Annotated in this window: 58 protein-coding genes and 1 pseudogene (2 of these 59 running past the window's edge); 47 read left to right on the top strand and 12 right to left on the bottom strand. The window is 61.7% G+C overall.

Annotation, left to right across the window (positions count from 1 at the left end):
* From rplR to AC0L2P_RS23875, 20 genes are all read left to right on the top strand, one after another.
* Nucleotides 1-129 carry the end of a 50S ribosomal protein L18 gene (rplR, locus tag AC0L2P_RS23970; RefSeq protein ID WP_023675132.1) on the top strand. 231 nt of this gene lie to the left of the window's left edge, so only the last 129 of its 360 coding nucleotides appear in the window; its start codon lies off the left edge, out of view; the stop codon is at nucleotides 127-129.
* 151 nt (nucleotides 130-280) lie between these two features.
* A complete protein-coding gene (rpsE, locus tag AC0L2P_RS23965) occupies nucleotides 281-844 on the top strand; it encodes a 30S ribosomal protein S5 (protein WP_006333394.1) in 564 nt (187 codons plus the stop codon).
* A 24-nt stretch (nucleotides 845-868) separates the two neighbouring features.
* Nucleotides 869-1,066: a 50S ribosomal protein L30 gene (gene rpmD, locus AC0L2P_RS23960; RefSeq protein WP_006205449.1), complete on the top strand. Its 198-nt coding sequence runs from the start codon at nucleotides 869-871 to the stop codon at nucleotides 1,064-1,066.
* Nucleotides 1,067-1,088: 22 nt separating this feature from the next.
* A complete protein-coding gene (gene rplO / locus AC0L2P_RS23955) occupies nucleotides 1,089-1,562 on the top strand; it encodes a 50S ribosomal protein L15 (RefSeq protein WP_292660428.1) in 474 nt (157 codons plus the stop codon).
* A gap of 191 nt (nucleotides 1,563-1,753) precedes the next feature.
* Nucleotides 1,754-3,094, top strand: coding sequence for a preprotein translocase subunit SecY (gene secY, locus AC0L2P_RS23950; protein WP_473504630.1), 1,341 nt, complete (start codon nucleotides 1,754-1,756; stop codon nucleotides 3,092-3,094).
* On the top strand, nucleotides 3,091-3,702 hold the full coding sequence (locus AC0L2P_RS23945) for an adenylate kinase (protein WP_352684844.1): 612 nt from the start codon (nucleotides 3,091-3,093) through the stop codon (nucleotides 3,700-3,702). The genes secY and AC0L2P_RS23945 overlap by 4 nt, the downstream gene beginning before the upstream one ends.
* Before the next feature lie 198 nt (nucleotides 3,703-3,900).
* Nucleotides 3,901-4,269 (top strand): 30S ribosomal protein S13, encoded by a 369-nt coding sequence (gene rpsM / locus AC0L2P_RS23940; protein WP_006205445.1) that lies wholly within the window; start codon nucleotides 3,901-3,903, stop codon nucleotides 4,267-4,269.
* A 138-nt stretch (nucleotides 4,270-4,407) separates the two neighbouring features.
* Nucleotides 4,408-4,797 (top strand): 30S ribosomal protein S11, encoded by a 390-nt coding sequence (gene rpsK, locus AC0L2P_RS23935; RefSeq protein WP_006205444.1) that lies wholly within the window; start codon nucleotides 4,408-4,410, stop codon nucleotides 4,795-4,797.
* Nucleotides 4,798-4,900: 103 nt separating this feature from the next.
* Nucleotides 4,901-5,911, top strand: coding sequence for a DNA-directed RNA polymerase subunit alpha (locus AC0L2P_RS23930; RefSeq protein WP_473504628.1), 1,011 nt, complete (start codon nucleotides 4,901-4,903; stop codon nucleotides 5,909-5,911).
* 144 nt (nucleotides 5,912-6,055) lie between these two features.
* Complete coding sequence (rplQ, locus tag AC0L2P_RS23925; protein WP_023675127.1) at nucleotides 6,056-6,487, top strand: 50S ribosomal protein L17; 432 nt, start codon at nucleotides 6,056-6,058, stop codon at nucleotides 6,485-6,487.
* A 190-nt stretch (nucleotides 6,488-6,677) separates the two neighbouring features.
* Nucleotides 6,678-8,165 (top strand): DegQ family serine endoprotease, encoded by a 1,488-nt coding sequence (locus tag AC0L2P_RS23920; protein WP_473504626.1) that lies wholly within the window; start codon nucleotides 6,678-6,680, stop codon nucleotides 8,163-8,165.
* Between the two features lie 43 nt (nucleotides 8,166-8,208).
* Nucleotides 8,209-9,519 (top strand): replication-associated recombination protein A, encoded by a 1,311-nt coding sequence (locus AC0L2P_RS23915; protein ID WP_473504624.1) that lies wholly within the window; start codon nucleotides 8,209-8,211, stop codon nucleotides 9,517-9,519.
* Nucleotides 9,520-9,655: 136 nt separating this feature from the next.
* Complete coding sequence (locus AC0L2P_RS23910) at nucleotides 9,656-10,486, top strand: aspartyl/asparaginyl beta-hydroxylase domain-containing protein (RefSeq protein ID WP_473504622.1); 831 nt, start codon at nucleotides 9,656-9,658, stop codon at nucleotides 10,484-10,486.
* Nucleotides 10,487-10,516: 30 nt separating this feature from the next.
* Nucleotides 10,517-10,903: a fluoride efflux transporter CrcB gene (crcB, locus tag AC0L2P_RS23905; protein WP_473504620.1), complete on the top strand. Its 387-nt coding sequence runs from the start codon at nucleotides 10,517-10,519 to the stop codon at nucleotides 10,901-10,903.
* A 29-nt stretch (nucleotides 10,904-10,932) separates the two neighbouring features.
* Nucleotides 10,933-11,385, top strand: a complete 453-nt coding sequence (gene crcB / locus AC0L2P_RS23900) for a fluoride efflux transporter CrcB (RefSeq protein ID WP_473504645.1) — start codon at nucleotides 10,933-10,935, stop codon at nucleotides 11,383-11,385.
* Nucleotides 11,385-11,723, top strand: a complete 339-nt coding sequence (locus tag AC0L2P_RS23895) for a DUF190 domain-containing protein (RefSeq protein WP_254817158.1) — start codon at nucleotides 11,385-11,387, stop codon at nucleotides 11,721-11,723. The genes crcB (AC0L2P_RS23900) and AC0L2P_RS23895 overlap by 1 nt, the downstream gene beginning before the upstream one ends.
* 62 nt (nucleotides 11,724-11,785) lie before the next feature.
* Nucleotides 11,786-12,766 (top strand): RluA family pseudouridine synthase, encoded by a 981-nt coding sequence (locus AC0L2P_RS23890; RefSeq protein ID WP_473504618.1) that lies wholly within the window; start codon nucleotides 11,786-11,788, stop codon nucleotides 12,764-12,766.
* Nucleotides 12,767-12,834: 68 nt separating this feature from the next.
* Nucleotides 12,835-13,692, top strand: coding sequence for a DMT family transporter (locus tag AC0L2P_RS23885; RefSeq protein WP_473504643.1), 858 nt, complete (start codon nucleotides 12,835-12,837; stop codon nucleotides 13,690-13,692).
* Nucleotides 13,693-13,694: 2 nt separating this feature from the next.
* Nucleotides 13,695-14,486, top strand: coding sequence for an ATP12 family chaperone protein (locus tag AC0L2P_RS23880; RefSeq protein ID WP_473504616.1), 792 nt, complete (start codon nucleotides 13,695-13,697; stop codon nucleotides 14,484-14,486).
* A gap of 188 nt (nucleotides 14,487-14,674) precedes the next feature.
* Nucleotides 14,675-16,564 (top strand): MFS transporter, encoded by a 1,890-nt coding sequence (locus AC0L2P_RS23875; protein WP_473504614.1) that lies wholly within the window; start codon nucleotides 14,675-14,677, stop codon nucleotides 16,562-16,564.
* A gap of 86 nt (nucleotides 16,565-16,650) precedes the next feature.
* On the opposite strand, the gene AC0L2P_RS23870 is transcribed toward AC0L2P_RS23875, so the two are convergent.
* On the bottom strand, nucleotides 16,651-16,845 hold the full coding sequence (locus AC0L2P_RS23870) for a DUF2735 domain-containing protein (protein ID WP_473504612.1): 195 nt from the start codon (nucleotides 16,843-16,845) through the stop codon (nucleotides 16,651-16,653).
* Nucleotides 16,846-17,163: 318 nt separating this feature from the next.
* On the opposite strand from AC0L2P_RS23870, the gene AC0L2P_RS23865 reads away from it, so the two are divergent.
* A complete protein-coding gene (locus AC0L2P_RS23865) occupies nucleotides 17,164-18,204 on the top strand; it encodes a glutamine synthetase beta-grasp domain-containing protein (protein WP_473504611.1) in 1,041 nt (346 codons plus the stop codon).
* Nucleotides 18,205-18,324: 120 nt separating this feature from the next.
* On the opposite strand, the gene glnA is transcribed toward AC0L2P_RS23865, so the two are convergent.
* Complete coding sequence (gene glnA, locus AC0L2P_RS23860) at nucleotides 18,325-19,734, bottom strand: type I glutamate--ammonia ligase (protein WP_473504609.1); 1,410 nt, start codon at nucleotides 19,732-19,734, stop codon at nucleotides 18,325-18,327.
* A gap of 54 nt (nucleotides 19,735-19,788) precedes the next feature.
* On the bottom strand, nucleotides 19,789-20,127 hold the full coding sequence (locus AC0L2P_RS23855; RefSeq protein ID WP_019857988.1) for a P-II family nitrogen regulator: 339 nt from the start codon (nucleotides 20,125-20,127) through the stop codon (nucleotides 19,789-19,791).
* 351 nt (nucleotides 20,128-20,478) lie between these two features.
* On the opposite strand from AC0L2P_RS23855, the gene AC0L2P_RS23850 reads away from it, so the two are divergent.
* Nucleotides 20,479-22,005, top strand: a complete 1,527-nt coding sequence (locus tag AC0L2P_RS23850) for an NAD(P)H-hydrate dehydratase (protein WP_473504607.1) — start codon at nucleotides 20,479-20,481, stop codon at nucleotides 22,003-22,005.
* The gene (locus tag AC0L2P_RS23845; protein ID WP_473504605.1) at nucleotides 22,002-24,005 is read left to right on the top strand and encodes a hypothetical protein; all 2,004 of its coding nucleotides are present in this window, start codon (nucleotides 22,002-22,004) and stop codon (nucleotides 24,003-24,005) included. Before AC0L2P_RS23850 ends, AC0L2P_RS23845 begins: the two co-directional genes overlap by 4 nt.
* Nucleotides 24,006-24,008: 3 nt before the next feature.
* Here AC0L2P_RS23845 and AC0L2P_RS23840 read toward each other — a convergent pair whose 3' ends face one another.
* Entirely contained in the window at nucleotides 24,009-25,541 is a 1,533-nt protein-coding gene (locus tag AC0L2P_RS23840; protein ID WP_473504603.1) for an acyl-CoA carboxylase subunit beta, read from the bottom strand.
* Between the two features lie 386 nt (nucleotides 25,542-25,927).
* Between AC0L2P_RS23840 and AC0L2P_RS23835 the strand changes: the two genes are divergently transcribed.
* A complete protein-coding gene (locus tag AC0L2P_RS23835; protein WP_473504601.1) occupies nucleotides 25,928-27,337 on the top strand; it encodes a DEAD/DEAH box helicase in 1,410 nt (469 codons plus the stop codon).
* Between the two features lie 101 nt (nucleotides 27,338-27,438).
* On the opposite strand, the pseudogene AC0L2P_RS23830 reads toward AC0L2P_RS23835, so the two are convergent.
* Both AC0L2P_RS23830 and AC0L2P_RS23825 read right to left on the bottom strand, forming a co-directional pair.
* Nucleotides 27,439-27,591: pseudogene (locus AC0L2P_RS23830) on the bottom strand (alpha/beta hydrolase); the annotation flags it as partial.
* Between the two features lie 29 nt (nucleotides 27,592-27,620).
* Nucleotides 27,621-28,442 carry an SDR family oxidoreductase gene (locus AC0L2P_RS23825; protein ID WP_473504599.1) on the bottom strand — a complete coding sequence of 274 codons (822 nt, stop codon included), beginning with the start codon at nucleotides 28,440-28,442 and terminating at the stop codon, nucleotides 27,621-27,623.
* A gap of 214 nt (nucleotides 28,443-28,656) precedes the next feature.
* On the opposite strand from AC0L2P_RS23825, the gene AC0L2P_RS23820 reads away from it, so the two are divergent.
* The 6 genes from AC0L2P_RS23820 (at nucleotide 28,657) to AC0L2P_RS23795 (ending at nucleotide 33,389) form a co-directional block, all read left to right on the top strand.
* The gene (locus AC0L2P_RS23820; protein ID WP_473504597.1) at nucleotides 28,657-29,691 is read left to right on the top strand and encodes a cysteine synthase A; all 1,035 of its coding nucleotides are present in this window, start codon (nucleotides 28,657-28,659) and stop codon (nucleotides 29,689-29,691) included.
* Nucleotides 29,691-30,434 (top strand): alanyl-tRNA editing protein, encoded by a 744-nt coding sequence (locus AC0L2P_RS23815; protein ID WP_473504595.1) that lies wholly within the window; start codon nucleotides 29,691-29,693, stop codon nucleotides 30,432-30,434. Before AC0L2P_RS23820 ends, AC0L2P_RS23815 begins: the two co-directional genes overlap by 1 nt.
* Before the next feature lie 35 nt (nucleotides 30,435-30,469).
* A complete protein-coding gene (gene sseA, locus AC0L2P_RS23810; RefSeq protein WP_473504593.1) occupies nucleotides 30,470-31,321 on the top strand; it encodes a 3-mercaptopyruvate sulfurtransferase in 852 nt (283 codons plus the stop codon).
* 5 nt (nucleotides 31,322-31,326) lie between these two features.
* Nucleotides 31,327-31,890 (top strand): GNAT family N-acetyltransferase, encoded by a 564-nt coding sequence (locus AC0L2P_RS23805; RefSeq protein ID WP_473504591.1) that lies wholly within the window; start codon nucleotides 31,327-31,329, stop codon nucleotides 31,888-31,890.
* 147 nt (nucleotides 31,891-32,037) lie between these two features.
* Nucleotides 32,038-32,844: a 4-hydroxy-tetrahydrodipicolinate reductase gene (dapB, locus tag AC0L2P_RS23800; RefSeq protein WP_473504589.1), complete on the top strand. Its 807-nt coding sequence runs from the start codon at nucleotides 32,038-32,040 to the stop codon at nucleotides 32,842-32,844.
* 77 nt (nucleotides 32,845-32,921) lie between these two features.
* Nucleotides 32,922-33,389, top strand: a complete 468-nt coding sequence (locus AC0L2P_RS23795; RefSeq protein WP_473504587.1) for a DUF1203 domain-containing protein — start codon at nucleotides 32,922-32,924, stop codon at nucleotides 33,387-33,389.
* Between the two features lie 230 nt (nucleotides 33,390-33,619).
* On the opposite strand, the gene AC0L2P_RS23790 is transcribed toward AC0L2P_RS23795, so the two are convergent.
* Together AC0L2P_RS23790 and ald are read right to left on the bottom strand one after the other, a co-directional pair.
* Entirely contained in the window at nucleotides 33,620-34,915 is a 1,296-nt protein-coding gene (locus AC0L2P_RS23790) for an outer membrane protein (protein WP_473504585.1), read from the bottom strand.
* Nucleotides 34,916-35,115: 200 nt separating this feature from the next.
* On the bottom strand, nucleotides 35,116-36,231 hold the full coding sequence (ald, locus tag AC0L2P_RS23785) for an alanine dehydrogenase (protein WP_473504583.1): 1,116 nt from the start codon (nucleotides 36,229-36,231) through the stop codon (nucleotides 35,116-35,118).
* Between the two features lie 157 nt (nucleotides 36,232-36,388).
* Between ald and AC0L2P_RS23780 the strand changes: the two genes are divergently transcribed.
* Nucleotides 36,389-36,862 (top strand): Lrp/AsnC family transcriptional regulator, encoded by a 474-nt coding sequence (locus AC0L2P_RS23780; protein WP_023675099.1) that lies wholly within the window; start codon nucleotides 36,389-36,391, stop codon nucleotides 36,860-36,862.
* 31 nt (nucleotides 36,863-36,893) lie between these two features.
* On the opposite strand, the gene AC0L2P_RS23775 is transcribed toward AC0L2P_RS23780, so the two are convergent.
* A complete protein-coding gene (locus AC0L2P_RS23775) occupies nucleotides 36,894-37,550 on the bottom strand; it encodes a 5-formyltetrahydrofolate cyclo-ligase (protein WP_473504581.1) in 657 nt (218 codons plus the stop codon).
* A 181-nt stretch (nucleotides 37,551-37,731) separates the two neighbouring features.
* On the opposite strand from AC0L2P_RS23775, the gene AC0L2P_RS23770 reads away from it, so the two are divergent.
* The 6 genes from AC0L2P_RS23770 (at nucleotide 37,732) to AC0L2P_RS23745 (ending at nucleotide 42,321) form a co-directional block, all read left to right on the top strand.
* Nucleotides 37,732-38,997, top strand: coding sequence for an NAD(P)/FAD-dependent oxidoreductase (locus tag AC0L2P_RS23770; protein WP_473504579.1), 1,266 nt, complete (start codon nucleotides 37,732-37,734; stop codon nucleotides 38,995-38,997).
* A gap of 485 nt (nucleotides 38,998-39,482) precedes the next feature.
* Nucleotides 39,483-39,617, top strand: a complete 135-nt coding sequence (locus tag AC0L2P_RS23765; RefSeq protein ID WP_473504577.1) for a hypothetical protein — start codon at nucleotides 39,483-39,485, stop codon at nucleotides 39,615-39,617.
* A 103-nt stretch (nucleotides 39,618-39,720) separates the two neighbouring features.
* Nucleotides 39,721-40,008, top strand: a complete 288-nt coding sequence (locus AC0L2P_RS23760; RefSeq protein WP_473504576.1) for a Dabb family protein — start codon at nucleotides 39,721-39,723, stop codon at nucleotides 40,006-40,008.
* A gap of 93 nt (nucleotides 40,009-40,101) precedes the next feature.
* Nucleotides 40,102-40,986: a VOC family protein gene (locus tag AC0L2P_RS23755; RefSeq protein ID WP_473504574.1), complete on the top strand. Its 885-nt coding sequence runs from the start codon at nucleotides 40,102-40,104 to the stop codon at nucleotides 40,984-40,986.
* On the top strand, nucleotides 40,983-41,834 hold the full coding sequence (gene kdsA, locus AC0L2P_RS23750) for a 3-deoxy-8-phosphooctulonate synthase (protein WP_473504572.1): 852 nt from the start codon (nucleotides 40,983-40,985) through the stop codon (nucleotides 41,832-41,834). Before AC0L2P_RS23755 ends, kdsA begins: the two co-directional genes overlap by 4 nt.
* Before the next feature lie 121 nt (nucleotides 41,835-41,955).
* Nucleotides 41,956-42,321, top strand: coding sequence for a PRC-barrel domain-containing protein (locus AC0L2P_RS23745; protein ID WP_023675091.1), 366 nt, complete (start codon nucleotides 41,956-41,958; stop codon nucleotides 42,319-42,321).
* A 62-nt stretch (nucleotides 42,322-42,383) separates the two neighbouring features.
* Here the strand turns inward: AC0L2P_RS23745 and AC0L2P_RS23740 are convergent, their stop codons facing one another.
* On the bottom strand, nucleotides 42,384-42,506 hold the full coding sequence (locus AC0L2P_RS23740) for a hypothetical protein (protein ID WP_473504570.1): 123 nt from the start codon (nucleotides 42,504-42,506) through the stop codon (nucleotides 42,384-42,386).
* A gap of 202 nt (nucleotides 42,507-42,708) precedes the next feature.
* Between AC0L2P_RS23740 and eno the strand changes: the two genes are divergently transcribed.
* The 10 genes from eno (at nucleotide 42,709) to AC0L2P_RS23690 (ending at nucleotide 52,626) form a co-directional block, all read left to right on the top strand.
* Nucleotides 42,709-43,983 carry a phosphopyruvate hydratase gene (eno, locus tag AC0L2P_RS23735; protein ID WP_473504568.1) on the top strand — a complete coding sequence of 425 codons (1,275 nt, stop codon included), beginning with the start codon at nucleotides 42,709-42,711 and terminating at the stop codon, nucleotides 43,981-43,983.
* 135 nt (nucleotides 43,984-44,118) lie between these two features.
* Nucleotides 44,119-44,439: an FtsB family cell division protein gene (locus AC0L2P_RS23730; RefSeq protein WP_473504566.1), complete on the top strand. Its 321-nt coding sequence runs from the start codon at nucleotides 44,119-44,121 to the stop codon at nucleotides 44,437-44,439.
* Nucleotides 44,440-44,610: 171 nt separating this feature from the next.
* Nucleotides 44,611-45,651 (top strand): pyruvate dehydrogenase (acetyl-transferring) E1 component subunit alpha, encoded by a 1,041-nt coding sequence (gene pdhA / locus AC0L2P_RS23725; RefSeq protein ID WP_473504564.1) that lies wholly within the window; start codon nucleotides 44,611-44,613, stop codon nucleotides 45,649-45,651.
* A 15-nt stretch (nucleotides 45,652-45,666) separates the two neighbouring features.
* Nucleotides 45,667-47,070, top strand: a complete 1,404-nt coding sequence (locus AC0L2P_RS23720; RefSeq protein ID WP_473504562.1) for a pyruvate dehydrogenase complex E1 component subunit beta — start codon at nucleotides 45,667-45,669, stop codon at nucleotides 47,068-47,070.
* Between the two features lie 18 nt (nucleotides 47,071-47,088).
* On the top strand, nucleotides 47,089-48,465 hold the full coding sequence (locus AC0L2P_RS23715) for a pyruvate dehydrogenase complex dihydrolipoamide acetyltransferase (protein WP_473504560.1): 1,377 nt from the start codon (nucleotides 47,089-47,091) through the stop codon (nucleotides 48,463-48,465).
* A gap of 139 nt (nucleotides 48,466-48,604) precedes the next feature.
* Nucleotides 48,605-49,243, top strand: a complete 639-nt coding sequence (locus tag AC0L2P_RS23710; RefSeq protein WP_473504558.1) for an SGNH/GDSL hydrolase family protein — start codon at nucleotides 48,605-48,607, stop codon at nucleotides 49,241-49,243.
* A gap of 11 nt (nucleotides 49,244-49,254) precedes the next feature.
* A complete protein-coding gene (gene lpdA, locus AC0L2P_RS23705; RefSeq protein WP_473504556.1) occupies nucleotides 49,255-50,700 on the top strand; it encodes a dihydrolipoyl dehydrogenase in 1,446 nt (481 codons plus the stop codon).
* Between the two features lie 94 nt (nucleotides 50,701-50,794).
* The gene (locus AC0L2P_RS23700) at nucleotides 50,795-51,052 is read left to right on the top strand and encodes a GlsB/YeaQ/YmgE family stress response membrane protein (protein ID WP_473504555.1); all 258 of its coding nucleotides are present in this window, start codon (nucleotides 50,795-50,797) and stop codon (nucleotides 51,050-51,052) included.
* A 134-nt stretch (nucleotides 51,053-51,186) separates the two neighbouring features.
* Nucleotides 51,187-52,152: a lipoyl synthase gene (lipA, locus tag AC0L2P_RS23695; protein WP_473504553.1), complete on the top strand. Its 966-nt coding sequence runs from the start codon at nucleotides 51,187-51,189 to the stop codon at nucleotides 52,150-52,152.
* Nucleotides 52,153-52,164: 12 nt separating this feature from the next.
* Complete coding sequence (locus tag AC0L2P_RS23690; protein WP_473504552.1) at nucleotides 52,165-52,626, top strand: type II toxin-antitoxin system RatA family toxin; 462 nt, start codon at nucleotides 52,165-52,167, stop codon at nucleotides 52,624-52,626.
* Here AC0L2P_RS23690 and AC0L2P_RS23685 read toward each other — a convergent pair.
* On the bottom strand, nucleotides 52,602-53,111 hold the full coding sequence (locus tag AC0L2P_RS23685; RefSeq protein WP_473504550.1) for a CinA family protein: 510 nt from the start codon (nucleotides 53,109-53,111) through the stop codon (nucleotides 52,602-52,604). The genes AC0L2P_RS23690 and AC0L2P_RS23685 overlap by 25 nt on opposite strands.
* Nucleotides 53,108-53,169: the 3' end of a bifunctional 2-C-methyl-D-erythritol 4-phosphate cytidylyltransferase/2-C-methyl-D-erythritol 2,4-cyclodiphosphate synthase gene (locus AC0L2P_RS23680; RefSeq protein WP_473504548.1), read on the bottom strand. The gene runs 1,159 nt beyond the window's last position; the window shows 62 of its 1,221 coding nt (coding positions 1,160-1,221); the start codon falls outside the window, past its right edge; its stop codon occupies nucleotides 53,108-53,110. The genes AC0L2P_RS23685 and AC0L2P_RS23680 overlap by 4 nt, the downstream gene beginning before the upstream one ends.

The following is a 53,169-nucleotide window of genomic DNA, read 5'->3' as shown; positions in this document are numbered from 1 at the left end:
AAGCTGATTGCCGAGCGTGCCTCGAAGGCCGGCGTCAAGGAAGTCGTCTTCGACCGCGGCGCCTACATCTACCACGGCCGCGTCAAGGCGCTGGCCGAGGCTGCCCGTGAAGGTGGTCTGAGCTTCTAAAGCATGATCCCGAACCGGAGGTCAGCAAAAAAGTTGCAGACTTTTCGGATAAGATCGTGCGAAGGAAAAAAGAGTTTTCGCCCCCGGCGACCCACAGAGGCCCCGGATATCATCATCAACCGTGCTTCCGGAAAAAAACAAGGAACAGGATATGGCACAGGAACGTAGGGATGGCGGCCGCGGCCGTGATCGCGAAGAGCGCGACGACGGCATGGTCGACAAGCTCGTCCACATCAACCGTGTCGCTAAGGTCGTCAAGGGCGGCCGGCGCTTCGGCTTTGCGGCGCTCGTCGTCGTCGGCGACCAGAAGGGCCGCGTCGGCTTCGGTCACGGCAAGGCGCGCGAAGTGCCGGAGGCGATCCGCAAGGCCACCGAATCGGCCAAGCGCGACATGATCTTCGTGCCGCTGCGCTCGGGCCGCACGCTGCACCATGACGTCGAGGGACGCTGGGGCGCGGGACGTGTTCTGCTGCGCGCTGCCAAGCAAGGTACCGGCATCATCGCCGGCGGCCCGATGCGCGCCGTTTTCGAGACGCTCGGCATGCATGACGTGGTCGCCAAGTCGATGGGTTCTTCGAACCCCTACAACATGGTTCGCGCCACTTTCGACGCGCTGAAGAGCCAGATGCATCCGAAGGATGTGGCTGCTGCGCGCGGCATCAAGTATTCGACCCTTCAGGCCCGCCGCGGCACCGCCGTTGCGGCTGAAGAATAGTCGACGCTGACCAGGGATCTGACCATGGCCAAGAAAGCAACCAAGACCATCACCGTCGAGCAGATCGGCTCGCCGATCCGCCGGCCGAAGGAGCAGCGCGCAACGCTGGTCGGCCTCGGCCTCAACAAGATGCACAAGCAGCGCACGCTGGAGGATACGCCCTCGGTGCGCGGCATGATCGCTGCCGTCCAGCATCTCGTCCGCGTTGTGGACGAGGGCTGAGCCAGAGCGCAGGAGAACCCAGATGAAACTCAACGATCTGCGTGACAAGGACGGCGCGACGCATTCCAAGAAGCGTCTCGGCCGCGGCATCGGTTCCGGTTCGGGCAAGACCGCCGGTCGCGGCGTCAAGGGCCAGAAGGCGCGCTCCGGCGTTGCCGTCAACGGCTTCGAGGGTGGCCAGATGCCGCTCTACCGCCGCCTGCCGAAGCGCGGCTTCAACAATATCTTCGCCAAGAGCTTCACCGTCGTGTCGCTGGCCCGCATCCAGGCGGCGCTCGATGCCAAGAAGCTCGACGCCAAGACAGTTGTCACGGCCGAGGCGCTGGTTGCGGCCGGCGTCATCCGTCGCGTCAAGGACGGCGTGCGCATCCTTTCGGACGGCGACATCAAGGCCAAGCTTGCCTTCGACGTTGCCGGTGCTTCCAAGGCCGCGATCGAGAAGATCGAAAAGGCCGGCGGTTCGGTGAAGCTGCCTGAGAAGGCAGCCGCCGAGTAACGGCAATTTGAAGCACGTTCGGCAGAGGTGGAATTCGGTTTTGCCTTCGGTCGTGCTTTGATCCGACAGATGTGGCGGCCGCATCAACGCGGCCGCTTGCATGTTTGCAGTCCGGAGCTTATCTCGTGAGCTTCGGTGACACGCGCCGCCTGAGCTGCGGGCATCGAGCGTGACCAAGCGGAGAATCAGGCATGGCTTCGGCTGCTGAACAACTAGCCTCGAATCTGAATTTTTCGGCCTTCGCCAAAGCCGAGGATCTGAAGAAGCGCATCTGGTTCACAATCGGCGCGCTGCTCGTCTACCGCCTTGGCACCTATATCCCGCTGCCCGGCATCAATCCCGACGCTTTCGCCCAGGCCTTCTCGTCGCAGAGCAAGGGCGTGCTCGGCATGTTCAACATGTTCGCCGGCGGCGCCGTGCAGCGCATGGCGATCTTTGCCCTCGGCATCATGCCCTATATCTCGGCCTCCATCATCATGCAGCTGATGACCTCGGTCATTCCGTCGCTGGAAGCGCTGAAAAAAGAAGGCGAGCAGGGTCGCAAGATCATCAATCAGTACACGCGCTACGGCACCGTGCTTCTGGCGCTGGTTCAGGCCTACGGCATTTCGGTCGGGCTTGAGGGCGGCAACGGCATCGTCAACGATCCTGGCATATTCTTCCGCATCTCTACCGTCGTCACGCTGGTCGGCGGCACCATGTTCCTGATGTGGCTTGGCGAGCAGATCACCGCTCGCGGCATCGGCAACGGTATTTCGCTGATCATCTTCTCCGGTATCGTCGCCGGCTTGCCGCGCGCCATCTCCGGCACGCTGGAGCTTGGCCGCACCGGCGCCCTGTCGACCGGCCTGATCCTGGCGATTATCGTGCTCGCCATCATCGTCATCGCGCTGATCGTCTTCTTCGAGCGCGCGCAGCGCCGCCTGCTGATCCAGTATCCCAAGCGCCAGGTCGGCAATCGCATGTTCCAGGGCGATACCTCGCATCTGCCGCTAAAGCTCAACACCTCCGGCGTCATTCCGCCGATCTTCGCCTCGTCGCTGCTGCTGCTTCCGGCAACGGTTGCCGGCTTCTCGCAGACCACCAACATGCCCGCCTGGGCCAGCACGATCCTGGCGGCGCTCGGCCACGGCCAGCCGCTCTATATGGCCTTCTACGCGGCGATGATCGTGTTCTTCGCCTTCTTCTATACGGCGATCGTCTTCAATCCGAAGGACACCGCCGACCAGCTCAAGAAGCATTCGGGCTTCATCCCGGGCTATCGTCCGGGCGAGCGCACTGCGGATTATATCGACTATGTGCTCACCCGCATCACCGTCGTCGGCGCCATCTATCTGGTGCTGGTGTGTCTGCTGCCCGAGTTCCTCATTTCAGCGACTGGCGTACCGTTCTACCTTGGTGGCACTTCGCTCCTGATCGTGGTCAGTGTAACGCTCGATACCGTGGCGCAGATTCAGGGTCACCTGATCGCGCACCAGTATGAGGGCCTGATCAAGAAGTCGAAGCTGCGCGGGGGGAAAAAGGCCAGATGAGGTTGATATTGCTTGGACCGCCGGGTGCGGGCAAGGGGACACAAGCACTGAGACTGGTAGAAAGACACGGCATCCCACAGCTTTCCACGGGGGACATGCTGCGTGCTGCCGTTCAGGCCGGCACCGAAGTCGGCAAGCGCGCCAAGGCGGTGATGGACGCTGGCGAACTGGTGTCCGACGCTATCGTCAACGCCATCGTTGCCGAGCGTATCGATCAAGCTGATTGCGCAAACGGCTTCATCCTTGACGGATACCCGCGAACCCTGGTGCAAGCGGACGCCGTTGAGGAAATGCTGTCGGATCGCGGATTGGAGCTAGACGCGGTCATCGAATTTGTCGTCGACGACAAGGCTTTGGTTGGCCGAATCGTCAAGCGGGCCGAAGAAGCCAAGGCCGCAGGCCTGCCGGTGCGCAAGGACGACAGTCCAGCGGTGTTCGAAGAACGCTTGAGGGAATATTACAAGAAAACCTCGCCGCTGATCGGCTACTATTACGCCAAGGGCAAACTCAGGGGTGTCGATGGGATGGCCGACATCGATGCGGTGACGCAGCAGATCGAGGCGGTGCTCAGGGCGACGACCCGGAAAGTTGGCCAGGCGGCCGGCTAGCGAATCGAACGATTGCGCTTGACTGGAGCGGTCCGCTGGGGTATGGCGGCCCGTCTTCCTATCAGGCATGAGGCTTGCTTGTCCGCAAGGGCAAGGCAGGCCGCTTTGAACTGGAAACTCCCGCAAGGGCCGGCCTCCACCGGACGCGGGGCAACTTGAAGCGCCGGCTCGTCCGGCCTACATGGAGAAGAGAAGAACATGGCTCGTATAGCCGGCGTCAACATTCCGACCAACAAGCGCGTCGTCATTGCGCTTCAATACATTCACGGCATTGGCAAGAAGTTCGCCCAGGAGATCGTCGACAAGGTCGGCATCCCGGCCGAGCGTCGCGTCAACCAACTGACCGATGCGGAAGTGCTGCAGATTCGTGAGACCATCGACCGCGACTATCAGGTCGAGGGCGATCTGCGCCGCGAAGTGTCGATGAACATCAAGCGGCTCATGGACCTCGGCTGCTACCGCGGCCTGCGTCACCGCCGCTCGCTGCCGGTTCGTGGTCAGCGCACGCATACCAATGCGCGCACCCGCAAGGGCCCAGCCAAGTCGATTGCCGGAAAGAAGAAGTAATTTAGGGCAGTAAGGGAGTAGGGCAGTAAGGCAATAGGAACGGCAGATATACTGCCCTACTGCCATATTCCCTACTGCCTTCTCCCTGGTGGAGCCGCTGGCATTACGGCGGTGTAGAGATCAACTGAAAGGATCATCATGGCCAAGGAAGCCGCTCGTGTTCGCCGTCGCGAACGCAAGAACATCTCGTCGGGCGTTGCCCACGTCAATTCGACCTTCAACAACACGATGATCACCATCACCGACGCGCAGGGCAATTCCATTGCCTGGTCATCGGCCGGAGCCCAGGGCTTCAAGGGATCGCGCAAGTCGACCCCGTTCGCTGCCCAGATGGCCGCCGAGGATGTTGCCAAAAAGGCCCAGGAACACGGCATGCGCATGCTCGAGGTCGAGGTCTGTGGACCCGGCTCCGGTCGTGAATCGGCGCTGCGCGCGCTGCAGGCGGCCGGCTTTACCATCACCTCGATCCGTGATGTGACGCCGATCCCGCACAATGGCTGCCGCCCGCGCAAGAAGCGCCGCGTCTAAAGAATATTTGAACGCCGCGCGAGCGCCTCAAGGGCGCTCCTCCACGGCATTCCAGGTCGCCCGTCACGATTGGATGGTGGCGGGACAACGGAAGGAAAGCACTATGATCCAGAAAAATTGGCAAGAACTGATCAAGCCGAACAAGATCGAGTTCTCGTCGAAGAAGAAGACGGTGACCACACTGGTCGCCGAGCCGCTCGAGCGCGGCTTCGGCCTCACCCTCGGCAACGCGCTACGCCGCGTGCTTCTGTCTTCGCTGCGTGGCGCGGCTGTGACCGCCGTGCAGATCGACGGCGTTCTGCATGAATTCTCGTCCATCGCCGGCGTGCGCGAGGACGTGACCGACATCGTCTTGAACATCAAGGAAATCGCCATCCGCATGGAAGGCGATGGCCCCAAGCGCATGGTCGTACGCAAGCAGGGACCGGGTGCGGTTCACGCCGGCGACATCCAGACGGTTGGCGACGTCGAGATCCTCAATCCCGACCACGTCATCTGCACGCTGGACGAGGGCGCTGAAATCCGCATGGAATTCACCGTTGACACCGGCAAGGGCTATGTGCCGGCCGACCGCAACCGCGCCGAGGACGCGCCGATCGGGCTGATCCCCGTCGACAGCCTGTATTCGCCGGTCAAGAAGGTCTCCTACAAGGTCGAGAACACCCGCGAGGGCCAGGTTCTCGACTATGACAAGCTGACCATGACCATCGAGACTGACGGTTCGATCTCGGGCGAGGACGCGGTGGCCTTCGCCGCTCGCATCCTGCAGGACCAGCTTGGGCTGTTCGTCAATTTCGACGAGCCGCAGAAGGAAGTCGCCGCCGAACAGGTTACCGAGCTTGCCTTCAACCCGGCGCTGCTCAAGAAGGTTGACGAGCTCGAGCTTTCGGTGCGTTCGGCCAACTGCCTGAAGAACGACAACATCGTCTATATCGGCGACCTGATCCAGAAGACCGAAGCCGAGATGCTGCGCACCCCGAACTTCGGCCGAAAGTCGCTGAACGAGATCAAGGAAGTTTTGGCGGCGATGGGCCTGCATCTCGGCATGGAAGTGCCGGACTGGCCGCCGGAAAACATCGAAGACCTCGCCAAGCGTTACGAAGATCAATACTGACTGGTGAATTGAGAATGGTGAAATGGTGAATGGTCGCCGGTCGGCGACTTCGGAGAGGTTGAGCCCTTCCATTCACCATTCACTATTGACCATTCACAAAACGAAACAGCCGGGCCAACCGCCCACAACACCAGGAGAAGAGCCATGCGCCACGGATTTAAAGGCCGCCGGTTCGCCCGCAGCATAAGCCATCGCAAGTCGATGTTTGCCAACCTTGCCGTGTCGCTTATCGAGCACGAGCAGATCCTCACCACGCTGCCGAAGGCGAAGGATTTGCGTCCGATCGTCGAGAAGCTGGTGACACTCGGCAAGCGCGGCGACCTGCACGCCCGCCGGCAGGTGATTGCCCAGATCGGCAATGAAGGCGTCGTCAAGCGTCTGTTCGATACCATCGCGCCGCGCTATGCCACCCGCAACGGCGGCTATCTGCGCATCATGAAGGCCGGCTTCCGCCACGGTGACAATGCCGCAATGGCGGTCATCGAATTCGTCGACCGCGACACCTCGGCCAAGGGCGCCGGCGACCGCGCCCGCATCGAGGCCGAAGGCACCGAAGAGGAAGCCGCAGCCGCATAAGGCTCGGTTTTGCCTGAGAAGTTCAAAGGGCCCGCGGGCCCTTTTTTGTTTTCCGAAGCTGCCTGGCAGGGCTTGTAGGGTTTTGTCACCGGTTTTTGCGGTGACTACCCAAAATAATCGGATTTCAGCCGCTTAGCCTTTCATTTTGCACAATCGTCAGGACAATGGCGCCCGACTTGGAGGATTCGGAATGCGCGTTAAACGGCTGTCCTTTGTTCTGATCTGCGCCTTGATGGCGCTGGCCGTCGTGCCGGCGGCCAGGCACGCGCTGGCGGAGGAGACCAAGCCGGATCCCGGTCTGTCCGACGTGCTGACCGATCTGCTGCATGGCGTCGAAGGCGAAAACGCCACCTCCGGCCCCGACAAGCGCGTGCCGTTCGGCCGCGAGGAGGTGCAGCTGTCCTTCGCGCCGCTGGTCAAGCAGACTGCGCCGGCCGTGGTCAATGTCTACGCCTCGCAGACCGCCAAGGTGACGTCGCCCTTTGATGGCGATCCGTTCTTCGAGGAGTTCTTCGGCCGCTCGCAGCCGCGCGCGCAGTCTTCGCTCGGTTCGGGAGTGCTGGTCGATCCCACCGGCATCGTGGTCACCAATTTCCACGTCGTCAAGGATGCTGACCAGGTCAAGGTCGCGACCGCCGACGGGCACGAATTCGACAGCAAGGTGCTGCTCAAGGACGAGACGCTCGACCTCGCCGTGCTCAAGATTTCTTCCGACAAGCCGTTTCCGGTGATCGCCATCGGCGATTCCGACGCGCTCGAGGTTGGCGATCTGGTGCTGGCTATCGGCAACCCCTTCGGGGTCGGCCAGACCACCACCAGCGGCATCATTTCGGCGGTGGCCCGCAGCCATATCGGCGTCTCCGATTCCAGCTTCTTCATCCAGACCGACGCCGCCATCAACCCCGGCAATTCCGGTGGCGCGCTGGTCAACATGGGAGGGCAGCTGATCGGCATCAACACGGCGATCTATAGCCGTAGCGGCGGCTCGATCGGCATCGGCTTTGCCATCCCTTCGAACATGGTCCGCGCTTTCGCCGATGCGGCCAAGGCCGGGCTCGACTTCTTCGAGCGGCCGTATGCGGGTGCCGAGTTCGAGGCGGTGACGCCGCAGATCGCCGAATCGCTCGGCATGGACAAACCGACCGGCGCGCTGGTTTCTTCGGTCGAAGAGGCCGGACCCGCGGCCAAGGCAGGGCTCAAGCCTGGCGACGTGGTGCTGTCGCTCAACGGCAAGCCGGTCGAGAGCGTCGGGGCGCTGGACTACCGGATGGCGACGCTGTCGATTGGCACCAATGCCAGCTTCGGCGTTCTGAGCAAGGGTCAGCAGGCGACGATGGACATCGCTCTGGAACGACCGCCCGAAGGCGCGAAGGCTGCGGAACTCACATTGCGAGGACGTAGCCCGTTTTCGGGTGCCAAAGTTGCCGAACTGTCGCCACGGCTTGCCCAACGGCTCGGTCTGCGCACCGATGTCAAAGGCGTCACCGTGGTCGACATCAACCGCGATTCGCCCGCTGCCGATTTTGGCTTCCAGCCAGGGGACATCGTGCGTGAGGTCAATGGCCTGACGATCGACAAGGCGGCGACCCTGGAACAGGTAGCCCAGCAGGATACGCGCTGGTGGCGCTTTACCGTCGAGCGCGGCGGGCAGATATTGCGCCAGGTGTTGCGTTACTGAGCCCGACCGTCAGCATGATCGGGCTCCAGGCAGAAGAAGTAGCATGGCCGATCTGTTCAGTGTCGATGAACCGGAAAAGACGCCGCCCGGCAGGCCGCTGGCCGACCGTCTGCGCCCAAAGAACCTCGGCGAGGTCGTCGGTCAGGAGCATCTGACCGGACCCGACGGCGCGCTGACGCGGCTGATCGGCTCCGGCTCGCTCGGCTCGATGATCTTCTGGGGCCCGCCTGGCACGGGCAAGACTACGGTCGCACGGCTGCTTGCCGGCGAGACAAGCCTCGCCTTCGAACAGATCTCGGCCGTGTTTTCCGGCGTTGCCGACCTGAAGAAAGTGTTCGAGGCAGCGAAGCTGCGCCGCTCGAACGGCCGCCAGACACTGCTGTTCGTCGACGAGATCCATCGCTTCAACCGCGCCCAGCAGGACAGTTTTCTGCCCGTGATGGAAGACGGCACCGTGGTGCTGGTCGGCGCCACCACGGAGAACCCGTCCTTCGAGCTTAACGCCGCGCTGTTGTCGCGCGCGCGTGTGCTGGTCTTTCACTCGCTCGGCGAGGACAGCATAGCCAAGCTGCTGGCGCGGGCCGAGGAGGCAGAGGGCAGGGCGCTGCCGCTCGATGAAGACGCGCGGGCGATGCTCATCCGCATGAGCGACGGCGACGGCCGCGCGGCGCTGACGCTCGCCGAAGAGGTCTGGCGCGCAGCGAAATCAAAGGAGGTGTTCGGCGCCGAAGCGCTGCAGCGCATCGTCCAGCGCCGCGCGCCGATCTACGACAAGGGCCAGGACGGCCATTACAATTTGATCTCCGCCTTGCACAAATCGGTGCGCGGCTCCGACCCCGACGCGGCACTCTACTACCTCGCCCGCATGTTCGACGCTGGCGAAGATCCGCTTTATCTCGGGCGCCGGCTGGTGCGCATGGCGATGGAGGATATCGGGCTGGCGGACCCGCAGGCACTCGTCGTCGCCAACGCCGCCAAGGACGCCTACGACTATCTCGGCTCGCCCGAGGGCGAGCTGGCCTTCGCCGAGGCGACCGTCTATCTCGCCACCGCGCCGAAATCCAATGCAGTCTATACCGCGTTCAAGGCCGCCACAGAGGCGGCGAAGGAATTCGGTTCGCTGCTGCCACCCAAGCACATTCTCAATGCGCCGACCAAGCTGATGAAACAGGAAGATTACGGCGCCGGCTATCGCTACGACCACGACGAGCCCGACGCTTTTTCCGGCCAGGACTATTTTCCGAAGAAGATGGGAAGGCAGACATTCTACGACCCGCCCGAGCGCGGCTTCGAGCGCGATATCAAGAAGCGTCTGGACTATTGGGCGAAGCTGCGCAGCGAACGGAAAAAATAGCTGCCAGTCGTACAGTGGTGTGATCGCCGTTGTCTGGCGTGACAAAAAACCCTATCAAGATGCGCCTTCGGCCGGCGGACAGGCCAGAAACGTACCGACGATATTCAGAACGGAATCGCGCCTGGCGCGTGGAAAAATGACAAAAAAATCTCGCAAGACCCTTCGGAAGTTCGCTATAGCGATCCCGCTGCTGGCGCTCGGCTTCTATTTCATTCCCATCCTGACGACAATTTTCATTGTGCTCGGTCTGATCGACGTGTTGCGCAACGACAACAAGAACTGGGCTCTGTTCAGTGGTTATTTCCTCGGCAACGGCATCTTCACCTGGCTGCTTTCGCCATTCAATCTGCTGGTCGATCTGCTGTGCTACAGAAACCGCGGTGTTTGGAAACTGGAGCAGTTTCCTCCGGATTATCAACGCGAGGTCAACGAGGTCCTGGACGTATTCAAGGCGCGCAAGGATGAGATCATCGCCGATATCGACGCCAATTTCGGCAGCGGCCGGCGCGGCATGTATGTCTATCAGTGGTATGGCAAGCACAAAATCGACAACGTCGCCGAATTCAATAAGGATTTCAAATACATCAGGACGGTTGCCGTGTCTGTTTTCAGCGGCAGGGAATCGACTTCCTGGCACTTTGGCCCGCTGCGCCTCAGCCTGCGCATTCTCTACAACCTCATCCCGGTGAAATCGGAAGTGTTTGTCGAGTGCGGCAACGCCAAGAATTACTGGCACGAGAACCCGCTGTTCATCTTCGACGACACGCTGCTGCATCGCTCGGTCAACCAGTATGACGGGCGCCGCTACTGCGTTTTCATGGACATCATTCGCCCGTCGCCGTTTCCCGGTCTGATCTCAACGCTCCTCGCCATCGTTTCGGTCAGCGTCGAGCGCATCAATGCGATGTTCTACAAGAACTGGAAGATGATCGCCTCCAGCAAGCCGAAGAAGGCCGGAGCCACCTGACACTGTGATCTAACCGGGCGAGGGAGCACGATGTATCATCTGTTGCTTGTCTGCCTTGGCGGCGCGATCGGCGGAATGGCCCGCTTCTTCCTGTCCGGCTTCGTCGCCCGCCGGATCGGCGAGACCTTTCCCTGGGGCACGATGGTGGTCAACGTCTCGGGAGCGTTTGCAATCGGTGTCATTGCGCATGCGGTGGCGCGCGACGGCATGCCCGCCATCTGGGCCTTTGTCGTTACCGGCGGCCTCGGCTGCTACACCACGGTCTCTTCCTTCAGCCTGCAGACGCTGGCGCTGGCGCGCGAGGGTGAATGGCTACGCGCCGGCGGCAATGTGCTGGTTTCGGTTTTCCTGAGCCTTGGCGGCGTGACGCTGGGCTTTGCCGCGGGGAGTCTTCTGATTGGCAGCGGGGCGCCATGAGCGGCCCGCGGAAGCTCCGCCCCGACGGGATGGCGGGGCGTGCGGCGCATCTCATTGGCTGGCGCAGAAGGAGCCAAACGGTTCGGCTCTATGCGACCGTGGCCGCAGGCAGCATGATCGGCGGCGTGCTGCGGGCGCTTGCCTCATTGGCGAGCACCGCCTTGTGGGGCACTGGATTTCCCTTCGGCACGCTCCTCGTGAACATCGTCGGCTCATTCCTCATCGGCTTCTACGCGACATTGACGGGACCGGATGGTCGCGTCTTCGCCGGTCCGCTGCAGCGCCAGTTCTTCACGGCCGGCTTCTGCGGCGGCCTGACGACCTTCTCCGCTTTCAGCCTTGAAACGCTCACTCTCGCGCAAGCCGGGAGGCTTGTGGCGGCGGGACTCAATATCGCGATCTCCGTGGTGGCCTGGCTTGCCGCCGTCTGGCTTGGCCACATCTTTGCAGTTCGCCTCAACCGGCTGAGAGGGTCCAGGTAATGAAGATACCAACACAGGCGCAATTGCTGCGCATATTTATCGGCGAAAACGACAAGGCAGATGGCCGTCCGCTGTATGAGGTCATCGTGCTGAGGGCCCGCGAAATGCAGATCGCCGGCGCGACCGTCCTGCGCGGAGCGATGGGGTTCGGCCATTCCAGCCGGCTTCACACCACGAAGATTCTCCGCCTGTCGGAGGATCTGCCCCTCGTCATCGAGATCGTCGATGACGAGGAAAAACTGGCCGCTTTCCTGCCCGTGCTTGAAACAATCATGACAAGTGGTTTGATTACGCTGGAGAAAGTTCAGGTTCTGCAATATGGAACCGACAACGAATAACCGAGTGAGATTGCGGGTGCCGGCGAATGCCGTTGCATGCCTGCAAAACGGCGATTGGAATCATGGCAGGCGTTGAACAGATCACAGTGGACGCCGGCGAGGCGGGCATGCGGCTCGACCGCTGGTTCAAGACGCATTTCCCCGGTCTCGGCTTCGGTCATCTGCAGAAGCTGCTGCGTTCCGGCCAGATCCGCGTCGACGGCGGCAGGGTGAAGGCGGATACACGCGTGGAAGCCGGCCAGACGGTCCGAGTGCCGCCGCTCGAAGTCGACAAGAAAGGCGAAAGCCCGCTCACCGGCCATTCGATCCGCAACCAGGGCGACGCCGATGTCCTGGCCAAGATGCTGATCCATGAGGACCCGAAGGTCTTCGTCTTCAACAAGCCGGCCGGCCTGGCGGTCCAGGGCGGCTCGGGAGTCACCCGCAATGTCGACGACATGCTGGAAGCCTGGCGCAACCAGAAGGGCGAGAAGCCGCGCCTGGTGCACCGGCTCGACCGCGACACGTCGGGTGTGCTGGTTGTCGCCCGCACTAGGCTTGCCGCCATGAAGCTCGCCGAAGCGTTCCGGGCGCGTGAGACGAAGAAGACCTACTGGGCGCTGGTCAAGGGCGTTCCGCCGAAGCGCGAGGACAAGATCTCGACCTGGTTGATCAAGGAACCGACGCCCGACGGTGACCGCATGCGTATAGCCAAGCATGGCGAAAAGGGCGCCGATCACGCCGTGTCCTACTACCGCATCGTCGAGCAGGCGGCGCAAACCCTGTCCTGGCTGGAGATGGAACCCTATACCGGGCGCACCCATCAACTTCGCGTCCACGCCGCCCATATCGGCTGCCCGATCATCGGCGACCCGAAATATTTCGAGGCCGATACCAATTGGGACTTTCCCGGCGGCATGCAGAACCGGCTGCATCTGCACGCGCGTCGCATCGTCATCCCGCATCCCGACAAGGGCTTTGTCGACGTCACCGCACCGATGCCGCCGCATATGCGTCAGAGCTGGAACCTGCTCGGCTTTGACGAGCAGAGTGCCGAGGACTAGCGCTCGTGGGCGTCGCCACAGAAACCCTCGACCGCCGTGACGCGGTCGATCTGGCAGCAGCCGCCATCATGGTCGGGCTGACCTTTTCGTGGGGGCTGAACTACGTTGCTGCCAAGATCTCGTATGCCGGCTACGACCCTGTTTTCCTGTCCATCGCCCGCTCGGTGATCGGCGGCCTGTGTGTTTTCGGCTGGTGCCGCTGGCGCGGCATTGCGCTGTTCACGCCCGACAAGACCCTCGTCGCCGGCATTCTGGCAGGCGCGCTTTTCGGTCTCGAGTTCCTGTTTCTCTATGTCGGGCTCGAGCACACCACCGTCGTGCGCAACACCTTGCTGGTCAACACTATGCCGTTCTGGATGCTGGTCGGCGGCCATTTCCTGCTGGGCGAAAGCATCACGGCGCGCAAGCTCGTTGGACTTCTGCTCGCTTTCGCCGGACTGGTCGCGGTGTTTTCCGATAAACTGAGCGCCAATGGCGGCGCAACATTGAGCGGCGATTTGCTCAGTCTCGGCGCCGGCATTCTGTGGGCCATAACGAATATTGTCATCAAGCGGTCGAAGCTGGTGGAGGCCAGCGCCGAAAAGCTGCTGCTGTATCAGCTGGCCGGGGCGGCCGTCGTTGGCATTTTGGTAATGCCTTTTGCCGGGCCGCCCGTCCGCAGCTTTACCGTTCTGCCAACTTTGGCTCTGCTGTTCCAGGCCGTCTACGTCGTCGCGTTCACATATGTGCTGTGGTTCTGGCTGCTGCGGCGCTACCCTGCATCCGGACTGTCGAGCTTCACTTTCCTGTCGCCGGTGTTTGGTGTGCTCTGCGGCGCCGTGTTCTTGAACGAGCCGCTGACCGTTCGTATCTTCCTGGCACTCGCCCTGATCGCCGCCGGACTCATCATCGTCAACCGGCCGGCCCGAAAACAAAGTCCCGGATGAGCATGCGCGATATATTGAACGACCTCGAAGCTGGAAAGCAGCTCTCTGATCCGGACCCGGTGCGTCGCGCCCAGATCCAGATGAAGACGCCGCTGCCGAAGCGCTTCTACAAGACCGTCGCGGTAGCACCTGTCGAAGACGGTTTTGCCGTCCATCTCGATAGCAAGCCCGTCCGCACGCCGGCCAAGGCGCTGCTGGCGCTACCGACCGAAAAGGCGGCTGCTCTCGTCGCCGAGGAATTCGCCGCACAGGAGGAGACCATCGACCCGGTGACGATGCCGGTCATGCGTCTGGTCAATACGGCAATCGATGGTGTCGCCAGTGATCCCCAGGCGGTGCTGGAGGACATCCTGCGCTTCGCCTCGTCCGACCTGCTCTGCTACCGCGCCGATGCACCCCAAGGGTTGGTCGACCGGCAGAACGAGCATTGGGATCCGGTCATCGACTGGGTGCGCAGCGCGCTCGGCGCCCGGTTCCATCTCGCCGAAGGCGTGATCCATGTCGAGCAGCCGCGCGAGAGTATCGCGCTGCTTGGCCGCCATCTTGCCCAACGTGCCGATCCGCTGCGCCTTGCCGCCATCCACGTCATGACGTCGCTGACCGGATCGGCGCTGCTGGCGCTGGCCGTCGACTTCGGCGAGCTCGGCGGCGAGGCGGCCTGGGCTGCCGGTCACGTCGACGAGGACTGGCAGGCCGAGCAATGGGGCCATGACGCCGAGGCCGTCGCGCGCCGCGCGGCCCGCAAGCGCGACATGATGGCGGCGGTCAAGCTGCTCGAAGCTCTCAAAGGCTGACCGCACCGTCGTTTCTATTTCGCACTGCACATTAGACCAAAGTCATAATCCCAAAGACGGTCTGCCTCTGGACGGCGCTTTCTGTCATTTTTTGCACCGGTGGCTGCACCGAGTCTGCGTTGCGAGGAAACGCCGACGATGACGCGCAGCATCGAGGACGGACGGATTTCACACGGGAGGATACGCTCATGGCAATGGCATCGACCGCCGGCAAAACAAGCCGCGGCATGACGCGCGAGGAGAAGAAGGTCATCTTCGCTTCCTCGCTCGGCACCGTTTTCGAATGGTACGATTTTTATCTCTACGGCTCGTTGGCAGTGTTCATTGGTTCGACTTTTTTCAGTCCAACCATCCCGGAAGCGACGCGCAATATCTTCGCGTTGCTGGCTTTTGCCGCTGGCTTCCTCGTGCGCCCGTTCGGCGCATTGCTGTTCGGCCGCATCGGCGACCTTGTCGGCCGTAAATATACTTTCCTTGTCACCATGACGATCATGGGCCTATCGACCTTCCTGGTCGGCTTGCTGCCTGGCTATGCGACTTTGGGCATCGCCGCTCCTGTGATACTGATCGCCTTGCGCATGTTGCAGGGCCTGGCGCTCGGCGGCGAGTATGGCGGTGCCGCGACCTATGTCGCCGAGCATGCACCCGACGATCGCCGCGGCTACTACACGTCGTGGATACAGACGACGGCAACGCTCGGCCTGTTCCTGTCGTTGATCGTCATCCTGATAGTTCAGGGGTCGATGGCCAAGGAAACCTACGCCGCGTGGGGCTGGCGCATTCCGTTCATCGTTTCCTTCCTGCTCCTCGGCATTTCGATCTGGATCCGGCTGTCGCTTTCTGAATCGCCGACCTTCCAGCGCATGAAGGACGAGGGTAAGGGCTCCAAGGCGCCGCTGTCGGAAGCCTTCGGCCAGTGGAAGAACGCAAAGATCGCGCTGCTGGCACTGCTCGGCCTCACAGCCGGCCAGGCCGTGGTCTGGTACAACGGCCAGTTCTACGCGCTGTTCTTCTTGCAGAATGTGCTCAAGGTCGATCCGCAGTCGGTCAACATCATGATCGCGATTGCTCTGGCTGTTGGCTCGATCTTCTTCGTCGTGTTCGGCTGGCTCTCAGACAAGATCGGCCGCAAGCCGATTATCATGGCTGGCCTTGCGCTCGCGATCGTCTGCACCTTCCCGTTGTTCAAGGCGCTGACCTGGGCAGCCAATCCGGCGCTCGCCACCGCGCAGCAGAACACCCGTGCGACGGTGACCGCGGCACCGGGAGACTGCAAGTTCCAGTTCAACCCCGTGGGCACGGCGAAGTTCACTACGTCCTGCGATATCGCCACCTCGTTTCTGACCAAGAACTCGGTGCCTTATGACGTAGTGGCCACGGCAGCGCCCGGCACTGCTGCGTCGGTCAAAATCGGCAACGAGACGGTTGAGTCGTATGACGCGACCGCAGCCGGCGATCAAGCCAAGGCCAAGGACGCTGTTTTCGCCAAGGCGGTAAACACGGCGCTTCAGGACGGCGGCTATCCGCTGAAACGGGCAGCGGCGAAGGTGCCGGACCAGAAGCTCGAGGCGTTCATCGCGGCCAATCCCGAACTGAAGCTCGATGCGGCCGCGATCCGCGCCGGCGAGAAGGCCATGGTCCCGACCGACCAGGCGATCAAGGACAAGCTGCTGACTGCCGATGAAGCTGCGGGAGCTCCCGAGGTCACCGTCTACACCGTACCGGGCGGCGGTCCCTTCGCCATGTTCGCCGACCCCGCCGCGGTCAACTGGCCAATGACGATTGGCATCCTGCTCATCCTCGTGATCTTCGTCACGATGGTCTACGGGCCGATTGCCGCGATCCTGGTCGAGATGTTCCCGACCCGCATCCGTTACACCGGCATGTCGCTGCCCTACCATATCGGCAATGGCTGGTTCGGCGGGCTGCTGCCGGCGACGGTGTTCGCGCTCAGCGCCTACAAGGGCGACATCTACTACGGCCTCTGGTACCCAGTGGTGATCGCGGCGATGTCGCTGATCATCGGCATGGTCTTTGTCAGGGATACGCTCGGAACGGACCTGCACACCAAGCAGTGACCGGCCTGTCCCGGTTCAAAGCAAAGCCCGGCGCGAGTCATCGCGCCGGGCTTTTTCAACTTATCGAGTGCATGGAGCGGAAGGGCTTAGCTCTTCCGATCCTGGTTCGCTTCCTCGACCGCTGCTTCATGATACCAGGCACTTCCGAAATCCGTTCGGTTGCGCAAAGAAGCAAGCTCTGCCGCGAATTTAGCCTTTCCGCTTAAATCTGAGGCAGAAGCGCGCGCTGCCACCGGGAACATCAGGATTTTGGCCGACTGACGAGTGGAAGTGAATTCCATTGTCGGTTTCCTTTCTTCGGCACAACCCTGCCGATTCAACCTTTTCCAACATAGGTTCAGCAACCGAATTAGGCAACATGATTACGAAAAGATCAGTAGTTGCACATTATTTGTGCAAACTGTGCGTGTGGATGATCCGAGCGCAGCATGACGGCGGACCAGTGATTTTGGGCGGATACAACCTCACTTTTGCCGCATCCGCCGCCGGCGAGAATGGCACACGAATTGCATTTTAGTGATCCGGCAGGTCGGCTGCTGGATAGGCCGGCTCGCCCCGGCGCCATCCAGGGTTCGGTGATCAAGCAACGAGAGGCTAGAATGACGAAATACAAGCTCGAGTACATTTGGCTCGATGGATACACCCCGGTTCCCAATCTTCGCGGAAAGACGCAGGTCAAGGACTATGCCGAGTTTCCGACGCTCGACCAGCTTCCGCTGTGGGGCTTCGACGGTTCTTCGACCATGCAGGCCGAGGGCCACAGCTCCGACTGCGTTTTGAAGCCGGTCGCCGTTTATCCGGATCCCGCCCGCACCAATGGCGCGCTCGTCATGTGCGAGGTCATGATGCCGGACGGCGTGACGCCGCATGCGTCCAACAAGCGCGCCACCATCCTCGACGACGAGGGTGCCTGGTTCGGCTTCGAGCAGGAATATTTCTTCTACAAGGACGGCCGACCGCTCGGCTTCCCCGAGAGTGGCTATCCGGCACCGCAAGGCCCGTACTACACCGGCGTCGGCTACAGCAATGTCGGCTCCGTCGCCAGGCAGATCGTCGAGGAGCATCTCGACCTTTGCCTTGCCGCCGGCATCAATCATGAAGGCATCAACGCCGAGGTGGCCAAAGGCCAGTGGGAATTCCAGATATTTGGCAAGGGCTCCAAGAAGGCCGCCGACCAGATGTGGATGGCGCGCTATTTGTTGCAGCGCCTGACCGAGAAGTACGGCATCGACATCGAATACCACTGCAAGCCGCTCGGCGACACCGACTGGAACGGCTCCGGCATGCATGCCAACTTCTCGACCGCCTATATGCGCGAAGCCGGCGGCAAGGCGTATTTCGAAGCGCTGATGGCGGCCTTCGACAAGAACCTGATGGATCACATCGCCGTCTATGGGCCGGACAACGACAAGCGTTTGACCGGCAAGCACGAGACCGCGCCCTGGAACAGGTTCAGCTACGGCATCGCCGACCGCGGCGCTTCGATCCGCGTGCCGCATTCCTTTATCAACAACGGCTACAAGGGCTATCTCGAGGATCGCCGTCCGAACTCGCAGGGCGACCCCTACCAGATCGCTTCGCAGATATTGAAGACGATCGCCTCCGTCCCGACCAGCGCCGAGGTTTCGGCTGCGGCTTGAGAATACGGTCACGGCGCAGACCTCGGGTGTCTGCGTCGTGACTTTCTTTCCCATCGCATTGCATCAAAAAACCCCGGCGTCTCCGCCGGGGTTTTTTCTATGTGACCATAAGGTTCCGGATCACACCGAATAGTACATATCGTATTCGACCGGATGCGGCGTCATTTCGAAGCGCATCACCTCGGCCATCTTGAGCTCGATATAGCTGTCGATCTGGTCGTCGTCGAAGACGCCGCCGGCCTTCAGGAAGCCGCGGTCCTTGTCGAGGCTCTGCAGGGCTTCGCGCAGCGAGCCGCAGACGGTCGGGATCTTCTTCAGTTCCTTCGGCGGCAGATCGTAGAGATCCTTGTCCATCGGCTGTCCCGGGTGGATCTTGTTCTTGATGCCGTCGAGGCCGGCCATCAGCATGGCGGCAAAGGCGAGATAAGGATTCGCGCCCGGATCGGGGAAGCGGACCTCGACGCGCTTGGATTTCGGCGACGAGCCGAACGGAATGCGGCACGAGGCCGAGCGGTTGCGTGCCGAATAGGCGAGCAGCACCGGCGCTTCATAGCCCGGCACCAGGCGCTTGTAGGAGTTGGTCAGCGGGTTGGTGAAGGCGTTGATCGCCTTCGCATGCTTGATTATGCCGCCGATGTAGAACAGGCAGCTCTCAGACAGGCCGGCATATTCATTGCCGGCGAAGGTCGGCTTGCCTTCCCTCCAGATCGACTGGTGGACGTGCATGCCCGAGCCATTGTCGCCGAACACCGGCTTCGGCATGAAGGTGGCCGTCTTGCCGTAAGCGTTGGCGACCTGGTGCACGACATATTTGTAGATCAGCATCTTGTCGGCGTTGCGGACCAATGTGTCGAACTTGATGCCGAGCTCGTGCTGGGCGGCGGCCACTTCGTGGTGGTGCTTTTCGACGCGCACGCCCATTTCGGCGAGCACGGTGAGCATTTCCGAGCGCATGTCCTGTGCCGAATCGATCGGCGGCACCGGGAAATAGCCGCCCTTGATGCGCGGCCGGTGACCGAGGTTGCCGGTCTCGTAATCGGTGTCGTCATTGGACGGCAGTTCGGTGGAATCCAGCCTGAAGCCGGTGTTGTAGGGGTCGGCCTTGTACTTGACGTCATCGAACACGAAGAACTCGGCTTCAGGACCGACGAAGATCTGGTCGCCGATGCCTTCCGCCATCATGTAGGCCTCGGCTTTTTTAGCCGTGCCGCGCGGGTCGCGGTTGTAGGATTCCCCGGAGATCGGATCGAGAATGTCGCACAGGATGACCATGGTCGACTGCGCGAAGAACGGGTCCATATGCACCGTATCCGCATCGGGCATCAGCACCATGTCGGACTCGTTGATTGCCTTCCAGCCGGCGATCGAGGAACCATCGAACATGACGCCATCTGCAAACATGTCTTCCTCGACCTCGACGACATCCATCGTCACGTGCTGCAGTTTGCCCTTCGGATCGGTGAAGCGCAGATCGACGAACTTCACGTCGTTGTCCTTGATCTGCTTCATGATGTCTTTGGCTGTCGTCATGTCCCTGCTTCCCTATGTGATGACGTTTTGAACATGGCCTTTTAACGGGAAAATTCAGACGGCGTCCATGCCGGTTTCGCCGGTGCGGATGCGCACCACTTCCTCGATGTTCGAGACGAAGATCTTGCCGTCGCCGATACGGCCGGTCTGGGCCGCCTTGCGGATGGCTTCGATCGCGGCTTCGACCGCATCGTCGCCGAGCACGACTTCGATTTTCACCTTCGGCAGGAAGTCGACGACATATTCGGCGCCGCGATAAAGCTCGGTATGGCCCTTCTGGCGGCCAAACCCTTTGGCCTCGGTAACGGTGATGCCTTGCAGGCCGGCCTCCTGAAGCGCTTCCTTCACTTCGTCGAGCTTGAACGGCTTGATGATCGCTTCGATCTTTTTCATGTAAAAAGTGGCCTCCACTGCCAAAAAAAGACGGGTTGTGAGCCCCGCTTGCGCCTCAATCAAGCACGAACTGTGCCAGTTGAGGGGGTGCCGAGCGGGCTCACATGATTTGGATACCATGCTACGCGGGAATGTACATTCGCGTCATTCGCTGCGTTGGATGCGCCATGAACGCCGCGAACCTACACACCGCCGGCCCCGTCGTCCGCACAAAAAATGGGCAGGTCGGATATTTCATGGGCAGCTGTGGACCTGCGACTGGTCGCTCCGGGCATTGCCGGCGTGTTTCACAACCTTCGTAGTTTGCGTCGGATCAAAAACTGGACAATGCTTCGGCAGATGATCGCCCGGATGAGCCACGAACTTCTTTCTCCGTCCGAAATGGCCGAGGCCGACCGGCTGGCGATTGCCGCTGGTCCATTCGAAGGAATCGGCCTGATGCGCAATGCCGGCGCTGCGGTTGCTGCCGTAGTACTCAAGCGCTACCCGAACGCAACGCGCGTCCACGTGCTTTGCGGCCCTGGCAACAATGGCGGCGACGGCTATGTCGTGGCCCGCATCCTTCAGGACAGCGGCTCCGCTGTCTCGATATGGGCATCCGGCTTGCCCAAGGCCGGCACAGATGCGGCAGTCGCTGCCTCGGATTGTCCGGCCGAGACTCGGCCGCTGTCGGATTTCGTTGCCGAGACGGGCTCGATCATGGTCGATGCGCTCTACGGGGCGGGGCTGTCCAAGCCGCTGTCCGGCCACGCCGCCAAAGCGATCAAGATTGCGGCAGAACTTAACTTGCCGGTTATCGCGGTCGATCTGCCGTCGGGCGTCTCCGGTGAGAGCGGCAATGTCCTCGGCCAGGCCTTCCGCGCCCGAACCACGGTGACCTTTGCGCGAAAAAAGCCAGGCCATCTTCTTTTGCCGGGGCGCGAGCTGTGCGGCGAAATCGTGCTCGCTGATATCGGCATAAGCGACAGTGTTGTTGCACAGCTTGAACCACGAACATTCGAGAACATGCCGGCGCTCTGGCTTGGCCGCTTTCCGGTTCCGGCCATTGACGCCCATAAGTATAAACGTGGCCATGTCGGCGTTTTTTCCGGCGGGCCGTGGGCGACGGGTGCTGCGCGGCTGTCGGCGCTTGCGGCGGCCAGGAGCGGGGCAGGGGCCGTCACCTTGCTGTCACCGGCGAACGCCATGCAGGTGAACGCGGCGCATCTGACCTCGATCATGCTGCGCAAGCTAGACACTGTCGCCGATGTGGACGAATTCGTTGATAACCGGCGCCCATCCGCCTTCGTGCTCGGCCCCGGATTTGGCATTGGTGAGAAGACGCGCGACTTCGTCCTGGCCGTGCTCGGCAGCGACAATGGGCAGGGCGGCGGGATCGAGGGACTGGTGCTCGACGCCGACGGCGTCTCCTCGTTTCGCGACGCGCCGGATGCCTTGTTCAAAGCCGCCCGTCGACCGAATACGCCGACTGTGGTGATGACGCCGCATGAGGGCGAATTCGCCAGGCTTTTTCCTAACATCGCCCGAGACAAATTGTCCAAGTTGGCCAAGGCTCGCGCTGCCGCTTCTCGTGCCAACGCAATCATCGTCTACAAGGGCGCCGACACTGTGATTGCGGCCCCCGATGCCCGGGCAGCGATCAACGCCAATGGCGCGCCTTGGCTGGCCACCGCCGGCTCGGGCGACGTGCTGTCGGGCATCATCGCCGCGCTTCTGGCGCAGGGCATGGCGGCCTTCGAAGCGGCCTGTGCGGCAGTCTGGATCCATGCGGAGGCCGGCAGGCGTTTCGGACCGGGGCTGATTGCCGAGGACCTGCCGCTGGCGCTGGTGCCGGTCCTGCGCGAGCTTATCGAGAGTCGCGGGATGCCTGCCGAATGAATCGCATGTTCGCGCTGCTCGTTGCGATCGTCAGTGCCGTATTCATGGCGCAGGCTGCGAACGCCGAAACTCCGCTGACGATCGTCGACGACCCTGCCGTTCTCGCCGCCCTCGACAGCAACGGTTACGGGTTCGCCGGCATTTTCGGCGTCGATCGCAAGGGCGATTTGAACACGCTGTATGACAAAGCGCCGGCTTACCATGCGATCGTCGAAACGATTGCAAGCGACGTCGCGGCATTGCGGACCGAGATGAAGGCCGGCGGGCGGCCGCTGTACGAGGTGACCGACGGTAATGTCGGCCGCATCATGGACATGCGCTGGCTGAAGACCGAGGCCGCGCGCTTCCGCCTCGTCGGGGTGGTCAACCGGCTCGACCGGCGCGACTTCGCGGGGCTGAAAGGCGACGGGAGTTGCGGCGAAGTGCGCTTCATCTATCGCCTCGCCTACAGCTTCAAGAAGAACGGCAAGATGTTGGCGTCGCGCCTGCCGTTTAATTTCAGTGCCGTCTACAGTGCCGCGCCGGATATCGATGGCCGCTGTGTCGGCGTCGCCGGACGCTGGGCACCGCAACTCGACGAGAGCGTCGATGCCGGCTGGCTGATCGGCGGGCCGCTGGAAAGAATGGCGCTCAGCTTCAAGCAGCTCGAGCTCAACGCGCAAGTGGTGCGCTTCCCCTCCGGCCAGGAGACTGAATTCGGCGGGCAGGCTGCCTATCTCATGCGGATTTTCGGCATCGACGGAGCGGCTTTTAGCGAAAAGCCGCTGGAAAACACGCCCGATACGGCACGTCTCGCCGAAGACGCTGCGCTGAAAGCAAGACTTGCCGACTATGTTCGCACCAATGTGGCGGCGGTCGATCTCGGCGTCTACCAGATTCCCGACGAATTCCTGGCAAGGAAGGTCATCTCCTGGTCGACCTTCGGCAGTGCAAGGCAGGCCAACCACCCGTTCACGTCGCTGTTCCAGCCCGCGGATTTCACTAGTGTCGATTTCGCTGCGCTGAAGTTGGTGCGCACGCCGGAGGCGCTGGTCGAGCGACTGGACAACGGCGCCTGCCAGGGTTGCCATCAGACGGGCTCGACCGCCGGCTTCCATTTCATCGGACTTGACGACAAGACGACCTCGCCGCTCAACCACATCGAGGTTGGCATCTCGCCGCATCTCCACGCCGACATCCCGCGCCGCGCCGCCTGGCTGCACGCGACTGCCGACGGCAAGGAACCGAACCGCTTCCGCCCGCTGTCCTTCGCGCCGCCGGCGACATGGAGCGATGCTGGACAGATCGCCTATTCGCCGGCCGAGATGGCGATGCCGTGTCTGATGCCGTCGGATGCGGTCCGCTTCGGCGCGACATGGCAATGCGGCGCCGGCACAGTCTGCACGCCGCTGGCGACCGCGTCCGGCGTGCCCACCAAGCTGGCGCAATGCCTGTTGCCCAAGGACAGCGAAAGCACGTTCTCCGGCCATCCGTGCCTGACCGGCTCGATCGCCAGCAACCCGGCACAGCCTTTCAATGACCGGTACACCATCACCGGCCAGTTCGCGGCGTTCGCGCCAGGCATTTCGCGTACCGGCTACACCTGCCGACCGCCGAAGATCGGCGTGCCAGCCGGCATCGCCTATCGCGGCTGCAACGACAAAGATCGCAGCTTTGCCGCTTTCAAAACGGGCAAGCCGATGCCGAACGAGATTTGCGGACTGGTCGGCGGCAAAAAATTCGACACCTGCGTAGCGACCAATAATTTCGACCAGTGCCTCGGCGGCGCCGTCAATCGCGGCAATCGTCCCGCCTGCTCGGCCGACCATTTCTGCCGCGAGGATTACATGTGCCAGTCGCTGCCGCCCGATATGCCCGGCATCGGCAAGGTGAAAGGCATCGGCTTCTGCTCACCAACCTATTTTATCTTTCAGATGCGAATCGACAATCACGCCACGCCATGGTCGGGCGCTCTCCGCGCGACAATGGGAGCCGGGTTCGGCGCGGCGGAAGCGGAATAGGCCTCACAGCGGAATGTTGTCGTGTTTCTTCCAGGGATTCTGCATGTCCTTGTTACGCAGCATCCTGAGCGCGCGCGCGATGCGGCGGCGGGTCGAATGCGGCATGATCACCTCGTCGACATAGCCGCGCTCGGCGGCAACGAAGGGCGACAGGAAGCGATCTTCGTAGGCCTTTGTATGTGCTGCAATCTTCTCCGCGTCGCCGATGTCCTTGCGATAGATGATCTCGACCGCGCCTCTGGCGCCCATCACCGCAATCTGCGCCGTTGGCCAGGCATAGTTCATGTCGCCGCGCAAATGTTTCGACGCCATGACGTCATAGGCGCCGCCATAGGCCTTTCTGGTGATGACGGTGATCTTTGGCACGGTCGCTTCGGCATAGGCGAACAGAAGCTTGGCGCCGTGCTTGATCAACCCGCCATATTCCTGCGCCGTGCCGGGCAGGAAGCCCGGCACGTCGACGAAGGTGACGATCGGGATCGAGAAGCAGTCGCAGAAGCGCACAAAACGCGCCGCCTTGCGGCTGGCATCCGAATCGAGCACACCGGCCAGCACCATCGGCTGGTTGGCGACGAAGCCGACCGTGCGGCCCTCGACACGGCCGAAGCCGGTGGCGATGTTTTTCGCAAAATTCTGCTGGATTTCGAAGAAGTCACCCTCGTCGGCAACTTTATGGATCAACTCTTTGATGTCGTAGGGTTTGTTGGCATTGTCGGGGATCAGCCGGTCGAGCGACAGATCGTGATCGGTGACCGATTGGTAGCATTCGATCTCGGGGATTTCCGCCGTGTTGGAGGCAGGCAGCAGATCGACCAGCCGGCGCATCTGCAGCAGCGCCTCGACGTCATTGTCGTAGGCTCCGTCGGCGATCGAGGACTTCGTTGTGTGGACCGAAGCGCCGCCGAGGCTTTCGGCGGTGACCGTCTCGTTGGTGACGGTCTTCACCACGTCCGGCCCGGTGACGAACATGTAGGAGGTATCGCGGACCATGAAGATGAAGTCGGTCATCGCCGGCGAATAGACGTCGCCGCCGGCGCAAGGACCCATGATCAGTGAAATCTGCGGGATGACCCCTGAGGCCAGAACATTGCGCTGGAAGATCTCGGCATAGCCGCCGAGCGCCGCCACGCCTTCCTGGATGCGAGCCCCGCCGGCGTCGTAGAGACCGATGACCGGCGCGCGGTTGCGCAGTGCCATCTCCTGCACCTTGACCACCTTTTCGGCATGCGCCTCGGACAGCGAACCGCCGAATACGGTGAAATCCTTGGCGAAAAGATAGACCGGGCGACCGTTGACGGTGCCCCAGCCGGTGACGACGCCATCGCCGGCGATCTTGGTTTTCTCCATGCCGAAATCCGTCGAGCGGTGCTCGACAAACATATCGAACTCCTCGAACGAGCCTTCGTCGAGAAAAACGTCTATGCGTTCGCGGGCGGTCAGCTTGCCTTTCTTGTGCTGGGCGTCGATGCGGGCTTGGCCGCCGCCCATACGGGCGATCTCGCGGCGGCGCTCGAGTTCCTTCAGCACGTCCTTCATGACCGGTCCCCGAAACGGAAAGCTGGATTGTGGTAATCATGCCTGGGGGAGAGCGCAAGCGCCGCTTCCTCGTGGCTTTTGCTGCGCTGCAGCATCAGGCCCTTGCATTTCGGTGCGAACTGGGCCATATGCGGCGGCATAGGCGCTTGGGCCGGGATAATCCGGCCTTCTCGACGAATGGGACTGGTTGCGTCTGTTTTCCCTCTTCCCGACAGATCGGCAAGGTGGCGAAAAAGCCCCGTGGCATGATGCCTGCGGGCACGACAGCGCAGCCGTGTGGACGATAACGTCCGCCCGCCTTGTCGTTTCATGACAATTTTCGACGGCAGGTTGCGCCCTGCCGCCAGTGATTTTTGCGGCCAGGAGCCGCATGAAAGAAGAATATCTTGACCAATGAAAACACTTTGACCGGCAAGGACACTGGGGAACTGAACGGTTTCGCCGCACTTGGAATTACCGGCGCACTGCTCAAGGCCACCAATGCCGCCGGCTTTACCGATCCCAAGCCGATCCAGGCCCAGGCGATCCCGCCGCAACTCGAAGGCCGCGACATTTTCGGCATCGCCCAGACCGGCTCGGGCAAGACGGCAGCGTTCGCGCTGCCTATCCTGTCGAAGATCATCGCACTCGGCACCAAGCGCCGGCCGAAGACAGCCCGCGCGCTGATCCTGGCACCGACGCGCGAACTCGCGGTGCAGATCGAGGAGATGATCAAGCTGCTCGCCAAGGGCGCGCATGTCTCGACCGCGCTGGTGCTTGGCGGCGTCTCGCGCTTCAGCCAGGTGAAGAAAGTTGCGCCCGGCGTCGACATCCTGATCGCAACGCCCGGCCGGTTGACAGACTTGGTGCGTGAAGGCGATCTTGTGCTTGCCGACACCAAATGGCTGGTGCTCGATGAAGGCGACCGCATGCTCGACATGGGCTTCATCAACGACGTCAAGCGCATCGCCAAGGCGACGGCGCCGGACCGTCAGACGGTGCTGTTCTCGGCAACCATGCCGGCCGAAATCGCCGAACTGGCGAAAGGCCTGCTGAAGAACCCGATTCGCGTCGAAGTCGCTCCTCACAGCACCGCGGCCGCCGAGATCGTGCAGGGTGTCGTCTTTGCCCGCACCAAGCAGAAGCGTCAGGTGCTGGCCAACATGCTTGCCGATGAGGCGATGAAGTCCGTCATCATCTTTTCGCGCACCAAGCATGGCGCCGACAGGGTGACAAAGGACCTCGAGCGCGACGGCTTCAAGGCCGCCGTCATCCACGGCAACAAATCGCAGAACGCCCGTCAGAAGGCACTCAACGATTTCCGGGAGGGTTCGGTGCGCATTCTCGTGGCGACCGACATTGCGGCGCGCGGCATCGACGTGCCGGGCATCAGCCATGTGGTGAATTTCGACCTGCCGGACGAGGCGGAGAGCTATGTTCACCGCATCGGCCGCACTGGCCGCAACGGCATGGACGGCATCGCCGTCACGCTCTGCGACCCGTCTGAAAACAGCAAGCTGCGTCAGGTCGAGCGCATCATCCGCACCAAGCTGCCGATTGTCGCCGACCATCTCGGCAGCCCCGATCCGCAGCGCAATCCCGCCGAGAAGAACGAGCGCAGCTTCGAACCGGCCAACGACCACAATGGCCGTCGTGACGGCAGGCGGCCCGGCGGCGCAAACAACGGCTTCGGCAAGAAGCGGTTCGGCGATAAGCCGGCCTTTGCGGGCGAGCGCAAGCCGGAAGGCGCCAAGCCCTTCAAGGGCAATAACAAGCGCCGCTTCGGCGGCAAGCGGCCAGCAGCGCGGGCCGCATAACGTAACCGTGTTGCGGTCGGCCAAGCCGGGCTTGGTCATTCACGATTGAAAAGGGCGACCGGAGTGATGCTTCGGTCGCCCTTTTGGTTGAGGCCTTTGGTTTACTCCACCATCGCCTCGAACCACACCACGATCCGCTGCGCGAGGAAAGCCGTGGTCGATGGCGACAGCGCGTCGCCGGCAATGACGTGGTTGTCTGGGTCGCCGGTATCGTCGACCGGCACCGATTCATGTGCGGCGCCCCAGCGACCCGCAAACACGATCCGTCGCGCCGTCACCGATCCTATTCGACCGGTGGCTTGCGGTCGAAATTCAGCGGCCGCGCATTCCAGCGGGTGACCGCGCTGATCACCCATCGGCAGAACGGCCTCGGCAGCATCCTGAGCAGCTTCAGCGTCCAGCTCAGGCGGCGTGGGAAAGTGACTTCGAAGCCGCCGTATTCGATGCCTTGCGCGATACGGCGCGAGGCCAGATTGACCGGCATCAAGCCAGGCATCGGCAGGAAGTTCTTCTCGGTCAGCCGCGTGTCGACAAAGCCCGGATTAATCACCTGGACACGGACGTTCATCTTGTCGAAATCGTATTTCAGCGACTCGGCCAGGATATTGACTGCCGCCTTGGTGCCGCCATAGGCAGCGGTGGTCGGCCAGCCGAAATAGGCGGTGACCGACCCGATCAGCACGACATGGCCGCGCGAGCGTACACGCATGCGTTCGATTACGGGCACCAGGCCATTGATGATGCCGAAATAATTGACCTCGAAAGACCGGCGGAAATTGCCCGCCACAAGGTCTTCGCCCGGCGTTCCGATATAGCTTCCAGCGTTGAACACTGCCAACACGATCGGGCCGAGATCTTTCTCGATCGCTGCAACCGTCCTCGCCATGCGTTTTTCGTCGGTCACGTCGCAGGGAAAGGCTGCGACACGGCCCGCCATCTGCGCCGTTTCGACTATGAGCGTATCGATCGGTTGGTCATCGGGCGCAGTCACCGCGACGACATAGCCGTGACCGGCAAGATCCTTGGCCAGCGAACGGCCGATACCGCTGCTGCCGCCCGTAATCCAGGCGACGCCATGCTTCGGATTGGCCCGATAGAGTGTCATGCTGCGCCCCGCCGGCTCTTCTTAGCCTGTGCTCTAGCGGTGAAGAAATCGAATGAAAAGAGTGCTTTTCGGTACATGGTTGAAATGATACCGGCCGGGCGCCCCTGGCTGCAGAAATTGCAGTGTGCGAAATGCGACTGGACCAGGCAAATTCTTGCCTTGAAACCGAAGCTTCGGGTTTCTAGGGTTTCGCCGCACCCACAAAGGAATCCCCATGCCCCGTTCTGTGATCGACGCGATCGGCAACACGCCCCTGATCCGCCTCAACAAGGCCTCGGAAGCAACCGGCTGCGAGATCCTGGGCAAGGCCGAATTCATGAATCCCGGGCAGTCGGTCAAGGACCGCGCCGGCCTGTTTATCATCCGCGATGCGGAACAACGCGGACTGCTGCGGCCCGGCGGCGTCATCGTCGAGGGGACGGCCGGAAATACCGGCATCGGATTGACATTGGTTGCCAAGGCGCTCGGCTATCGCACGGTGATCGTCATTCCCGACACCCAGAGCCAGGAAAAGAAGGATACAATCAAACTGCTCGGCGCCGAGCTGATGGAAGTGCCAGCCGTGCCCTACAAGAACCCGAACAACTACGTGAAGCTGTCGGGCCGGCTGGCCGAGCAGATGGCGAAGACCGAGCCGAACGGCGCGATCTGGGCCAACCAGTTCGACAATGTCGCCAACCGTGACGGCCATATCCGCACCACCGCCGAAGAAATCTGGAACCAGACCGACGGCAAGGTGGACGGTTTCGTGTCGGCGGTCGGTTCCGGCGGCACTCTGGCAGGCGTCGGTTTAGGGCTGAGGGCCAAAAACAACCAGGTCAAGATCGCGCTGGCCGATCCGCTGGGGGCAGCGCTCTATTCCTTCTACACCATCGGCGAGCTGAAATCCGAGGGCAGCTCGATCACCGAAGGCATCGGGCAGGGGCGGATCACCGCCAACCTTCAAGGCTTTACACCCGATTTTGCCTTCCAGATCCCCGACGAGGACGCACTGCCGATCGTATTTGACCTGATTCAGGAGGAGGGGCTTTGCGTTGGCGGTTCGACGGGCATCAACATTGCCGGCGCTATTCGCCTGGCGCGGGAGCTAGGACCCGGCCACACCATCGTGACCATGCTTTGCGATTACGGCACGCGCTACCAGTCGAAGCTGTTCAATCCTGAATTCCTGCGCGAAAAGAAGCTGCCGGTGCCGGGCTGGATGGAGCAACGGAGCACGATTTCGGTGCCATTCGAGGGGCTCGTGTGATGGCAGACAAGACCGAAGCGCTGTTTCGTGACGACGCCTATCTGGGAACGGCCGACGCCACCGTCGTCGCAGTTAACGATCGCGGCGGCATCATTCTGGACCGGACGGTGTTTTACGCCACATCGGGCGGGCAGCCGGGCGACACGGGCAGCCTCGAACGTGCCGACGGTACCGGCATTGCGATTGCCGCTACGATCACCGGCGAAACCAAGGACGAGATCATCCATGTGCCGGCGCCGGAGCAGGCGGTTCCAAAGATGGGCGAGCGCCTGAGGCTCGCCATCGACTGGCCGCGGCGGCAGTTGCTGATGCGCATGCATTCTGCCTGCCACCTGCTTACCGTCGTCTGTCCGTTCCCGATCACCGGCGCCGCGGTTTCCGAGGACGACAGCCGTATCGATTTCGACATCCCGGACGCCGGCTTTACCAAGGAAGACGTGACGGCCAGACTGATGGAGCTGATGCGAGCCGACCACCCGATCTTCACCCGGCTCATTTCCGACGAGGAACTGGCATCCAATCCGGGCCTGGTGAAATCCAAGAATGTGCGGCCCCCCGCCGGCACGGGAAGGATCCGATTGGTCTGCATCGGCGAGAACGCTTCGATCGACAGCCAGCCTTGCGGCGGCACCCATGTAAAGAGCACCAGCGAAATCGGCGAGATCCATATCGGCAAGATCGAGAAGAAGGGTCGCGAGAACCGGCGCTTCCGCATTCGCTTTGGTCCTATGCCGCCAGCCTGATATAGGACTGCGACAGGCGGGACAGGAGAGAAAAGATGGCCGACGACAGTCCTTTCACCATCGATGCCGATTGGCTGCAGAAGCGGCTTGGCGAACCGGGCCTGACGATTGTCGACGCGTCTTGGTATCCGCCGGCGCAAAAGCGTGACGCGCGCGCCGAGTATGACGCAGCGCATATTCCAGGCGCCCGCTTCCTCGACCAGGATGCGGTTTCGGACCCCGACGCGGCTCTGCCGCACACGCTGCCGTCGCCGCAGCATTTCGCGCAATATGTCGGCGCGATGGGTGTTTCGGCCGATGACACGATTGTTGTCTATGACGGGCCAGGGTTCTTTTCAGCACCGCGCGCCTGGTGGTTGTTTCGCGTCATGGGCGTATTCCAGGTCTATATACTCGACGGCGGTTTCGACCGTTGGAAAGCCGCCGGACGGCCGGTGACAGCCGAGCCGACGAAGATCGCGCCTTGCGTGTTTTATGCCAACTTCGATGCTGCCCGCGTCGCCAGCCTTGCCGACATGCGCCGGATCGTCGAGACGGGGGAGAGCCAGATCGCCGATGCGCGCTCGCCTGGCCGTTTTGCCGGCACCGAGCCGGAGCCGCGCCCCGGCATCCGCTCCGGTCATATGCCGGGCGCGCACAACGTGCCGTTTTCGGCGCTTTCGGAAAATGGCGAATTGTTGCCGGGGGACAGGCTGCGCAAAGTGATTGAAGAAGCCGGCATCGACCTGTCGAAGCCGGTCGTCACCTCCTGCGGGTCGGGCGTAACCGCGGCAGCCATCACGCTGGCTTTGGAGACGCTTGGCCATGCCGACAACCGGCTTTATGACGGTTCATGGACCGAATGGGGCGGGCGTTCCGACACGCCCGTCGTGACGGGCAAGGACTGACGGGGATGGAAGACGGATCCCTGGAACACATCGACGTCACCGTGACGTTTCTCGAAATGCATGTGCCGCCTGCTCATTCGCCGCCGCTGCCGTACAACCGCCAGATCGCGCTGCTCAAGACCAAAGACATTCCGCTGCATTTCTACCGCTATTTGATGGATCGGGTCGGCCGCAAGTGGCACTGGGTCAATGTGCTGAGGCTGAGCGACGAGGAGCTTGCGGCGGGCATCCACCGCGAGGACCGCGACATCAGGGTGCTTTATCTGGATGGTGCGCCGGCCGGTTTCTTCGACCTCAAGCCGCATTTGCCGGAGGAAGTCGAACTCGCTTATTTCGGAATGATGGAGCACGCGACCGGGCAGGGCATCGGCCGCTGGTTCCTCGGCGCGGCAATCGCCGCAGCATGGTCGCACGGGCCAAGGCGGGTAACCGTGCAGACCTGCACCCTCGATCACCCCGCGGCACTGCCGCTCTATCAAAAACTCGGCTTTACGCCAGTGGCGCAAAAAAAGGAGGTCGTACATCCGATGTCTTTTGCCGAGCGCGCGGCCAGCGTCATGCGGCCCTGACTGTCAGGGCCGTTCAACCAGGCTTCAGCTTGTCGTTGCTACGCCCCAGGGTCTGGATCAACACTCAAAGGCAAGCCCGACTTGAATGGGCTGGGCTCTTTCCATATCGCTGTCGTCCAGAAACCGATAGTGATGGAGGATGGCACGATGGCAATACGGGTGGTAATGGCCGGCGCGACCGGCTGGGTCGGCAAGGCGCTGGTTCCAGCGATCGGGGCGCAAGGCGACATGGCGCTGGCCGGGGCTGTGTCACGCAGCGGCGCGGGGCAGGATTCCGGACTGCTGGTTGGCATGCCGGCTAGTGGCATTGCCGTTTCGGCCACGCTGGCCGAGGCGCTGGAGGCGTCGTCGGACGTGCTGGTCGACTTCACCAAGCCGCATGTCGTGAAAGACCATGTGCTGCTCGCCATCGACAAGGGACGGCACGCTGTGATCGGCACATCGGGACTGGGTGCTGCCGACTATGCCGAGATCGACGCCGCGGCGGGCGCCAACGGCGTCGGCGTCGTTGCCGCCGGCAATTTTTCCATCACCGCCACGCTGATGAAGCGTTTTGCGTTGATGGCGGCGAAATACGTGCCGGACGTCGAGGTCATCGATTATGCCAGTGCAAAGAAGCCCGACGCCCCGTCAGGCACGGCGCGCGAGCTTGCCGAAGCGCTGGCCGACATCCGCAAGGCTTCGACGGCAAAGCCGGTATCCGAGGTCTCCGGCGTGCCGGCTACGCGCGGTGGTGCGGTCGGCGCAGGCGAGGGGGTGCAAGTGCACGCGCTTCGCCTGCCATCCTACATCCTATCCTGCGAGGCGCTTTTCGGGCTGCCCGACGAGCGGCTGACCGTCCGCCATGACGCCGGCTCGTCCGCGGCGCCTTACGTGGCGGGCACGCTGCTCGCCATCAGGCGAGTACAGCAGATCAAAGGTCTGGTTCGTGGTCTCGACGCGTTGATGGACTGATCTATTTCGGCAGGAATCGGGTGGGAAGCTCTCTCTTGCGAGCATATTTTCCGGTCAACGACACCGGAGATTTTGCCATGCCCCTAAAATTCAAAGCCTTGCCAAGCGATGCCGTCCGCGCACTTCAGCGCGGCGGGGCGGATGCTTATGGCTTAAAGCCAGAGCGGCAGATTTCGGACGGAGACGGCGTGCCTTGCCGTCATTGCTTGAAAAACGTTGCTGCGGGACAAGCCTATCTCGTTCTGGCCTATCGGCCTTTTCCGGAGCTGCAGCCTTATGCAGAAACCGGGCCGATCTTCCTTCACGCCGAGGAATGCGAACGCGCCGCCGAAGCGGAGGTGCTTCCTGAAATGCTCGAAAGCAGCGATTACATCGTGCGTGGCTACGGCAGGGACGACCGCATCGTTTACGGCAGCGGCGGCGTCATTCCGACCGACGCCATTGCCGTACGGGCAGAGACGTTGTTCGAACGCGACGACATTGCTTACGTCCACATCCGCTCGGCGCGCAACAATTGCTATCAGTGCCGAATCGACCGCGCGTAACCGGACAGGCTGCATCGGCTTGAGGCTGTCGCACTCCCGTCGCATACCTGCGGTAGAAAGCGACTGTCGATCGATTTGCCGACCGCGGATGAACCGGCGGGAATTCTCGACAACCGAGGAAGCGGGGCTTTGGCTCCGCTTTTTTGTTGCCTGAATTGAATTGCATTGTTCGCAAAAGAAAAAACCCGCCGGGATTAGCCGGCGGGCTCATACGATTTGCCTGGAGGGCCTTAGTTGAACTTATACTTGGCACCGATGCGGACGGTGTGGAAAGAAGGAGTGGTCGTGAGGATGTCGCCAGGCCCTCCAAACTCCTCCAGAATATCCTTCTCGGCAAACTGCGAATAGCGATACTCAAGACCGACGGTTACCTTGTCGGTCACCGCCGCTTCCAGACCACCACCGACCGAGAAGCCGCTCGAACCCCAATCGATGATGTCGCCGATGGGTGAAGATGCGTTCAGATCGAAATGCTGCCAGCTGTAACCGCCAAGCACGTAGGCGAGGGTCGATTCGTTAACTTTCAAACCGACCCGGCCCAGCACATCGAAGCCATAATCTGTGTCCAGATTGACGGATCCGCCGGGCACCTCCAGTTCCGTAGTCATGCCCGAGTAGCGAGCATCCACCATCACACCCGCAACCCAGCTGCCGAAATCATGGTCGTAGCCGGCGTTCAATTCACCGAACACACCTTCGCCGCCGATCCCGTTGAATTCCAGGTCGGCAAGCGGGGGAACGTTGATCTGATGTACTGACGCACCCGCACCACCTGCACCGCCGATGTAGAAGCCCGTCCAGTTGTAGGCAGGAGCTTCAAACGACGCGACGCCGCCATTCTGGGCGCCAAAGCGGTAGTTGGCCGCAACCTGGAACGTATGCCGCGATGTGTCGGTGTCGAGAATGCCGTCCGGTACGCCGAATTCGGAAAGAATGTTCTCGGTGTTGAAGGCGGTATAGCGGTATTCGGTTTTGATGGTCCAGTTGCTGTTGATGGCCGTTTCCATGCCGGCCCCGACGAAATAGCCGTTCTGGTCCCAATCGAAGTCAAAACCTGCGTCCGTGTCGAATTTGTATTTCTGCCAGGAATAGCCTCCAAGCACATAGCCCAAAGTGTTTGGCGTGAAGAGGTAGCCTGCCCGCAAACCAGCGTCGAAACCATAGGTCTCTTTGACCGACGCGTCGAACCCAGCAACGTCGAGCGAGGTCTCGATGTTGCCGACATGAGCGTCCAAAAGTCCGCCGATCAGGAAGCGCGGCGCTACCATGTAGTCGTACCCAACGGTGAGTTCACCGTAGACGCCTTCGCCGCCAATGCCGTTGAACGACACGGGAAACAAGTCGGTGCTAAGCTTGTGGACGTTCGCCCCTGCGCCAACGCCAAAGCCGACATAGAGTCCACTCCAGTTGAAGCCCGCTGTTTCGACGACCGGTTCGACCACGTCGGCGGCATGAGAAACCGACCCAAGCGCCAGAACGGAAACTGCGCCGAGAAGAAGAGATTTCGTAAATTTTCTGCTGATCATTGCCCTGCCCCTAGGTGAAAACCTGCATCTAAGTAGCATCGGCTCATTGTGGCGGCTGTAACAAAAAAGCCACAGAAAGGGCGCATTGCATCAAACGGGCACTTAATGCGGGCAAAACCGGCCGTAGACCGTGAAAATTGCCTGTGAACAAGCAAGCCGCCGACGGCATCGGCGACTCATCAGAAAGAAACGGTTGGAAATCAGGCCGCGAGAACGGTGTTTGATTCGACCAGCTCGTAACCGAGCGCTTCGGCCACTGCGCGATTCGTGATCTTGCCCTTGTGAACGTTCAGCCCGTTGCGCAGATGGTGGTCGTCGACCAGCGCCTTGAGACCCTTGTCGGCGAGTTGCAGGCCATAGTGCAGTGTCGCATTGTTGAGCGCGTGGGCCGAGGTGACCGGCACCGCACCCGGCATGTTGGCGACGCAATAGTGGATGACGCCGTCAACTTCATAGGTCGGCTCGGCATGGGTGGTGGCGTGCGATGTCTCAAAGCAGCCGCCCTGGTCGATGGCGACATCGACCAGCACGGCGCCTTTCTTCATGCCCGACAGCATTTCGCGCGTCACCAGCTTGGGCGCTGCTGCCCCCGGGATCAGCACGGCGCCGACGACGATGTCGGCCGAAAAACATTCTTCCTCCAGCGCCTCGACGGTCGAGTAGCGGGTGTGGACGCGACCGCCAAAGATGTCGTCGAGTTGGCGCAGACGCGGGATCGAGCGGTCGATGATGGTGACGTCGGCGCCAAGGCCGGCCGCCATCCGTGCGGCATGCAGGCCGACGACGCCGCCGCCGAGCACGGTTACCTTGCCGGGCAGCACGCCGGGCACGCCGCCAAGCAGCACGCCGCGGCCGCCATTGGCCTTTTGCAGCGCGGTGGCGCCCGCCTGGATCGACAGGCGACCGGCAACTTCCGACATCGGCGCCAAGAGCGGCAGGCCGCCGCGCTCATCGGTGACGGTCTCGTAAGCTATTGCGGTCACGCCGGAGGCCAGCAGGCCCCGTGTCTGCTCCGGATCCGGAGCAAGATGCAGATAGGTATAGAGGATCTGGCCGTCGCGGAGCTGAGCCCATTCATTGGGCTGCGGCTCCTTGACCTTAACGATCATGTCGGACTTGGCAAAAACGTCGGCGGCCGCCTTGGCAATCGTGGCGCCGGCGGCGCGATACGCGTTGTCATCGGCGCCGATGCCGGCGCCGGCGCCGGTCTCGATCAGCACTTCATGGCCATGCGCGACATATTCGCGGACCGAGCCCGGTGTCAGGCCCACGCGGTATTCATGGTTCTTGATTTCCCGGGGGCAACCGATGCGCATCTTTCTTCTCCTGATCGACCCCTTTTGGGGCTGTTCCCTGTCTAGAGATAGTGAACCACGAATCATTCGGTAAGTGTTTGCGAATGCGCTTGCCTGTGAGGCCGCTCTTCGATAGTCGTTGCGCAAAACGCCAGAATTGTCGCAGGAACCCGCAAAAATGCCGCTCGACAGGATTGATATCGCCATTCTCGAGACGTTGCAGAAAGACGGGCGGATACCCAACGCGGCGCTCGCCGAAAAGGTCGGCCTGTCGCAGTCGGCCTGTTCGCGGCGGCTGGACAATCTGGAGAAATCCGGAACCATCCGCGGCTATCACGCCCGGTTGTCCAACGCTGCACTTGGGCACCAGATGACGGCGATCGTGCATATATCGCTGTCCGGGCAGTTCGAGAAAACGCTGTCGGATTTCGAGGCGGCGATAAAGCGCTGCCCGAACGTCCTGTCCTGCCATCTGATGTCGGGTGAGTACGATTACATCCTGCGCATCGCGGCGAAGGATCTCGTCGACTACGAACGCATCCACAAGGAGTGGCTGTCGGCAATGCCGCATGTGACGAAGATCAATTCGTCCTTTGCCTTGCGCGAAATCGTCGATCGCACAGCCGTGGGAATGAAGCCTGAGCTCGCCTAGGCCCCGAACTCGCCCAGGCCCCAAAACCCGCCTAGCTGTTGAACGCCTCGGTCACCACACGGTCCATCGGGATGTCGTGCGGCTGCGGGTAGATGGTGACGATGCGCTGCAGTTCGTAGCCGACGCCGATGACCAGCGGCTTGAATGGCATCGCGGCAAGCGTGCGATCGAAGAAGCCGCCGCCATAACCCAGGCGAAACTGCCTGGGATCGATGCCGACGATCGGCGAAATGACGATGTCGGGCAGCACCGGATCGCCCTCGGCCGGTATCGGGATGTTCCAGACGCCCTTCTCCAGCCGGTCTCCGTGGGTATAGGCCCGAAAGACTAGCGGCCGGTCTTTCTCGACGACGACGGGCAACGCCGTCCGGCCGCCCCGCGCGTTAACGGTTTCAATCCAGGGACGCAGGTCCGGCTCGCCGCGAAACGGCCAGTAGAGGCTGACCATGCGGCCGGCGATGTCGCCGATCACCGCGTCGAGCCCTTCGGCAATGCGCTGCGACATGGCTGCGCGCGTCTCGGCTGAAACGGCAAGGCGGGATGCGATCAACCGCTCGCGCTCGGCCTTGCGCCAGCGCCTTACATCGGTCCAGTCGGATAGCGGCGCTTGGAACTCCGGGTCGAGCTCGTGCATAAAACAAGGAGGCGAGGCGTACTGCGCTGAGCCTTCGTCTTCATTCCTAGCCATGCTTCACCTGCAATGTGTTGTTCCAACCCAATCGTAACCGGGACGTAAGCTATATCCGGGAATGAGTCTGCAGCATGCGTATTCACGACATCAAGCGACGAGTCCCAGGCCAGTTGCTGCGCAGGCATTGCTGCACTGCACAACAATACATACATCGGCCTTGGCGAGAGGGATGAGTGAGATGAACACGGCAAACCATCACGTCGTCGTCGTAGGCGCCGGTTTCGGCGGCCTCGAATTCACACGCGCACTTGCCGGCGCGCCAGTGCGCATCACTATGATCGACAGGCGCAATCACCATCTGTTTCAGCCGCTGCTCTACCAGGTGGCGACGACGGCTCTGGCGACCTCCGAAGTGGCCTGGCCGATCCGCCATCTCCTGCGCAAGCGTAATGACATAACGACGCTGCTCGCCACCGTGACCGGAATCGACCGCGACGGCAAACGCGTGCTGCTGCAGGACGGCGGCACGGTCGCTTACGACACATTGGTGCTGGCCACTGGCGCGCGACATGCCTATTTCGGCCATGACGAATGGGAGCCGTTCGCGCCGGGCCTGAAGACGCTGGAGGACGCCACCACCATTCGATGGCGCATTCTTTTGGCTTTCGAGCAGGCCGAGCGGGAAACCGATCCCGCCAAGCGCCAGGCACTGCTCACTCTGGCGATCGTCGGCGGCGGGCCGACCGGCGTGGAACTGGCCGGCACTATTGCCGAACTGGCGCATGACACGCTGCGCGGCGAGTTCCGCAACATCGAACCGCGCGAGACCCGTGTGGTGCTGATCGAGGCCGGCGACCGCATCCTCTCCAATTTCGCTCCCGAACTCTCAGATTATGCAACGAAGGCGCTCGAGCGGCTCGGCGTGACCGTCGAACTCGGCAGGGCGGTTACGCGCTGCGATGCCGAGGGTGTCGTCTTCGGCGACACGCATTTGCCGGCCAGGACCATTGTTTGGGCGGCGGGCGTCGCCGCTTCGCCGGCCGCCGAATGGCTCGGCGCGGCAGCGGACCGCGCAGGCAGGGTGCTTGTCGAGCCGGACCTGAGCGTGCCGGGAAACCCGGAGATTTTCGTCATCGGTGACGCAGCTCACGTCCTGCGGCCGGATGGCCGGCTGGTGCCGGGCGTCGCGCCCGCAGCCAAGCAGCAGGGACGGCATGTCGCCGCAACGATCACGGCGAGGCTCACCGGCGACGCGACACCGCGTCCGTTCCGCTACAGGCATGACGGCGATCTGGCGACGATCGGCAAGCGCGCCGCGGCCATCGATTTCGGCTGGATCAGGCTCACCGGCCGGCTTGCCTGGTGGCTATGGGGCTTGGCGCATATTTACTTCCTGATCGGCTTTCGTAACCGGCTTACGGTTTCCCTGAGCTGGCTATGGATCTACTTCACCGGCCAGCGCAGCGCGCGACTGATCACGCAGGGCGACGACGATAAGGGCTGATTGTTCGCAGACCCATGGTCATCTGCACGTCACTTGTTCTGGTCGACTGGACTTGCTGTTGGACCGGACTTCCCCATGGATTTGAGCGAAATTCGGCGCGAAGCTTTGCTTCGGGCAGGACTTGCCACGCGGTGGTTCGGGCAGGACTTGCCACGCGGTGGAAAGCGGTGGAAAAGAGAGAAAACGCATGTACCAACCGCGCCATCCCGTCTCCCGCCGCAAGTTCCTTGCCGGCGCCGCCGCCAGCGAAGCGCTGATCATGCTGCACCCGTTCTCCGCCCGGGCCTAAGCCAACCAGGCCCATCTGAGAATCGATGATGCGCTGGTCGTCCGCGACAGTCGGCTTGTCGGCAGGGTCGAGACCGAGGCGAGGCCAGCAAGAATCCCATCGCAACTGGATTAAGGCTCGCCAAAAATCCGGGGGAGGGTCCCAGCAGGGCCGGAATCGCTATGGTTGCAGCCGTCCATATGCGCTAGTTTTAGTCATGCGTTATGTCATCATCATCACGGCCGTCACCTTTTTTCTGATCTGGGACGGCATTTACAACCAAGGCCGCTACCTCGACAGGACGGTCAGGGAGCTGACCCGCATCGTCCACTATGTAACCAGCATGGTTTAGCTCTCTTCGTTGCCACGGTTTGCCGACGCGACAAACCTGCCGATTGACGTCACGCTCCCGCTGACACAAAAGAACGCCGGTCCAACGGGTCGAGGAGGCTGGGTTGATCCGGCATATCGTTTTCTTCAGCGCACGGCATAAAGCGGATGTCGAGGCAGTGCGCACGGGCCTCCTGGCGCTTGGCAAGATACCTCATTCGCGTCATTTCGAGGTAACGCTCAACACCAAGGTCGACCCGCTCTCGGATGAGATCGATGTGGTCGTTTATGCCGAGTTCGAGGACGAAGCAGCGCTCGCCGCCTACAAGGCGCATCCGCTCTATGCGGAGACGACCAACCGGGTCAAACCGCTGCGCGAATTGCGTTATTCGGCCGACATCGTTGCAAGTTGACGAGCCGTTGTCCCTACGCCCTGATGTGGTCTTGCCGGTGAGGCGGGCTAAGCCCTTGAACCATTTTCAGGAATGAGGCACATCGCGCGGGACATGACCGAGAACACCCTCGCAAGCCCGCATCCGCTCGATCATCTGGTGTTGCCGACCGCGAGCCTCGATGTTGCGCGGGCGCGCTTGACCCTGCTCGGCTTTACCGTTGCGCCGAGGGGTATCCATCCTTTCGGAACGGAAAACTGCTGTGTCTTTCTCACCGAAGGCACCTATCTCGAGCCGCTCGCGGTCGCCGACAGACAGGCCGTCGCAACGGCGATCACGAACCGCAATGTCTTTGTCGCGCGTGATCGCACCGATCGCGAAGAAAACGGCGATGAAGGATTTTCTGCCGTGGCGCTGGGCACCGAAAGCGCCGCCGCGGACCACGCGCGCTATATGGAAGCCGGTTTGTCGGCGGGAGACATGCTCAGTTTTTCGCGCGCCTTCACCGATGCAACGGGAAAGAGCGACACCGCATCGTTCAAACTGGCCTTCGCGGCTACAGGAAAGGCAGCGGACGCGTTTCTCTTCGCCTGCGAGCGGATCAATGCGCCGAACGTCGACCGCACTGTTTTGCAGGCCCACGCCAATGGCGCGACCGGCATTGTCGAAATCGTGGCCGTCAGTGGCGAACCTTTCGAACAAGGCCATTTGATTTCGATCGCAGCCGGAATCGAGGCGCAGCGCAGCACTGTCTATGAGCTGCCGAACGCCGTTGTGACCATTCTGGATCCTGCAGCCTATTCGGCACGCTTCGGCATCCCTGCCGGCGCGCCATCTGGATTCCGCTTTGCTGCGATCATCTTTTCGATTAGGCACGGCGACGCCGTCGCCAAGCTGCTAGCAGCCAATTCCGTCGAACACCACACGCGCGGCGGTGATATCATCGTGCCGCCGGCGCCAGGGCAGGGCGCAGCCTTCATCTTCCGGGAGATCGCATGAACAAGCTCAATCCACCGATGCCAAATTCCTCCGTTGCGGTCGGCAAGGTCCTTTTCGGCAACAGCGCGCCCCTGACGCTGATCGCCGGTCCATGCCAGCTGGAATCGCGGCAGCACGCTTTCGACATGGCCGGCGCGCTGAAGGAATTGGCCGAAAGGCTCGGCATTGGGCTCGTCTACAAGACCAGCTACGACAAGGCCAATCGCACTTCGCTTGGCGGCACGCGCGGTGCGGGACTTGAAACGGCAATGCCGATCTTCGACGATTTGCGCAAGGATTTGTCGCTGCCGATCCTGACCGACGTCCACGCCGAGGAACAATGTGCGATCGTCGCGCCGCATGCCGATATCTTGCAGATTCCTGCCTTCCTTAGCCGGCAGACCGATTTGCTGATTGCTGCAGCAAAAACCGGCAAGGTGGTCAATGTGAAGAAGGGCCAATTCCTCGCGCCGTGGGATATGAAGAACGTCGTCGCCAAGATCACCGGGTCCGGCAACGCCAATGTCTTGGTCACCGAGCGCGGCGCATCCTTTGGCTACAACACCCTGGTGTCCGACATGCGGGCGCTGCCGATCATGGCCGAGATCGGCGCGCCGGTGATTTTCGATGCCACCCATTCCGTGCAGCAGCCGGGTGGGCTGGGCGGTTCGTCTGGAGGCGACCGGCGCTTTGTCGAGACGCTGGCGCGCGCGGCCGTCGCGGTTGGCGTCGCCGGCGTCTTCATCGAGACGCACCAGGACCCCGACAACGCGCCTTCCGACGGTCCCAACATGGTGCCGCTGAAGCATCTTCCCGCATTGCTTGAACGGCTAATGGCGTTCGATCGCATCGCCAAGAGCGTGGATTGAACCACCAGTTGCGCCACAGCAGCCGTCGCCAAGAAACTTGAAGAATTTCGAACCCGCCTGGAACCTTAGCCCGCGACCCTCATTGTCAAAATCTAATGTCAACGACGACGAGGAGCACACCATGACGACCCAGACAGGACACACCGAAGCCATCGCCGCTTCGCGGGTTATCGGCACATCGGTCTACAATACGGAAGGCACTCATATCGGCGACATCGAGGACGTCATGCTCGACAAATTGTCGAACGGAATCATGTTTGCCGTGATCGGGTTTGGCGGATTTCTCGGCATTGGCGAGAAATACCACGCCATTCCGTGGGCGAGCCTTGATTATGACGAGAACAAGGGCGGCTATGTCGTGCCGTTCACCAAAGACCAGTTGATGGCCGCTCCTTCCTATTCGATCAACGAACTGACCGGCGCAGACGGCGAGGCCGCGCGTGACGCCTCATACAACTACTACAAGGTCGAGCCTTACTGGCACTGACTAAGTCTCCTGAAATCAAAAAGGCCCCCGGAAAATCGGGGGCCTTTCGATGTGGCGGGATGCTACTGCGCAATCTGCAGGGCCGGCAAAGGCGACGATCCCTGCGGGGATTGCTGATTGTCGCACGACGTCAGGAGCGCAGCCGCGATCAGGAACAAACTCACAATACCGCTCAACTGGGACATGGCGAAACTCCTCCTGTTTCGCCCCGCGCGACAACAGCCATAGACCAGAAAGCGCCATGCCGCGCATGACAAATGATGACAGTGCTTCGTGCTTCGTGAATCCCTGGCGCGCGGGCAATATTTGCAAGTGCCCCGATTGCGTTTTGCGGCGCTTTGGCTAAGAGGTGCGCGACGCTTCAATCGATCAATCGGGGACATCGCAATGACGGCCATCATCGACATTGTCGGGCGTGAAATCCTGGACAGCCGCGGAAATCCGACCGTCGAGGTCGACGTCGTGCTCGAAGACGGCTCGATGGGTCGCGCCGCGGTGCCGTCCGGCGCCTCTACCGGCGCCCATGAGGCGGTCGAACTGCGTGATGGCGGCGCCCGCTATCTCGGCAAAGGCGTGCTCACGGCGGTCGAGGCGGTGAGGGGCGAACTGTTCGAGGCGATCGGCGGCATGGAGGCCGAAAATCAGATCCATATCGACCAGACCATGATCGAGCTCGATGGTACGCCCAACAAGAGCCGGCTCGGCGCCAACGCCATCCTCGGCGTGTCGCTGGCGGTGGCCAAGGCCGCGGCCGAAGCGGCCGACCTGCCGCTCTATCGTTATGTCGGCGGCACCAAGGCCCATGTGCTGCCGGTGCCGATGATGAACATCATCAATGGCGGCGCGCATGCCGACAACCCGATCGATTTCCAGGAATTCATGATCCTGCCGATCGGCGCGCCGACGCTGCGCGACGGCGTGCGCTGGGGATCGGAGATCTTTCATACGCTGCGAAGGAAGTTGAAGGACGCCGGCCACAATACCAATGTCGGCGACGAGGGCGGCTTTGCCCCCAACCTGAAAAGCGCGCCGGCCGCGCTCGACTTCATCATGGAATCGATTGAGCAGGCTGGCTTCAAGCCCGGCGAGGAGGTTGCGCTAGGCCTCGACTGCGCGGCGACCGAATTCTTTAAGGATGGCAACTACGTCTATGAAGGCGAGAGGAAAACCCGCGACCCGAAGGCGCAGGCAAGATATCTAGCCAAACTCGCTGCCGACTACCCGATCATCACCATTGAGGACGGCCTAGCCGAGGATGACTGGGACGGTTGGAAAATGCTGACCGATCTCATCGGCAAGCAAACGCAGCTGGTTGGCGACGATCTGTTCGTCACCAACACGGCGCGGTTGCGCGACGGCATCCGCATGGGTGTCGCCAATTCGATCCTGGTCAAGGTCAACCAGATCGGCTCGCTTACCGAGACGCTCGACGCCGTCGAGACCGCACACAAGGCCGGCTATAGCGCCGTGATGTCGCATCGCTCGGGCGAGACCGAGGATTCGACCATCGCCGACCTCGCCGTCGCCACCAATTGCGGGCAGATCAAGACGGGCTCGCTGTCACGCTCGGATCGCATGGCCAAGTACAACCAGCTGATCCGCATCGAAGAGGAGCTCGGCAAGCAGGCGCGATATGCCGGCAAATCGATCGTGAAAAGCTGATTTTCAAGAGAAGATCCGTGGTGGCGAGGGCGGGGAAATTCCCGCCCTTTCTTGCTTCCTGGCTCTGAATCCACCAGGCTGTAACCGTCCATTAAGCACAATCGGGCGACAAAGGCGGCGTAGAGGATTCGGACCATGTGGACACGCCAGCACAAGCAAAGAAACACCGGCCGGCTGATCATTCCCTCGCTCTGCGTGGTATTCCTGACTTATTTCGGCTTCCATGCCTATCATGGCGAGTTCGGCATCTATTCCAAGTACCGGCTCGAAGCCGAGACTGTCGAATTGCAGGGCAGGCTCGATGCCGTCAAGGCGCGCCGGGTCGATCTCGAGCGTCGCGTTCAGCTGATGCATGAGGGCACGCTGGAGAAGGACATGCTGGACGAGCAGGCGCGCAGGGCGCTTAATCTGTCCCACGCCGACGAGATCACCATCATGCTGCCGGTCGCACGATAACTTGATCTCAGTTAATCAGCGATATTTGCAATGATTTTAATCGCTTAGACGCATGACAGCCATGCGTTTTCGGCATGGCGCAAGCCTTCCGTGCATGTTAGCTTGCCTCAAATCGGTGGGAGAACTGATCTCCCTCGCTGTCCGCCAAGAGACGCCAACAGGGAGTGATGCATGGCCACCGCCACCAGAAAAGCGCCTGCCAAATCCAAATCAGACGGCAAAACGCCGGGCCTTTCCACCCCAAAGCCTATTGAATTCAGCAAAGACCAGGAGCTTGCCGCCTACCGGCACATGCTGCTCATCCGCCGCTTCGAGGAAAAGGCCGGCCAACTTTACGGTATGGGCTTCATCGGCGGCTTCTGCCATCTCTACATCGGCCAGGAAGCCGTCGTTACCGGCATGAAGATGGCGCTGATCGAAGGCGACCAGATGATCACCGCCTATCGCGACCATGGCCATATGCTGGCCATGGAGCTGTCGCCGCGCGGCGTCATGGCCGAACTGACCGGGCGCCGTAGCGGCCTGTCCAGAGGCAAGGGCGGCTCGATGCACATGTTCTCCAAGGAGAAGCATTTTTACGGGGGCCACGGCATCGTCGGCGCGCAAGTCTCGCTCGGCACCGGCATTGCCTTCGCCAACCGCTATCGCCGCAACAACAACGTGACGCTGACCTATTTCGGCGATGGCGCCGCGAATCAGGGCCAGGTCTACGAAAGCTTCAACATGGCCTCGCTGTGGAAGCTTCCGGTGATCTACATCATCGAGAACAACCGCTACGCCATGGGCACCTCGGTCTCGCGCTCGTCGGCTGAGACGGATTTTTCCCACCGCGGCGCCTCCTTTAAGATTCCAGGCATCCAGGTCGACGGCATGGATGTGCGTGCCGTGAAGGCAGCCGGAGACCTCGCGGCCGAATGGTGCCGCGCCGGCAACGGGCCGCTCATTCTCGAAATGCAGACCTATCGCTACCGCGGCCATTCGATGTCGGATCCGGCAAAATACCGCTCCAAGGAAGAAGTGCAGAAAATGCGCTCCGAACGTGACCCGATCGAGCAGGTCAAAGCGCGGCTGCTCGACAAAAAATGGGCAAGCGAGGACGAGCTCAAGGCCATCGACAAGGAAGTCCGCGACGTTGTCGCCGACGCCGCAGAATTTGCCCAGAACGACGCGGAGCCGGATCCCTCCGAGCTCTGGACCGATATCGTACTTTAACGAGAGGGCAAGGACATGCCGATCGAAATTCTCATGCCCGCCCTCTCGCCGACTATGGAAGAGGGTAACGTTTCCAAGTGGTTGAAGAAAGAGGGCGACAAGGTCGCGGCCGGTGACGCCATTGCCGAGATCGAGACCGACAAGGCAACGATGGAAGTCGAGGCCGTGGACGAAGGCACGCTTGCCAAGATCGTGGTTCCTGCCGGCACCGAGGGTGTCAAGGTCAACACACTGATCGCTGTGCTGGCCGTCGATGGCGAAGACATTGACGAAGCAGGCGAAGGCATTGGCGAGGAGGCTATCGCGCCGCAAGCAGAAGCGCCCGCTGCCGCTCCGCCCCCCGCTGCCGCTCCGACCAAGAGCGAAGCTGCGGCGCCTGTTGCCGCCGCGCCCAGCCTGGAAATTGCCGCCGATCCGGACATCCCGGCCGGCACCGAAATGGTCTCGACCACGGTGCGTGAAGCCTTGCGCGATGCAATGGCGGAGGAAATGCGCCGCGATGGCGATGTCTTTGTCATGGGCGAGGAAGTCGCCGAGTACCAGGGCGCCTACAAGATCACGCAAGGCCTGTTGCAGGAATTCGGCCCGAGGCGCGTGGTCGACACGCCGATCACCGAGCACGGCTTTGCCGGCGTTGGTGTCGGCGCGGCGATGGCCGGCCTGAGGCCGATCGTCGAATTCATGACCTTCAACTTCGCCATGCAGGCGATCGACCAGATCATCAATTCAGCCGCCAAGACGCTCTATATGTCCGGCGGACAGATGGGCGCCCCGATCGTCTTTCGCGGTCCGAACGGGGCGGCCGCGCGCGTCGCCGCGCAGCATTCGCAGTGCTATGCCGCCTGGTACAGCCATATTCCCGGCCTGAAGGTGGTGATGCCTTATACTGCCGCCGACGCCAAGGGTCTGCTCAAGGCGGCGATCCGCGACCCGAACCCGGTCATCTTCCTTGAAAACGAAATCCTTTACGGCCACTCCTTCGACGTGCCGAAGATGGACGATTTCGTGCTGCCGATCGGCAAGGCGCGCATTCACAAATCCGGCAAGGACGTGACCATCGTCTCGTTCGGCATCGGCATGACCTACGCGATCAAGGCCGAGGCGGAGTTGCGCGGCATGGGGATCGATGCCGAGGTCATTGATTTGCGCACCATTCGTCCGCTCGACTTAGACACGATCATCGCCTCGGTCAAAAAGACCAATCGCCTGGTCGTGGTCGAGGAAGGCTTTCCGCAGAACTCGGTCGGGGACCATATCGCCAATCAGGTCTCGCAGCGCGCCTTCGATTTCCTCGATGCACCGGTCATCACCATTGCCGGCAAGGACGTGCCGATGCCCTATGCGGCGAACCTCGAAAAGCTGGCGCTGCCCAATGTCGGCGAGGTCGTCGAGGCGGTCAAAGCCGTCACGTATCGCTGAGCAGGGCGGGAGGACAAAATGCCGATCAACATCACCATGCCGGCGCTGTCGCCCACGATGGAAGAGGGCAACCTTTCCAAGTGGCTGGTCAAGGAAGGCGACAAGGTTTCGCCCGGCGACGTGATTGCCGAGATCGAGACCGACAAGGCGACGATGGAAGTCGAAGCCGTCGACGAAGGCACGGTTGCCAAGCTGGTGGTTCCGGCGGGCACTGAAGGCGTCAAGGTCAATGCGCTGATCGCGGTATTGGCGGGCGAGGGCGAGGATGCTGCTTCTGCCGCGAAAAGCGGTGACGGCGCTGCGCCGGCAAAGGCTGAGGCTCCGAAAGCGGACGTCTCCAAAGCTGAAACACCAAGGCCCGAAGCGCCGAAGCAGGGGCCTGCCGCACCTGCACCTAAGGCGGAAACGGCGCCGGTCGCCAACGGCCATGCAAACGGTGAGCGTATCTTCGCCTCGCCGCTGGCCCGGCGCATTGCCAGGGAAGCTGGCGTCGATGTCGCGGCGCTGACAGGCTCCGGCCCCCACGGCCGCGTGGTGAAGGCCGATGTCGATGCCGCGATTTCCAGTGGCGGCGCCAAGGCGGCACCAGCAGCAAAAGCGGCGCCAGCCGGCGCTCCGGCACCTGCAGCCGCCGCACCCAAGGCGATATCGGACGAGCAGGTGCTCAAACTGTTTGCCGAAGAATCCTACGAGCTGGTCCCGCACGACAATATGCGCAAGACCATTGCGAGGCGGCTGGTCGAGGCCAAGACCACCATCCCGCATTTCTACCTGACGCTCGACTGCGAGCTCGACGCACTTCTGGCCCTGCGCACGCAGATCAATGCGGCCGCCCCGGTGAAGAAGACCGAGAAGGGCGAAACACCGGCCTACAAGCTGTCGGTCAACGACATGGTCATCAAGTCTCTGGCCATGGCGCTGATGGCGGTGCCGGATGCCAATGCCTCGTGGACAGAAAACGCCATGATCAAGCACAAGCACGCCGATGTCGGTGTCGCCGTGTCGATCCCGGGAGGCCTGATCACCCCGATTATCCGGCGTGCCGACGAAAAGACGCTGTCCGTCATCTCCAACGAGATGAAGGATCTTGCCGGCCGCGCCCGCAGCCGCAAGCTGAAGCCGGAAGAATATCAGGGCGGCACTACGGCGGTGTCCAATCTCGGCATGTTCGGCATCAAGGATTTCTCTGCCGTCATCAACCCGCCGCATGCGACGATCCTGGCGGTCGGCGCCGGCGAGCAACGCGCGGTGGTCAAGAACGGCGAGATCAAGATCGGCACGATCATGTCGGTGACGCTGTCGACCGATCACCGCGCCGTCGACGGTGCGCTCGGCGCCGAGCTGCTTGTCGCCTTCAAGCGTATGATCGAAAATCCGATGGGCATGCTGGTCTAACTGCGAAGGGCGGGGCGGTGCAGAAATTCTTCACCAGCCTTGTTGCCTCCATCCAATCCGGCTTCGTAACGATTGTCGTACATTGGCTGTTCGGGCTGCAGCGATTGCGGATAGGTCTTTGTTGGAATGGGGCAGGCGCATGAAGACGGTCCTGTGCTATGGCGATTCGCTTACCTGGGGCTATGACGCGGCAGGCCTTGGCCGGCACCCGCTGGAAGATCGCTGGCCGAGCGTGCTGCAGGCGGCATTGGGCAGCGGCGTCGAGGTCATCGCCGAAGGCCTGAATGGCCGAACCACCGCCTTCGACGATCACTTGGCCGGGGCGGACCGCAATGGTGCAAGGCTGTTGCCAACCATCCTGACGACGCATGCGCCGATCGACTTGATCGTCATCATGCTCGGCGCCAACGATATGAAGCCGTGGATTCATGGTAATCCGGTCGCGGCCAAGCAAGGCATGCAACGCCTGATCGATATCGTGCGCGGTCACGATTACCCATTCGGTTGGCCGGCGCCGCAGATCCTGATCGTCGCGCCGCCCGTAGTCAGCCGCACGGAAAACGCCGAGTTCAAGGAAATGTTCGCCGGCGGCGATGACGCGTCAAAGCGGCTGGCGCCGCAATATTCCGCCCTTGCCGACGAGGCCGGCTGCGGCTTCTTCGATGCCGGCACGGTGGCCAAAACCACGCCGCTCGACGGCGTCCACCTGGACGCGGAAAACACGCGGAACGTCGGGCAGGCGCTGGCGCCGCTCGTGCGCCTCATGTTGGAATTGTGAAGGAGAAGGCCGTGGCTGAGAATTATGACGTCATCATCATCGGCTCCGGTCCCGGCGGCTATGTCACGGCTGTGCGCTCCGCTCAGCTCGGCTTCAAGACGGCTATCGTCGAGCGCGAGCATTTGGGCGGCATCTGTCTCAACTGGGGCTGCATTCCGACCAAGGCGCTGCTGCGCTCGGCCGAGATCATGCACTATTCGGATCATCTGAAGGACTATGGGTTGAAGATCGATGGCAAGGTCAGCGTCGACACCGCCGCCGTCGTCGACCGCTCGCGAAAGGTGTCGCTGCGTCTGAACAATGGCGTTGCTTTCCTGATGAAGAAGAACAAGGTCGACGTCATCTGGGGCGAAGCCAAACTGACGAAACCCGGCGAGATCGTCGTGTCGAAATCGTCGAAGAAGCCGATGGAGCCGCAGCCGCCGGCGCCCAAGGGTGTGGAGGCCGAGGGCACCTACAGCGCCAAGCACATCATCCTGGCGACCGGCGCCAGGCCGCGGGCGCTGCCCGGCATCGAACCCGACGGCAGACTGATCTGGACCTATTTCGAGGCGATGGTGCCGAAAGAGATGCCGAAATCGCTGCTGGTGATGGGCTCTGGCGCCATCGGCATCGAGTTCGCCTCGTTCTACCGCACCATGGGCGCGGAGGTGACGGTGGTCGAACTGCTTCCGGCCGTGATGCCGGTCGAAGACGCCGAAGTTTCCAAATTCGCGCAAAAGCAGTTCGAAAAGCAGGGCATGAAGATCATCCTCGAAGCCAAGGTGACCAAGGTCGAGAAGGGCACCAACTCGGTCACCGCGCATGTCGAGATGAAGGACGGCAAAGTCGAGAAGATCACCGCCGATCGTATGATCTCGGCCGTCGGCGTCCAAGGCAATATCGAGAATCTCGGGCTTGAGACGCTCGGCGTGAAGACGGAACGTGGTTGTGTCGTCGTCGACGGCTACGGCAAGACCAACGTGCCCGGCATCTATGCCATCGGCGACGTCGCCGGACCGCCGATGCTCGCCCACAAGGCCGAGCACGAGGGTGTGGTATGCGTGGAAAAGATCGCCAATTTCCCCGGCGTGCATGCCATCGACAAGCTGAAGATCCCGGGCTGCACCTATTGCAATCCGCAAGTCGCCTCGGTCGGACTGACGGAAGCCAAAGCGAAAGCCGACGGCAAGGACATCCGGGTCGGGCGCTTCCAGTTCGCGGCAAACGGCAAGGCGATTGCGCTCGGCGAGGACCAAGGCTTCGTCAAGACCATTTTCGACAAGAAGACCGGCCAGTTACTCGGTGCCCACCTGGTCGGCGCAGAAGTAACCGAACTGATCCAGGGCTTCGTCGTGGCGATGAACCTGGAGACCACCGAGGAAGAGCTGATGCACACGATCTTCCCGCACCCGACGCTGTCGGAGATGATGAAGGAGAGTGTGCTCGACGCCTATGGTCGCGCACTGAATGCATGATAAATTATCCCTGCGAGTCTCAAACGCAGAAGCCAAGGAACTGTACGCAACATAATTCGTTTCCGAATGCATTCGTCATACAAGGAGAGGGCATATGGACGTGAACGGCGTGGGCTGGATAGCAGCCATAATCATCGGTGGCCTGGCGGGATGGCTCGCCGAGATGGTCATGAAGAGCAACATGGGCATCCTGATGAATATTATTCTCGGGATCGTCGGTGCGATCGTGCTGAATGCTATTCTGCAGGCGCTCAACATCGGCATCTTCGGCGTAGGCTGGATCGCCTATCTGATCACCGGCTTTATTGGCGCCTGCCTGCTGATCTGGGTGGGACGCATGGTGCGCCGTTAGTCGGTCCATCCTGCCATGCGAAAACGGCTGTGGCGGCATGCACTGCCACGGCCTTTTTCTTTGGTTTGAAAAGGCCTAGATGAGTCGTGAAAACAGAGCGCCGAACAGGCGCTCGCGAATGAGCCGGGTTTCAGATGGTCACCGTCCTCGACACGATTGCCAATGCGCCGCGCTTGCGGCATCCCGAAAAGGCGCACAAGCCGGATCAGGACGTGCTGCGCAAGCCTGATTGGATCCGCGTCAAGGCGCCGATGTCGAAAGGCTATGCCGAGACGCGCGAAATCGTGAAGTCTCACAAACTGCTAACGGTTTGCGAAGAGGCGGGCTGCCCCAATATCGGGGAGTGCTGGGAAAAGAAGCACGCCACCTTCATGATCATGGGCGAGATCTGCACGCGGGCCTGCGCCTTCTGCAATGTCGCCACCGGCATCCCGACCGCACTCGATCCCGACGAGCCGGCGCGCGTCGCGCAGGCGGTCAAGCAGATGGGCTTGAGCCACGTCGTCATCACCTCCGTGGATCGCGACGATCTTACCGACGGCGGGGCCCAGCATTTTGCCGGTGTCATCCGTGCGATCAGGGCGGCGACCCCGTCGACGACGGTCGAAATCCTGACGCCCGATTTCTTGCGCAAGGACGGTTCACTGGAGATCGTCGTGGCTGCCAAGCCGGATGTTTTCAACCATAATCTCGAGACCGTGCCGTCTAACTATCTGACGGTCCGGCCGGGTGCCCGCTATTTCCACTCCATCAGGCTCTTGCAGCGGGTCAAGGAGCTTGATCCCTCGATCTTCACTAAGTCCGGCATCATGGTTGGCCTTGGCGAGGAGCGGAACGAAATCCTGCAACTGATGGACGATCTGCGTTCCGCCGATGTCGACTTCATGACCATCGGCCAATATTTGCAACCGTCGAAGAAGCACCATCCGGTGATCCGCTTCGTCACGCCTGAGGAGTTCAAGTCCTTCGAGACGATCGGCAGGACCAAGGGCTTCCTGCTGGTGGCGTCGAGCCCGCTGACGCGCTCCTCGCACCATGCCGGTGACGACTTTGCCAGGTTGCGGGCGGCGCGGGAAGCCCTTCTCAGGAAGTCCGCCTAACACACTGGTTTCATGCCACAATTCGAAGCCCATCGCCGCGTTGCGCATACGCCGGAGCAGATGTTCGCTCTGGTCGCCGATGTTGAATCCTATCCGCAATTCCTGCCGCTTTGCGAGGCGCTGACGGTTCGCTCACGCAAGGAACGCGATGGACGCACCTTGCTCATCGCCGACATGAGCATTGGCTACAAAGCGATCCGCGAGACTTTCACCACGCAGGTGCTGCTAAAGCCGGACGAGAACGCCATCGACGTCAAATACATTGACGGCCCTTTCAAATATCTGAGCAATGTCTGGCGCTTCGACCCGGCGGACAGCGGCGGCTGCAACGTCTGCTTCTTTATCGACTATGAGTTCAAGAGCCGCATTTTGGGTGCGCTTATGGGAACCATGTTCGACCGCGCCTTCCGCATGTTCTCCGAGGCGTTCGAGAAACGGGCCGAAATTATTTACGGCGCGCCATCGGCGGCCTGATTCGCAGCGAGCGCGCGCAGACCCAGTTCAAGCGCATGCCGGACCGTCTCCCGGCGGATGAAATCACGGCCGTTGTCGGCGAACAGCTGGCATTCGCTGACGACCGGCTGGCCAGCCACGGCAACGCCGAACCAGACCAGGCCGACAGGTTTTTCCGCAGAGCCGCCGGCCGGACCGGCGATGCCGGTCACCGCCAGGGCGAGCCCGGCCGGCGAATGCGCCAAGGCTCCGGCCGCCATCTCCACCGCAGTCTCGCGCGAGACCGCACCGTGCGCATCGAGCGTAGCGGCCGAGACGCCGAGCATCTCGGTCTTGGCCTGGTTGGAATAGGTGATGAAGCCGCGATCAACCACCGCGGAAGAGCCGGCAATGTCGGTCAGCGCGGCGATGATCATGCCGCCGGTGCAGCTCTCGGCCGTCGCCAGCATGATGCCGCGCTGCTGGCAGGCTTGAAGCAGGGCATCTGCGAGATCGCTATTGCTCATTCAGGGACATCCCCCCGAAATACAACGCTGGCGGTCGCGATGGCCGCTATGCCTTCCT

It is taken from the genome of Mesorhizobium sp. WSM4836 (assembly GCF_055811815.1).
Note: the sequence above shows the minus strand (reverse complement) of the source record. Positions and strands in the feature narration are given on the sequence as shown.

Excerpts from the sequence above, each read along its gene's own strand:
- rpsE (WP_006333394.1), top strand. The coding sequence starts at position 281 with ATGGCACAGGAACGTAGGGATGGCGGCCGCGGCCGTGATCGCGAAGAG.
- rpmD (WP_006205449.1), top strand. The coding sequence starts at position 869 with ATGGCCAAGAAAGCAACCAAGACCATCACCGTCGAGCAGATCGGCTCG.
- rplO (WP_292660428.1), top strand. The coding sequence starts at position 1,089 with ATGAAACTCAACGATCTGCGTGACAAGGACGGCGCGACGCATTCCAAG.
- secY (WP_473504630.1), top strand. The coding sequence starts at position 1,754 with ATGGCTTCGGCTGCTGAACAACTAGCCTCGAATCTGAATTTTTCGGCC.
- AC0L2P_RS23945 (WP_352684844.1), top strand. The coding sequence starts at position 3,091 with ATGAGGTTGATATTGCTTGGACCGCCGGGTGCGGGCAAGGGGACACAA.
- rpsM (WP_006205445.1), top strand. The coding sequence starts at position 3,901 with ATGGCTCGTATAGCCGGCGTCAACATTCCGACCAACAAGCGCGTCGTC.
- rpsK (WP_006205444.1), top strand. The coding sequence starts at position 4,408 with ATGGCCAAGGAAGCCGCTCGTGTTCGCCGTCGCGAACGCAAGAACATC.
- AC0L2P_RS23930 (WP_473504628.1), top strand. The coding sequence starts at position 4,901 with ATGATCCAGAAAAATTGGCAAGAACTGATCAAGCCGAACAAGATCGAG.
- rplQ (WP_023675127.1), top strand. The coding sequence starts at position 6,056 with ATGCGCCACGGATTTAAAGGCCGCCGGTTCGCCCGCAGCATAAGCCAT.
- AC0L2P_RS23920 (WP_473504626.1), top strand. The coding sequence starts at position 6,678 with ATGCGCGTTAAACGGCTGTCCTTTGTTCTGATCTGCGCCTTGATGGCG.
- AC0L2P_RS23915 (WP_473504624.1), top strand. The coding sequence starts at position 8,209 with ATGGCCGATCTGTTCAGTGTCGATGAACCGGAAAAGACGCCGCCCGGC.
- AC0L2P_RS23910 (WP_473504622.1), top strand. The coding sequence starts at position 9,656 with ATGACAAAAAAATCTCGCAAGACCCTTCGGAAGTTCGCTATAGCGATC.
- crcB (WP_473504620.1), top strand. The coding sequence starts at position 10,517 with ATGTATCATCTGTTGCTTGTCTGCCTTGGCGGCGCGATCGGCGGAATG.
- crcB (WP_473504645.1), top strand. The coding sequence starts at position 10,933 with ATGGCGGGGCGTGCGGCGCATCTCATTGGCTGGCGCAGAAGGAGCCAA.
- AC0L2P_RS23895 (WP_254817158.1), top strand. The coding sequence starts at position 11,385 with ATGAAGATACCAACACAGGCGCAATTGCTGCGCATATTTATCGGCGAA.
- AC0L2P_RS23890 (WP_473504618.1), top strand. The coding sequence starts at position 11,786 with ATGGCAGGCGTTGAACAGATCACAGTGGACGCCGGCGAGGCGGGCATG.
- AC0L2P_RS23885 (WP_473504643.1), top strand. The coding sequence starts at position 12,835 with ATGGTCGGGCTGACCTTTTCGTGGGGGCTGAACTACGTTGCTGCCAAG.
- AC0L2P_RS23880 (WP_473504616.1), top strand. The coding sequence starts at position 13,695 with ATGCGCGATATATTGAACGACCTCGAAGCTGGAAAGCAGCTCTCTGAT.
- AC0L2P_RS23875 (WP_473504614.1), top strand. The coding sequence starts at position 14,675 with ATGGCAATGGCATCGACCGCCGGCAAAACAAGCCGCGGCATGACGCGC.
- AC0L2P_RS23870 (WP_473504612.1), bottom strand. The coding sequence starts at position 16,845 with ATGGAATTCACTTCCACTCGTCAGTCGGCCAAAATCCTGATGTTCCCG.
- AC0L2P_RS23865 (WP_473504611.1), top strand. The coding sequence starts at position 17,164 with ATGACGAAATACAAGCTCGAGTACATTTGGCTCGATGGATACACCCCG.
- glnA (WP_473504609.1), bottom strand. The coding sequence starts at position 19,734 with ATGACGACAGCCAAAGACATCATGAAGCAGATCAAGGACAACGACGTG.
- AC0L2P_RS23855 (WP_019857988.1), bottom strand. The coding sequence starts at position 20,127 with ATGAAAAAGATCGAAGCGATCATCAAGCCGTTCAAGCTCGACGAAGTG.
- AC0L2P_RS23850 (WP_473504607.1), top strand. The coding sequence starts at position 20,479 with ATGAGCCACGAACTTCTTTCTCCGTCCGAAATGGCCGAGGCCGACCGG.
- AC0L2P_RS23845 (WP_473504605.1), top strand. The coding sequence starts at position 22,002 with ATGAATCGCATGTTCGCGCTGCTCGTTGCGATCGTCAGTGCCGTATTC.
- AC0L2P_RS23840 (WP_473504603.1), bottom strand. The coding sequence starts at position 25,541 with ATGAAGGACGTGCTGAAGGAACTCGAGCGCCGCCGCGAGATCGCCCGT.
- AC0L2P_RS23825 (WP_473504599.1), bottom strand. The coding sequence starts at position 28,442 with ATGACACTCTATCGGGCCAATCCGAAGCATGGCGTCGCCTGGATTACG.
- AC0L2P_RS23820 (WP_473504597.1), top strand. The coding sequence starts at position 28,657 with ATGCCCCGTTCTGTGATCGACGCGATCGGCAACACGCCCCTGATCCGC.
- AC0L2P_RS23815 (WP_473504595.1), top strand. The coding sequence starts at position 29,691 with ATGGCAGACAAGACCGAAGCGCTGTTTCGTGACGACGCCTATCTGGGA.
- sseA (WP_473504593.1), top strand. The coding sequence starts at position 30,470 with ATGGCCGACGACAGTCCTTTCACCATCGATGCCGATTGGCTGCAGAAG.
- AC0L2P_RS23805 (WP_473504591.1), top strand. The coding sequence starts at position 31,327 with ATGGAAGACGGATCCCTGGAACACATCGACGTCACCGTGACGTTTCTC.
- dapB (WP_473504589.1), top strand. The coding sequence starts at position 32,038 with ATGGCAATACGGGTGGTAATGGCCGGCGCGACCGGCTGGGTCGGCAAG.
- AC0L2P_RS23795 (WP_473504587.1), top strand. The coding sequence starts at position 32,922 with ATGCCCCTAAAATTCAAAGCCTTGCCAAGCGATGCCGTCCGCGCACTT.
- AC0L2P_RS23790 (WP_473504585.1), bottom strand. The coding sequence starts at position 34,915 with ATGATCAGCAGAAAATTTACGAAATCTCTTCTTCTCGGCGCAGTTTCC.
- ald (WP_473504583.1), bottom strand. The coding sequence starts at position 36,231 with ATGCGCATCGGTTGCCCCCGGGAAATCAAGAACCATGAATACCGCGTG.
- AC0L2P_RS23780 (WP_023675099.1), top strand. The coding sequence starts at position 36,389 with ATGCCGCTCGACAGGATTGATATCGCCATTCTCGAGACGTTGCAGAAA.
- AC0L2P_RS23775 (WP_473504581.1), bottom strand. The coding sequence starts at position 37,550 with ATGGCTAGGAATGAAGACGAAGGCTCAGCGCAGTACGCCTCGCCTCCT.
- AC0L2P_RS23770 (WP_473504579.1), top strand. The coding sequence starts at position 37,732 with ATGAACACGGCAAACCATCACGTCGTCGTCGTAGGCGCCGGTTTCGGC.
- AC0L2P_RS23765 (WP_473504577.1), top strand. The coding sequence starts at position 39,483 with ATGCGTTATGTCATCATCATCACGGCCGTCACCTTTTTTCTGATCTGG.
- AC0L2P_RS23755 (WP_473504574.1), top strand. The coding sequence starts at position 40,102 with ATGACCGAGAACACCCTCGCAAGCCCGCATCCGCTCGATCATCTGGTG.
- kdsA (WP_473504572.1), top strand. The coding sequence starts at position 40,983 with ATGAACAAGCTCAATCCACCGATGCCAAATTCCTCCGTTGCGGTCGGC.
- AC0L2P_RS23745 (WP_023675091.1), top strand. The coding sequence starts at position 41,956 with ATGACGACCCAGACAGGACACACCGAAGCCATCGCCGCTTCGCGGGTT.
- AC0L2P_RS23740 (WP_473504570.1), bottom strand. The coding sequence starts at position 42,506 with ATGTCCCAGTTGAGCGGTATTGTGAGTTTGTTCCTGATCGCGGCTGCG.
- eno (WP_473504568.1), top strand. The coding sequence starts at position 42,709 with ATGACGGCCATCATCGACATTGTCGGGCGTGAAATCCTGGACAGCCGC.
- AC0L2P_RS23730 (WP_473504566.1), top strand. The coding sequence starts at position 44,119 with ATGTGGACACGCCAGCACAAGCAAAGAAACACCGGCCGGCTGATCATT.
- pdhA (WP_473504564.1), top strand. The coding sequence starts at position 44,611 with ATGGCCACCGCCACCAGAAAAGCGCCTGCCAAATCCAAATCAGACGGC.
- AC0L2P_RS23720 (WP_473504562.1), top strand. The coding sequence starts at position 45,667 with ATGCCGATCGAAATTCTCATGCCCGCCCTCTCGCCGACTATGGAAGAG.
- AC0L2P_RS23715 (WP_473504560.1), top strand. The coding sequence starts at position 47,089 with ATGCCGATCAACATCACCATGCCGGCGCTGTCGCCCACGATGGAAGAG.
- AC0L2P_RS23710 (WP_473504558.1), top strand. The coding sequence starts at position 48,605 with ATGAAGACGGTCCTGTGCTATGGCGATTCGCTTACCTGGGGCTATGAC.
- AC0L2P_RS23700 (WP_473504555.1), top strand. The coding sequence starts at position 50,795 with ATGGACGTGAACGGCGTGGGCTGGATAGCAGCCATAATCATCGGTGGC.
- lipA (WP_473504553.1), top strand. The coding sequence starts at position 51,187 with ATGGTCACCGTCCTCGACACGATTGCCAATGCGCCGCGCTTGCGGCAT.
- AC0L2P_RS23690 (WP_473504552.1), top strand. The coding sequence starts at position 52,165 with ATGCCACAATTCGAAGCCCATCGCCGCGTTGCGCATACGCCGGAGCAG.
- AC0L2P_RS23685 (WP_473504550.1), bottom strand. The coding sequence starts at position 53,111 with ATGAGCAATAGCGATCTCGCAGATGCCCTGCTTCAAGCCTGCCAGCAG.